This is a genomic window from Streptomyces sp. NPDC048504 (genome assembly GCF_043200035.1).
Classification (GTDB): domain Bacteria; phylum Actinomycetota; class Actinomycetes; order Streptomycetales; family Streptomycetaceae; genus Streptomyces.
On record NZ_JBICXA010000003.1, the window covers coordinates 620,842 to 677,448 of the forward strand.

General features: G+C 70.4%; 51 protein-coding genes and 2 pseudogenes (2 of these 53 cut by a window edge). 18 read left to right on the forward strand and 35 right to left on the reverse strand.

Annotated features, from left to right (window positions below; genetic code table 11):
• A protein-coding gene (locus ACGFY9_RS10585; RefSeq protein ID WP_393753320.1) for an IucA/IucC family protein crosses the window boundary here: on the reverse strand, positions 1-369 show its 5' portion. 1,845 nt of this gene lie to the left of the window's left edge; only the first 369 of its 2,214 coding nucleotides appear in the window; the start codon lies at positions 367-369; its stop codon lies beyond the left edge, outside the window.
• 518 nt (positions 370-887) lie between these two features.
• Between ACGFY9_RS10585 and ACGFY9_RS10590 the strand changes: the two genes are divergently transcribed.
• A complete protein-coding gene (locus ACGFY9_RS10590; RefSeq protein ID WP_393753321.1) occupies positions 888-2,117 on the forward strand; it encodes a trypsin-like serine peptidase in 1,230 nt (409 codons plus the stop codon).
• Between the two features lie 94 nt (positions 2,118-2,211).
• Positions 2,212-3,405, forward strand: a pseudogene (locus tag ACGFY9_RS10595) (trypsin-like serine peptidase).
• A gap of 84 nt (positions 3,406-3,489) precedes the next feature.
• Here the strand turns inward: ACGFY9_RS10595 and hflX are convergent.
• The 6 genes from hflX to miaA all read right to left on the reverse strand — a co-directional run bounded on the left by hflX (position 3,490) and on the right by miaA (position 12,241).
• On the reverse strand, positions 3,490-4,983 hold the full coding sequence (gene hflX, locus ACGFY9_RS10600; RefSeq protein ID WP_393753322.1) for a GTPase HflX: 1,494 nt from the start codon (positions 4,981-4,983) through the stop codon (positions 3,490-3,492).
• Positions 4,984-5,151: 168 nt separating this feature from the next.
• Complete coding sequence (locus ACGFY9_RS10605) at positions 5,152-6,687, reverse strand: M1 family metallopeptidase (protein WP_393753323.1); 1,536 nt, start codon at positions 6,685-6,687, stop codon at positions 5,152-5,154.
• A gap of 627 nt (positions 6,688-7,314) precedes the next feature.
• Positions 7,315-9,468 (reverse strand): RelA/SpoT family protein, encoded by a 2,154-nt coding sequence (locus ACGFY9_RS10610; protein ID WP_393753324.1) that lies wholly within the window; start codon positions 9,466-9,468, stop codon positions 7,315-7,317.
• 283 nt (positions 9,469-9,751) lie between these two features.
• Positions 9,752-10,621, reverse strand: a complete 870-nt coding sequence (gene dapF, locus ACGFY9_RS10615; protein WP_393753325.1) for a diaminopimelate epimerase — start codon at positions 10,619-10,621, stop codon at positions 9,752-9,754.
• A gap of 72 nt (positions 10,622-10,693) precedes the next feature.
• On the reverse strand, positions 10,694-11,194 hold the full coding sequence (locus tag ACGFY9_RS10620; RefSeq protein WP_393753388.1) for a hypothetical protein: 501 nt from the start codon (positions 11,192-11,194) through the stop codon (positions 10,694-10,696).
• A 108-nt stretch (positions 11,195-11,302) separates the two neighbouring features.
• Positions 11,303-12,241, reverse strand: a complete 939-nt coding sequence (gene miaA / locus ACGFY9_RS10625; RefSeq protein WP_393753326.1) for a tRNA (adenosine(37)-N6)-dimethylallyltransferase MiaA — start codon at positions 12,239-12,241, stop codon at positions 11,303-11,305.
• A gap of 248 nt (positions 12,242-12,489) precedes the next feature.
• On the opposite strand from miaA, the gene ACGFY9_RS10630 reads away from it, so the two are divergent.
• Together ACGFY9_RS10630 and ACGFY9_RS10635 are read left to right on the forward strand one after the other, a co-directional pair.
• A complete protein-coding gene (locus tag ACGFY9_RS10630) occupies positions 12,490-12,711 on the forward strand; it encodes a hypothetical protein (protein WP_393753327.1) in 222 nt (73 codons plus the stop codon).
• A gap of 24 nt (positions 12,712-12,735) precedes the next feature.
• A complete protein-coding gene (locus ACGFY9_RS10635) occupies positions 12,736-13,035 on the forward strand; it encodes an antitoxin (RefSeq protein ID WP_393753328.1) in 300 nt (99 codons plus the stop codon).
• 443 nt (positions 13,036-13,478) lie between these two features.
• Here ACGFY9_RS10635 and ACGFY9_RS10640 read toward each other — a convergent pair whose 3' ends face one another.
• From ACGFY9_RS10640 to ACGFY9_RS10655, 4 genes are all read right to left on the reverse strand, one after another.
• Positions 13,479-14,210, reverse strand: coding sequence for a class III extradiol dioxygenase subunit B-like domain-containing protein (locus ACGFY9_RS10640; protein ID WP_393753329.1), 732 nt, complete (start codon positions 14,208-14,210; stop codon positions 13,479-13,481).
• A 75-nt stretch (positions 14,211-14,285) separates the two neighbouring features.
• Positions 14,286-14,597: a hypothetical protein gene (locus ACGFY9_RS10645; protein WP_393753330.1), complete on the reverse strand. Its 312-nt coding sequence runs from the start codon at positions 14,595-14,597 to the stop codon at positions 14,286-14,288.
• Between the two features lie 145 nt (positions 14,598-14,742).
• Positions 14,743-16,260, reverse strand: a complete 1,518-nt coding sequence (gene miaB / locus ACGFY9_RS10650) for a tRNA (N6-isopentenyl adenosine(37)-C2)-methylthiotransferase MiaB (RefSeq protein WP_393753331.1) — start codon at positions 16,258-16,260, stop codon at positions 14,743-14,745.
• A gap of 63 nt (positions 16,261-16,323) precedes the next feature.
• A complete protein-coding gene (locus ACGFY9_RS10655) occupies positions 16,324-16,728 on the reverse strand; it encodes a MazG nucleotide pyrophosphohydrolase domain-containing protein (RefSeq protein WP_393753332.1) in 405 nt (134 codons plus the stop codon).
• A 134-nt stretch (positions 16,729-16,862) separates the two neighbouring features.
• On the opposite strand from ACGFY9_RS10655, the gene ACGFY9_RS10660 reads away from it, so the two are divergent.
• Positions 16,863-17,861: a TAXI family TRAP transporter solute-binding subunit gene (locus ACGFY9_RS10660; RefSeq protein WP_393753333.1), complete on the forward strand. Its 999-nt coding sequence runs from the start codon at positions 16,863-16,865 to the stop codon at positions 17,859-17,861.
• A 68-nt stretch (positions 17,862-17,929) separates the two neighbouring features.
• Here ACGFY9_RS10660 and ACGFY9_RS10665 read toward each other — a convergent pair whose 3' ends face one another.
• Together ACGFY9_RS10665 and ACGFY9_RS10670 are read right to left on the reverse strand one after the other, a co-directional pair.
• Complete coding sequence (locus tag ACGFY9_RS10665; protein WP_393753334.1) at positions 17,930-19,342, reverse strand: ATP-binding protein; 1,413 nt, start codon at positions 19,340-19,342, stop codon at positions 17,930-17,932.
• A gap of 9 nt (positions 19,343-19,351) precedes the next feature.
• Complete coding sequence (locus ACGFY9_RS10670) at positions 19,352-20,038, reverse strand: response regulator transcription factor (protein WP_393753335.1); 687 nt, start codon at positions 20,036-20,038, stop codon at positions 19,352-19,354.
• Between the two features lie 290 nt (positions 20,039-20,328).
• On the opposite strand from ACGFY9_RS10670, the gene ACGFY9_RS10675 reads away from it, so the two are divergent.
• The 7 genes from ACGFY9_RS10675 to ACGFY9_RS10705 all read left to right on the forward strand — a co-directional run bounded on the left by ACGFY9_RS10675 (position 20,329) and on the right by ACGFY9_RS10705 (position 26,714).
• Complete coding sequence (locus ACGFY9_RS10675; protein WP_019060965.1) at positions 20,329-21,105, forward strand: amino acid ABC transporter ATP-binding protein; 777 nt, start codon at positions 20,329-20,331, stop codon at positions 21,103-21,105.
• Between the two features lie 193 nt (positions 21,106-21,298).
• Positions 21,299-22,138 (forward strand): glutamate ABC transporter substrate-binding protein, encoded by an 840-nt coding sequence (locus tag ACGFY9_RS10680; protein ID WP_393753336.1) that lies wholly within the window; start codon positions 21,299-21,301, stop codon positions 22,136-22,138.
• 52 nt (positions 22,139-22,190) lie between these two features.
• Complete coding sequence (locus tag ACGFY9_RS10685) at positions 22,191-22,859, forward strand: amino acid ABC transporter permease (RefSeq protein ID WP_393753337.1); 669 nt, start codon at positions 22,191-22,193, stop codon at positions 22,857-22,859.
• A complete protein-coding gene (locus tag ACGFY9_RS10690; protein ID WP_393753338.1) occupies positions 22,856-23,764 on the forward strand; it encodes an amino acid ABC transporter permease in 909 nt (302 codons plus the stop codon). Before ACGFY9_RS10685 ends, ACGFY9_RS10690 begins: the two co-directional genes overlap by 4 nt.
• Before the next feature lie 175 nt (positions 23,765-23,939).
• Positions 23,940-25,535, forward strand: coding sequence for an FAD-dependent monooxygenase (locus ACGFY9_RS10695; protein WP_393753339.1), 1,596 nt, complete (start codon positions 23,940-23,942; stop codon positions 25,533-25,535).
• Positions 25,536-25,776: 241 nt separating this feature from the next.
• Positions 25,777-26,316 carry a cysteine dioxygenase gene (locus ACGFY9_RS10700; RefSeq protein ID WP_393753340.1) on the forward strand — a complete coding sequence of 180 codons (540 nt, stop codon included), beginning with the start codon at positions 25,777-25,779 and terminating at the stop codon, positions 26,314-26,316.
• Complete coding sequence (locus tag ACGFY9_RS10705; RefSeq protein ID WP_393753341.1) at positions 26,313-26,714, forward strand: rhodanese-like domain-containing protein; 402 nt, start codon at positions 26,313-26,315, stop codon at positions 26,712-26,714. Before ACGFY9_RS10700 ends, ACGFY9_RS10705 begins: the two co-directional genes overlap by 4 nt.
• Positions 26,715-26,768: 54 nt before the next feature.
• On the opposite strand, the gene ACGFY9_RS10710 is transcribed toward ACGFY9_RS10705, so the two are convergent.
• The 4 genes and pseudogenes from ACGFY9_RS10710 to recA form a co-directional block, all read right to left on the reverse strand.
• Entirely contained in the window at positions 26,769-27,731 is a 963-nt protein-coding gene (locus ACGFY9_RS10710; protein ID WP_393753389.1) for a sugar ABC transporter substrate-binding protein, read from the reverse strand.
• Positions 27,732-28,096: 365 nt separating this feature from the next.
• A pseudogene (locus ACGFY9_RS10715) lies at positions 28,097-28,891 on the reverse strand (ABC transporter permease); the annotation flags it as partial.
• Positions 28,892-29,008: 117 nt separating this feature from the next.
• Positions 29,009-29,977 carry a recombination regulator RecX gene (gene recX, locus ACGFY9_RS10720; protein ID WP_393753342.1) on the reverse strand — a complete coding sequence of 323 codons (969 nt, stop codon included), beginning with the start codon at positions 29,975-29,977 and terminating at the stop codon, positions 29,009-29,011.
• Between the two features lie 3 nt (positions 29,978-29,980).
• Entirely contained in the window at positions 29,981-31,114 is a 1,134-nt protein-coding gene (gene recA / locus ACGFY9_RS10725; RefSeq protein ID WP_393753343.1) for a recombinase RecA, read from the reverse strand.
• Between the two features lie 335 nt (positions 31,115-31,449).
• Between recA and ACGFY9_RS10730 the strand changes: the two genes are divergently transcribed.
• Complete coding sequence (locus ACGFY9_RS10730; RefSeq protein ID WP_393753344.1) at positions 31,450-31,650, forward strand: hypothetical protein; 201 nt, start codon at positions 31,450-31,452, stop codon at positions 31,648-31,650.
• A gap of 77 nt (positions 31,651-31,727) precedes the next feature.
• On the opposite strand, the gene ACGFY9_RS10735 is transcribed toward ACGFY9_RS10730, so the two are convergent.
• From ACGFY9_RS10735 to ACGFY9_RS10755, 5 genes are all read right to left on the reverse strand, one after another.
• Entirely contained in the window at positions 31,728-31,976 is a 249-nt protein-coding gene (locus ACGFY9_RS10735; RefSeq protein ID WP_393753345.1) for a dihydrofolate reductase family protein, read from the reverse strand.
• A gap of 291 nt (positions 31,977-32,267) precedes the next feature.
• A complete protein-coding gene (locus ACGFY9_RS10740) occupies positions 32,268-32,699 on the reverse strand; it encodes a PfkB family carbohydrate kinase (RefSeq protein ID WP_393753390.1) in 432 nt (143 codons plus the stop codon).
• Positions 32,609-32,881, reverse strand: coding sequence for an SRPBCC family protein (locus ACGFY9_RS10745; protein ID WP_393753346.1), 273 nt, complete (start codon positions 32,879-32,881; stop codon positions 32,609-32,611). Before ACGFY9_RS10745 ends, ACGFY9_RS10740 begins: the two co-directional genes overlap by 91 nt.
• On the reverse strand, positions 32,881-33,129 hold the full coding sequence (locus ACGFY9_RS10750; RefSeq protein ID WP_393753347.1) for an acyl carrier protein: 249 nt from the start codon (positions 33,127-33,129) through the stop codon (positions 32,881-32,883). Before ACGFY9_RS10750 ends, ACGFY9_RS10745 begins: the two co-directional genes overlap by 1 nt.
• Positions 33,130-33,153: 24 nt before the next feature.
• Positions 33,154-33,336, reverse strand: a complete 183-nt coding sequence (locus tag ACGFY9_RS10755) for a hypothetical protein (RefSeq protein WP_393753348.1) — start codon at positions 33,334-33,336, stop codon at positions 33,154-33,156.
• A gap of 96 nt (positions 33,337-33,432) precedes the next feature.
• Here ACGFY9_RS10755 and ACGFY9_RS10760 point away from each other — a divergent pair, with 96 nt between their 5' ends.
• Positions 33,433-34,191, forward strand: a complete 759-nt coding sequence (locus tag ACGFY9_RS10760; RefSeq protein WP_393753349.1) for a hypothetical protein — start codon at positions 33,433-33,435, stop codon at positions 34,189-34,191.
• A gap of 34 nt (positions 34,192-34,225) precedes the next feature.
• On the opposite strand, the gene ACGFY9_RS10765 is transcribed toward ACGFY9_RS10760, so the two are convergent.
• Both ACGFY9_RS10765 and ACGFY9_RS10770 read right to left on the reverse strand, forming a co-directional pair.
• On the reverse strand, positions 34,226-35,632 hold the full coding sequence (locus ACGFY9_RS10765) for an AI-2E family transporter (RefSeq protein ID WP_393753350.1): 1,407 nt from the start codon (positions 35,630-35,632) through the stop codon (positions 34,226-34,228).
• An 81-nt stretch (positions 35,633-35,713) separates the two neighbouring features.
• On the reverse strand, positions 35,714-35,908 hold the full coding sequence (locus ACGFY9_RS10770) for a DUF3046 domain-containing protein (RefSeq protein WP_033286172.1): 195 nt from the start codon (positions 35,906-35,908) through the stop codon (positions 35,714-35,716).
• An 80-nt stretch (positions 35,909-35,988) separates the two neighbouring features.
• Here ACGFY9_RS10770 and ACGFY9_RS10775 point away from each other — a divergent pair, with 80 nt between their 5' ends.
• Entirely contained in the window at positions 35,989-36,933 is a 945-nt protein-coding gene (locus ACGFY9_RS10775) for a hypothetical protein (RefSeq protein WP_393753351.1), read from the forward strand.
• 12 nt (positions 36,934-36,945) lie between these two features.
• Here ACGFY9_RS10775 and ACGFY9_RS10780 read toward each other — a convergent pair whose 3' ends face one another.
• Genes ACGFY9_RS10780 through ACGFY9_RS10790 form a run of 3 tightly spaced genes read right to left on the reverse strand, consistent with a single transcriptional unit; the run spans position 36,946 to position 38,908 of the window.
• A complete protein-coding gene (locus ACGFY9_RS10780; RefSeq protein ID WP_393753352.1) occupies positions 36,946-37,254 on the reverse strand; it encodes an AzlD domain-containing protein in 309 nt (102 codons plus the stop codon).
• Positions 37,251-38,018 (reverse strand): AzlC family ABC transporter permease, encoded by a 768-nt coding sequence (locus ACGFY9_RS10785; protein ID WP_393753391.1) that lies wholly within the window; start codon positions 38,016-38,018, stop codon positions 37,251-37,253. Before ACGFY9_RS10785 ends, ACGFY9_RS10780 begins: the two co-directional genes overlap by 4 nt.
• The gene (locus ACGFY9_RS10790; RefSeq protein ID WP_393753353.1) at positions 37,922-38,908 is read right to left on the reverse strand and encodes an AraC family ligand binding domain-containing protein; all 987 of its coding nucleotides are present in this window, start codon (positions 38,906-38,908) and stop codon (positions 37,922-37,924) included. The genes ACGFY9_RS10785 and ACGFY9_RS10790 overlap by 97 nt, the downstream gene beginning before the upstream one ends.
• 175 nt (positions 38,909-39,083) lie before the next feature.
• On the opposite strand from ACGFY9_RS10790, the gene ACGFY9_RS10795 reads away from it, so the two are divergent.
• The 3 genes from ACGFY9_RS10795 (at position 39,084) to ACGFY9_RS10805 (ending at position 46,441) form a co-directional block, all read left to right on the forward strand.
• The gene (locus tag ACGFY9_RS10795; protein ID WP_393753354.1) at positions 39,084-44,249 is read left to right on the forward strand and encodes an ATP-dependent helicase; all 5,166 of its coding nucleotides are present in this window, start codon (positions 39,084-39,086) and stop codon (positions 44,247-44,249) included.
• A 468-nt stretch (positions 44,250-44,717) separates the two neighbouring features.
• Complete coding sequence (locus tag ACGFY9_RS10800) at positions 44,718-45,644, forward strand: Fpg/Nei family DNA glycosylase (RefSeq protein WP_393753355.1); 927 nt, start codon at positions 44,718-44,720, stop codon at positions 45,642-45,644.
• Between the two features lie 32 nt (positions 45,645-45,676).
• Positions 45,677-46,441, forward strand: coding sequence for an SDR family NAD(P)-dependent oxidoreductase (locus ACGFY9_RS10805; protein WP_393753356.1), 765 nt, complete (start codon positions 45,677-45,679; stop codon positions 46,439-46,441).
• 686 nt (positions 46,442-47,127) lie between these two features.
• Here the strand turns inward: ACGFY9_RS10805 and ACGFY9_RS10810 are convergent.
• The 8 genes from ACGFY9_RS10810 to ACGFY9_RS10845 all read right to left on the reverse strand — a co-directional run.
• Positions 47,128-47,502 (reverse strand): helix-turn-helix domain-containing protein, encoded by a 375-nt coding sequence (locus tag ACGFY9_RS10810; protein ID WP_019060943.1) that lies wholly within the window; start codon positions 47,500-47,502, stop codon positions 47,128-47,130.
• 109 nt (positions 47,503-47,611) lie between these two features.
• The gene (locus tag ACGFY9_RS10815; RefSeq protein WP_393753357.1) at positions 47,612-48,157 is read right to left on the reverse strand and encodes a CinA family protein; all 546 of its coding nucleotides are present in this window, start codon (positions 48,155-48,157) and stop codon (positions 47,612-47,614) included.
• On the reverse strand, positions 48,154-48,969 hold the full coding sequence (gene pgsA, locus ACGFY9_RS10820; protein WP_393753358.1) for a CDP-diacylglycerol--glycerol-3-phosphate 3-phosphatidyltransferase: 816 nt from the start codon (positions 48,967-48,969) through the stop codon (positions 48,154-48,156). The genes ACGFY9_RS10815 and pgsA overlap by 4 nt, the downstream gene beginning before the upstream one ends.
• Entirely contained in the window at positions 48,966-50,438 is a 1,473-nt protein-coding gene (gene rimO, locus ACGFY9_RS10825; protein WP_393753359.1) for a 30S ribosomal protein S12 methylthiotransferase RimO, read from the reverse strand. Before rimO ends, pgsA begins: the two co-directional genes overlap by 4 nt.
• Positions 50,439-50,548: 110 nt before the next feature.
• Positions 50,549-51,406: a helix-turn-helix domain-containing protein gene (locus tag ACGFY9_RS10830; protein ID WP_393753360.1), complete on the reverse strand. Its 858-nt coding sequence runs from the start codon at positions 51,404-51,406 to the stop codon at positions 50,549-50,551.
• Positions 51,407-51,670: 264 nt separating this feature from the next.
• A complete protein-coding gene (locus ACGFY9_RS10835) occupies positions 51,671-54,394 on the reverse strand; it encodes a DNA translocase FtsK (protein WP_393753361.1) in 2,724 nt (907 codons plus the stop codon).
• Between the two features lie 123 nt (positions 54,395-54,517).
• Positions 54,518-55,201, reverse strand: a complete 684-nt coding sequence (locus ACGFY9_RS10840; RefSeq protein ID WP_033287121.1) for a two-component system response regulator — start codon at positions 55,199-55,201, stop codon at positions 54,518-54,520.
• Between the two features lie 286 nt (positions 55,202-55,487).
• Positions 55,488-56,607 carry the 3' end of a HAMP domain-containing protein gene (locus ACGFY9_RS10845; protein WP_393753362.1) on the reverse strand. It continues 4,343 nt past the right edge of the window, so only the last 1,120 of its 5,463 coding nucleotides appear in the window; the start codon falls outside the window, past its right edge — the gene reads right to left on this strand; its stop codon occupies positions 55,488-55,490.

Consider the following 56,607-nt stretch of genomic DNA (forward strand, 5'->3'; position numbering starts at 1 on the left):
GCCGTGGGGAGCGTCGGACAGGTACGGAAGACCGAAGCGGTGCCAGCCCGTCGGGGACCAGTAGTGGACCTGGGCGTGCAGGGCCGTGCCGCTGGCTGGGAGGGGAATGTGGAGGGTGCCGTTGGTGGGGGCGGGGAGGTTCGTCTCGCGGACCCAGCAGCGCAGGAGATTCTCGACGGCTGCGGCCTGGGCGGCGGTGTGGGGGTCGGGGTGCTCCAGGAGGTCGGCGGTTGTGCTGCGCGGCTGACCTGCTTCCGGGCTCCGGGGCTGCTGCCGGGGAACGGACTCGGCCGACGCCGACGCCAGGGTCTGCGTGTGTCGAGGGCTCGCCTCGTGGGAGTGGCCGTCAGTGGTGGGCGTGGGATTCAAGACTGTTCCTCGGGAGGTGTTTCGGAGTGGGAGTCGCGTGGGGTCAAGTCCCGGTGTTCTGGCGGGCGTTGATCTTGGATGCTCTACAACTGGTGCTGCAGATCAGCGGAGCTGGTGTCCGATGGCGCTCAGCCCTCCGGAGCAATCACCTCGACGCGCCGGCGGCGACCGGTCGGCGTACCGGTGCGGGCCAGTCGATACACCGGTGCACTTCCGCACGACGCTCTCGTACCGCCCGCCCACCGACCGACGTTCCAAGGCCGCCCTCCCGCCCCACCGCAGACACACCGCCAAGCCCGCCCGCACAAGCGCAGGGCACCGCGCGTCGACAACAGGCCCCCGCGCTACCAACCCCGCACCGCCCACGGAGTTACGGGTTGCCCCAAGATCCTTGCCGTGACGGAACCGTTGCCGTCCCGTGGGAAGTCCCCCACAGCGAGCGCATAGTGTGTGGTGCCGTTCCGGCTGAGAACACAGCTGGAAGCGCAACATCCGTTCACCCAGGGGGAGTCAAGACCATGCGATCGATACGGCCGTCCTTCACCGCCCGTCGTGGGAGGGGCGCGCGTCGCGGAACCTCCCCCGTGCTGGCCGCAGTTGCCCTCGCCTCGGCGCTCGCGCTCACCGCGACCGCGTGCGGTTCCAGTGACACGAAGGCCGATGGCAAGTCCACCGCGTCCGCCACCAGCGGTGACACCGGTGACGGCAAGATCAAGATCCCGGACGACATCAGGGACAAGCTCAAAGAGCACGGGATCGACATTGACAAGTGGAAGAACGGCGCCTGGAAGAACTGGAACAGGGACGACTGGCTGCGCGAGGCCGACGACTACATCAACCCGATCATCAAGGGGCTGTGGAGTTCCGGCCGGATGCGCGACGCCAACGACCCGGACACGGGCGTCGACACCAACGACATCTCCGGCGACCAGGGCGTGACCGACCCAACGCCCGCAGTGGTGAACGCGAAGGCCGTGTCACCCACGTACCACGCCAACGCGGCGACGGCGGGCAAGGTGTTCTTCGACTCCCCCGAGGGCACGATGGTCTGCTCGGCGACGGTCGTGGAGGACCCGGCGCACCCGGGCAAGTCCAACCTGGTGTGGACGGCGGGCCATTGCGTGCACGCCGGCAAGAAGGGCGGCTGGTACCGCAACATCGCGTTCGTGCCGTCGTACAACAACGCGGGTATGAAGACAGCCCAGTTGGAGACCGCGAGCCGGGATCAGGTCGCTCCGTACGGTGTCTGGTGGGGTGACTGGGCGCAGACCTCGCAGCAGTGGATCGACCAGGGCGGCGAGACGGGCGGGCAGGGTTCGTCGTACGACTACGCCGTGATCCATGTGACGCCCGAGAGGGGCAATGGGGGCAAGTCCCTTGAGGAGACGGTTGGTTCGGCGCTGCCGGTGAACTTCAGCGCGCCGGCCGTGCCGAAGGTGTCCAGCATCACGGCGACCGGCTACCCCGAGGCGAAGCCGTACGACGGTTCGACGCTGTACCAGTGCACGGACAAGCCGGGGCGGCTGTCGATCAACGCCTCGGACCCGACGATGTACCGCATCGGCTGCAGCATGACCGGCGGTTCGTCCGGTGGCGGCTGGGTCGAAACGGGCTCCGACGGCAAGCCGTCGCTGGTGTCCAACACCTCGATCGGGCCGGTGACTTCGGGCTGGCTGGCGGGTCCGCGGCTGGGTGACGTGGCCAAGGGTGTGTACGACTCGGTCAGCAAGAAGTTCGCCGGCCAGTAGGCGCGGCGGCAGGCTCAGTCGGGGAACAGGCGCCGGCGGGGTGTCTCACAGAAACCTCACCGCCTCACCGGCGTTCATCCCCAACTCCCCCGGCATAGTGGGGTGTCGCGGAACGACCGGCAGTACACGGTCAGTAGTGCCTGGCGCCGCTCTCATCGCGGCCCTGGCAGTCACCGTGACCGCCTGCAACGGCGACGACTCCGCGAGCGACAAGCCAGCCGCCACCGCCACTCAGGCCTCTGGCCTCCGGCCAGGACAAGGTCCGGATTCCGTCGTCCGTCGCCGACAAGCTCAAGGCGCATGGCGTCGACGTGGACACGTGGGCGGACGGCGGCTGGAAGAATTGGGACAAGGACAAGTGGCTCAGTGAGGCCAAGGACTTCGTCAACCCGGTGTTCAAGGGGCTGTAGAAGCCCGAGCGGATGAAGTCCGCCGTGGAGGCCGACAAGGCGGTCTCCACGAAGGACGCCGCCGCCGACCAGGGCGTGCGCGACCCTGAGCCGGCGCCCGTCGAGGCCGCCGCCGAGAAGGCGCCGTACCACCAGAACGCGGCCCCGGTCGGGAAGGTCTTCTTCGACTCCCCCGACGGCCCGATGGTCTGCTCCGGCGCAGTCGTCAAGGACGTCAGCCGCCCCGGCAAGTCCAACCTCGTGTGGACAGCGGGCCATTGCGTCCACGCGGGCAAGGACGGCGGCTGGTACCGCAACATCGGGTGCGCGCCCTCGTACAACGACCTCGGTGAGTCCGCCTCGCAGCTGAGCAACGCCTCGGCGTCCGAGATCGCTCCCTACGGCCAGTGGTGGGCGGACTGGGCCTCGACCTCGGACCAGTGGATCCAGGGCGGTTCGGAGACGGGCGGCGCGGGAGCCGCGTACGACTACGCCGTCTTCCATGTGAAGCCGCAGTCCGGTTCCAAGTCCCTTGAGGGGACGGTCGGCGCCGCGCTCGACGTCGACTTCTCGGCGCCCTCCGCGACCGAGGTCGGCTCGATGGGTGCCTGGGGCTACCCGGCCGCGCCGCCGTACAGCGGTCTGAAGATGTTCAAGTGCCTCGACCGGCCCGGCCGTTTGTCGCTGAGCACGGCCCTGCCGACCATGTACCGCCTCGGCTGCACGATGACCGGCGGTTCGTCCGGTGGCGGCTGGTTCCGCGTGGTGGACGGCAGGACGGAGCTGGTCTCCAACACCTCGATCGGCCCGTCCGACAACAGTGGCTCGCGGGCCCCCAACTGGGCGCCACTGCCGAGTCGCTCTACGAGAACATGAGCAGGACGTACGGCGGCCAGTGACTCGCACGCACGCGTGCATGCCGAAGGCCCGCCCCCGGGAAAGGATTTGGGGGCGGGCCTTCGGACTTGGCGTGCTACGGCCCGTCAGGCCAGCGGTGCCGGGGCGTACGGCGCGAGTTCCGCCGCCAGTTCCTCGTGCACCCGTACCTTGAGCTGGGTGCCCTCCGGGGTGTGCTCCTCGGAGATCACCTCGCCCTCGGAGTGGGCGCGGGCAACCAGCTTGCCGTGGGTGTACGGCACGAGCGCCTCGATCTCGACCGAGGGGCGCGGCAGTTCGCTGTCGATGAGCGCGAGCAGCTCGGCCATGCCCTGGCCGGTGCGGGCCGAGACCGCGATGGAGCGCTTCTCGTTCCGCATCAGCCGCTGGAGCGTCAGCGGGTCGGCCGCGTCGGCCTTGTTGATGATGACGATCTCGGGCACCTTGGTGGCGCCGACATCCCGGATCACCTCGCGTACGGCGGCCAGCTGCTCCTCCGGGACCGGGTGCGAACCGTCCACCACGTGGAGGATCAGGTCGGCGTCGCCGACCTCCTCCATCGTGGAGCGGAAGGCCTCGACCAGGTGGTGCGGCAGGTGCCGGACGAATCCGACGGTGTCGACCAGCGTGTACAGCCGTCCGCCCGGGGTCTCGGCCCGGCGGACGGTCGGGTCGAGGGTCGCGAACAGCGCGTTCTCGACCAGCACGCCCGCGCCCGTGAGGCGGTTGAGCAGGGACGACTTTCCGGCGTTGGTGTAACCGGCGATCGCGACCGAGGGCACCTTGTGGCGCCGGCGCTCCTGGCGCTTGATGTCGCGGCCCGTCTTCATGTCCGCGATCTCCCGGCGCATCTTCGCCATCTTCTCGCGGATACGACGCCGGTCCGTCTCGATCTTGGTCTCACCGGGACCACGGGTGGCGAGGCCGCCGCCCGAGCCGCCGCCCATCTGACGGGACAGCGACTGACCCCAGCCGCGGAGCCTCGGCAGCATGTACTGCATCTGCGCGAGCGCGACCTGTGCCTTGCCCTCCCGGGACTTGGCGTGCTGGGCGAAGATGTCGAGGATCAGGGCCGTACGGTCGATGACCTTGACCTTGACGACGTCTTCGAGGTGGATCAGCTGGCCCGGGCTGAGCTCACCGTCGCAGATGACGGTGTCGGCGCCGGTCTCCAGGACGATGTCCCGCAGTTCGTTGGCCTTGCCCGAACCGATGTAGGTGGCCGCGTCCGGCTTGTCGCGGCGCTGGACGACACCGTCGAGGACGAGCGCGCCCGCGGTCTCCGCGAGGGCGGCCAGCTCGGCGAGCGAGTTGTCCGCGTCCTGGACCGTGCCCGTGGTCCAGACGCCGACGAGTACGACGCGCTCCAGGCGGAGCTGTCGGTACTCGACCTCGGTGACGTCCTCGAGTTCGGTGGAGAGGCCGGCGACGCGGCGCAGGGCCGCGCGCTCGGAGCGGTCGAACTGGTCGCCGTCCCGCTCTCCGTCGATCTCGTGGCTCCAGGCGACGTCCTCTTCCATCAGGGCATCGGCCCGAAGACCTTCGGGGTAGGCGTGCGCGAAGCGCTCAGTGTCCTGGGAAGGGGAAGAAGAGGAGGTCATTGGGTCCTTACGTCGATGGGAGTCCTGCAAAGGTCATAACGTGCGAGCGTCTCCGGAGATTCCCGGTGGCTGCCGGGTGTGTCCCCGGTGACCCGCGCCGCCGACCTGACGATGGTCGCACGGCGCGGATCGCCACGTCACTGCCTTATTTATTGCCCCGTCACCGCCTTATTTCACCGGCGCCTGCGACTTCCAGTCCGGGTGACCCGGCATCGGCGGGGTCTTCTCGCCGTAGAGCCAGGCCTTGAAGAAGTCGCTCAGGTCGCGGCCGGAGATCGCGGAGGCGAGTTCCTCGAAGTCGGCGGTGGTGGCCGTGCCGTCCCGGTGGACGCTCACCCAGGTGCGCTCCAGGCGTTCGAAGGCCGGGCGGCCGATCTCCTGGCGCAGGGCGTAGAGAGCGAGTGCGGCGCCGTCGTAGACGTTGGGGCGGAAGATGCTGATCTTCTGGCCGGGCGCGGGCGCCTTGGGGAGTCCGGGCGGTCCGCCGGCGGCGCGCCAGCCGTCGGAGGCCGCGTAGGCGGCCTTCATGCGCGTCTCCATCGGCCTGTGCGCCTTCTCCTCGGCGTACAGCTCCTCGTACCAGGTGGCGTGTCCCTCGTTGAGCCACAGGTCGGACCAGGTGCGGGGGCTGACGCTGTCGCCGAACCACTGGTGGGACAGCTCGTGCACCATGATCGACTCGACGTACCACTTGGGGTAGGCGGGCTCGGTGAAGAGATCTCTCTCGAAGAGAGAGATCGTCTGCGTCTCCAGTTCGAAGCCGGTGGACGCGTCAGCCATGAGCAGCCCGTACGTCTCGAAGGGGTACCGGCCGACCTTGCTCTCCATCCAGGCGATCTGGTCGGGGGTCTTCTTGAGCCACGGTTCGAGCTTCGCTCGGTCCTGGGCGGGCACGACGTCGCGCATCGGCAGGTCGTGCGGTCCGGTGCGGTGCAGCACGGCGGAGCGGCCGATGGACACCTGGGCGAGTTCGGTGGCCATGGGGTGCTGGGTGCGGTACGTCCAAGTGGTGTTCCTGCCGACCTTGTCGACGCCGGCCGGCAGTCCGTTGGCGACGGCCGTGTAGGCGTTGGGGGCGGTGACCCTGATGGTGAACATCGCCTTGTCGGAGGGATGGTCGTTGCACGGGAACACCAGGTGCGCGGCGTCGGCCTGGTTGGCCATGGCGAGCCCGTCCTTGGTGCGCACCCAGCCGCCGTCCTGGCCCTTGGCGGACACGGGGTCGCTGGTGTGCCGCACGGTGATCCGCGTCCAGCTCCCCTCGGAAATCGGCCTCTCCGGAGTCACGACCAGGTCCTCGCCGGCACTGGCGAAGGTGGCGGGCCGCCCATCGACCTCCACCGAGTCGACGGTCCCGTGCGCGAAGTCGAGGTTGATCCGGTCCAGCGTCTCGGTCGTCCACGCGTCGATGGTGGTGACGGCCTGGAGCGGCTTGCTGTTGCTGTTGCTGCCGGGATACGTGAACGAGAGGTCGTACGACGCCACGTCATAGCCCGGGTTGCCCAGCGTCGGGAAGAGGCGGTCACCGACGCCCAGGGGGGTGGGCGGCGCACTCGCGGCGACGAGGCAGACAGACACGGCGGAGGCGAGCAGCGCCGCCTTCAGCCGTCGGGAGTTCCTGGTGCGCGACCGGGGAGCCGGATCACCGGAGCCGGTGCGGAGAATGCCGATGCCGGTCGTGCCGGTGCGAGGGGTGAGCAGCATGCACCACCGCTACCAGTGCGCGCGTGCCCCACGGCGACGACTCGCGCCCGGCCCACTCGAACGGGGTCTTCCGGGGGGCTACGGGGGGGGCGGCACCAGGGGGCGCGGGCCGACGTGGGCTTTCAGGAAGCCGGGACGCTCAACTCGGGTGCGCCTCCGCGGGTTGGGCGGCTTCAGGTCGGCGCATGTCTTGGAGGGGCGGGGCGCTCAGCACCAGCGCGTATCTCGGGATTCCGGGGGCTTCACGGCAGACGCGCTCACAAAAGCTCACCCAGGGGGCATGGCGTACGCGTACCTCAACGGGCCGCCGTGGCCTAGGCGAACGCGGGTCTCGGAAGACCAGGGAGTGACTCAGGGCAGTCGCACGCCTCCGAGGGCGACGGGCACCGCAAGGCAGGCGTACCGCACGGCTCAGGAGACCAGAGCGGCTCAAGCCGGACGCGTACCTCAGAACTCCGGAGGGCCTCACAGCAGACGCGCCTCGCGAAACCCCCTCCGGGGGCTCATGGCGGCCGTGTACCTCAACTGGCCGGGGCGGCTCAAGGTGAACGCGCGCCTCAGGAGGCCGGGGCGACTCAAGCCGAGCGCGCGCCCCTGTCGACCAGCGTGGCGAAGCCCGCGCCCCGCTCAGAAGGCAGTCGTGTTGTGGTGCTGCGCGCGGCTCACGTCGTAGACGCCCGGTACGTTGCGCATCGCCCGCATGAGGGTCAGAAGGTGGGCGGCGTCCGGGAGTTGGAGTGTGTAGGTGTGGCGGACGCGTTGCTGGGTCGGGGGTTCGACGGTCGCCGAGACGATTTCCGCACCCTCCAGGGCGATCGCTTCGGTGAGGTCGGCGAGCAGATGCGGGCGGCCGAACGATTCGGCTACCAGCGTGACCCGGCACTCGGTGGTGTCGCCCCAGCGCACTCCGACTTCCGCGCGCCCCACGCTCTTCATGTGCGCCACCGCGCTGCACTCCACGCGGTGGACGGTCACGACGCCGCCGCGTACCGAGAATCCGGTGACCTCGTCGGGCGGTACGGGCGTGCAGCAACCCGCGAGCCGTACGGTCGCGCCGGGCTGGTCGACAACCGGGGTGGCGGGGGCCTCCCCAGTGTTCGGGATGCCCGGGGTGTCCTCGGAGGCGGGGGGCGCCGAACGGACGCTCTGCGCCCCCTCGTTCGCCGCCGCGCCCTCTCCGTCGTCGCTTCCCGGATGCGCCGCGATCCACCGCTGGATGGCGATCCGCGCGGTGGGCGTGTGCGCGTGCTCCAGCCACTCCCTGGAGGGCTCGGAGGCCGGGTCCTGGCCCATGAGGAGCTGGACGGTGTCGCCGTCCTTCAGGACCGTGCTGAGGGTCGCCAGGCGGCCGTTGACGCGGGCGCCGATGCAGGCGTGGGCGTCCTCGCCGTACTGGGCGTACGCGGCGTCCACACAGGTCGCGCCGTCGGGCAGGCCCAACGTGCCGCCGTCGGGCCGGTACACGGTGATCTCGCGGTCCTGGGCGAGGTCCTCGCGGAGCGTCGACCAGAAGGTGTCGGGGTCGGGCGCGCCTTCCTGCCAGTCGAGGAGGCGGGAGAGCCAGCCGGGCCGGGTGGGGTCGGCGCGCTCACCGTCGTTCGCGGCCTGTTGCTCCTCCGAAGGAGGAGCGTAGGGATTGCCGAGCGCGATGACGCCGGCCTCGGCGACCTTGTGCATCTGGTGGGTGCGGATGAGGACTTCGACGACCTGGCCGTCCGTGTGCGCGACGGCGGTGTGCAGCGACTGGTACAGGTTGAACTTGGGTACCGCGATGAAGTCCTTGAACTCCGAGACGACCGGCTTCAGGCAGGTGTGCAGTTCACCGAGGACGCCGTAACAGTCCGCGTCCTCGTTCACGAGCACCAGGAGGCGGCCGAAGTCGGCGCCGCGCAGCCGGCCGCGCTTGCGGGCGACGCGGTGCACGGAGACGAAGTGCCGTGGCCGGATGAGGACTTCGGCCTGGATGCCGGCGTCGCGCAGGACGGTGCGCACCTCGTCGGTGACCTCGGCGAGCGGATCGTCCGTGCGGGAGGCGTTGTCGACGATCAACTCGCGTGTGTGGTCGTACTCCTCGGGGTGGAGGATCGCGAAGACGAGATCCTCCAGTTCGGTCTTGAGCGCCTGGACGCCGAGCCGTTCGGCGAGCGGGATGAGGACGTCCCGGGTGACCTTGGCGATGCGGGCCTGCTTCTCGGGGCGCATCACTCCGAGGGTGCGCATGTTGTGCAGGCGGTCGGCGAGTTTGATCGACATCACGCGGACGTCGCTGCCGGTGGCGACGAGCATCTTGCGGAAGGTCTCCGGCTCGGCCGCGGCTCCGTAGTCGACCTTCTCCAACTTCGTTACGCCGTCCACGAGATAGCGCACCTCGGCGCCGAACTCCTCGCCGACCTGATCGAGTGTCACTTCCGTGTCCTCGACGGTGTCGTGGAGCAGGGAGGCCGTCAGCGTCGTTGTCTCCGCGCCGAGTTCGGCGAGGATCAGGGTCACGGCGAGGGGGTGTGTGATGTACGGCTCGCCGCTCTTGCGCATCTGGCCGCGGTGCGAGGACTCGGCCAGGACCCAGGCGCGGCGCAGCGGTTCGAGGTCGGCGTCGGGGTAGTGGGCGCGGTGCGCCTCGGCGACATGGCCGATGGCGTCGGGCAGCCGGTCGCGCGCGGTGGGGCCGAGCAGGGCGGCCCGGCCGAGCCGGCGCAGGTCGATCCGGGGGCGGGCCTTCCTGCGGGGCACTGTGTTGGTCACAGGGCCTGGGGTCGCAGGGTTCGTGGCCTCCGCACTCATGGGCACCTCCGGCTGCTTGACCGGCGGACGGGTGCCCCATGGCGTACTCGGCTCAGGGGATCTTCGATCCCCCGTCCGGGCCGGTGCTTGATGCTACCGAGCCCACCACGTGCGACTGACCGCCTCTCGCCGAGCGTGAAACGGATCACCCATTCGAGCGAAGGTCGGGAGGTTTACGGTTTTACGCCACGCCACAGGAGGTCAGCCGTGGTTTCCAGCCGCACCGGACGCCGGAGACTTCGGATCAGGGCGTCCGAGGAGGCCAGAACTGCGATTCACCCGTTCAGCGGATGGCGTTTTCCAGCCACTCGGCATCGATCTCGCCCTCGGCGACGATCACCGCGGGACCGGTCATCTCGATCTGACCGTCGGGCCGCTCGGTGATCACCAGCGTTCCACCGGGCACATCGACGGTGTACGTCGCGTGTGTCCCGGTGACGGCCGGGTCGGCGTCATCCCTGCGGGCGGCGGCCACGGCGACCGCGCACGCGCCCGTGCCGCACGAGCGGGTCTCGCCGGCGCCGCGCTCGTGCACGCGCATGGCGACGTGCCCGGGGCCGCGGTCGACCACGAACTCCACGTTCACCCCGTCCGGGTAGGCGGCGGCCGGGCTGAAGGGCGGCGGGGAGAACAGATCGCCGGCCTGCGCGAGGTCGTCGATGAAGGCGACCGCGTGCGGGTTGCCCATGTTCACGTTCCGCGCGGGCCAACTGCGCTCGCCGACGCTCACCGTGACCTCCCCTTCGGGGAGACGGGCCCTGCCCATGCCGGTGGTGACGTCACCGTCCTTGGCGATGTGCATGGACTTCACGCCCGCGCGCGTGGCGATCGCGAAGTCACCTTCGGCCACATACCCGGCTCGCTGGAGATAGCGGGCGAACACACGGGTGCCGTTTCCGCACATCTCGGCGATCGACCCGTCGCCGTTGCGGTAGTCCATGAACCACTCCGCCTCGGCCGCCATGCCCCGCGCCTCGGGGTGCGCGGCGGACCGCACGACGTGCAGCAGTCCGTCGCCACCGATGCCCGCGCGGCGGTCGCACAGGGCGGCCACGGCGGACGGGGAGAGGTCGATGACGTTCTCGGGGTCCGGGACGATCACGAAGTCGTTCTCGGTGCCGTGCCCCTTGAGGAAGGCGATCCGCGTGCTCATTCCTCGATCGTACGGGGTGGCTACGACAACCCGACGACCCCGGTGACCGACCCCGGTGACGTACCTCGGCGGCTAACGGAGCCTGGCCACGCGCCACACCGCCAGGACCACGACTACGGCCACCATCAGGGCGTACGCGACGACGACCCGCCAGTCCGGGCGGCGCCCGGAGCCGCGCTGCGGGAAGCCGGGCCAGGTGTAACCGACGCGGCGGGCGGCCGTCGTGCCCCAGCCGGCCGCGCAGGAGCAGATGAGCAGACCGAGCATGGCGACGACGGCCCCGCTGTCGCCGAAGTCGAAGGCGAGCGGGAAGGCGAACATCAGGGAGCCGACCGCGGCCAGGGCCACGATGGGGGCGAGCTGCCAGATCCGCAGACGGCGCTGCGGGCGGAGTTCGACCTCGACCTCGGGACCGGGAAACATCTCGTCGGGCCCGGGCCCGTCGGCGGTCACGCCGCCCTGGATCTCGTCCGGGCCGTCCGGGCTCAGCCGGTCGTCGCCCTCTTCCGGTTCACCACGGTCCGCGGTGACCTGCTCGATGCCTTCTGCGGTGTCGCGAGGGCCGGCCTCCATCGCCACGCGCCCTCCCAACTCGGACTCCACTTGGTCGATCGAAGCTCGATGATGGCACGCCCCCGGAGGCCGGAACGGCGGCCGGAGCGTCCCGATGCCATGACGTGATCAGGCTGTAACCGGTCGTTCGACCAACGCCAGTGCCAGGTGCGGCAGTTCTGTGAGATCCGCCGCAGCCCCACTCAACCAGTGCACCCGGGGATCGCGCCTGAACCACGAATCCTGACGGCGCGCGAAGCGCTTGGTGGCACGCACGGTCTCCGTGCGCGCCTCCTGTTCCGTGCACTCCCCCGCGAGCGCCGCGAGCACCTGCTGATAGCCGAGCGCGCGGGACGCCGTGACCCCCTCGCGCAGACCGCACGCCTCCAGCGCGCGCACCTCGTCCACGAGCCCCGCGCTCCACATCCGGTCGACCCGGCGCGCGATGCGCTCGTCGAGTTCGGGGCGCGCCACGTCGACGCCGATCTGGACGGTGTCGTAGACCGAGTCGTGGCCGGGGAGGTTGGCGGTGAAGGGTTTGCCGGTGATCTCGATGACCTCCAGGGCCCGGACGATACGGCGGCCGTTGCTGGGCAGGATCGCGTGCGCGGCCTCGGGGTCGGCGGCGGCCAGGCGGGCGTGCAGGGCGCCGGAGCCACGCAGCGTGAGCTCCTCCTCCAGGCGGGCACGGACCTCGGGGTCGGTGCCGGGGAACTCCAGGTTGTCGACGGCCCCGCGCACGTACAGCCCGGAGCCGCCGACCAGGATCGGCCAGCGCCCCTCGGCGAGCAGTGCGTCGATCCGCTCGCGGGCGAGCCGCTGGTACTCGGCGACGGACGCCGTGACCGTGACGTCCCAGATGTCCAGGAGATGGTGCGGGACGCCTCCGCGCTCCTCGGGCGTCAGTTTGGCGGTGCCGATGTCCATCCCTCGGTAGAGCTGCATGGAGTCGGCGTTGACGACCTCGCCACCTAGGCGCTGGGCCAGGAAGACGCCCAGATCGGACTTACCGGCCGCGGTCGGTCCGACGACGGCGATGACTCGGGGGGCGGGGGGTGCGCTGCTCACGTTCCCAGTCTCGCAAACGTCGGACCCTCGCCTCGAACGAGTTACGTGACAGCACGCGCGCGGGGTCGTTGCCGTTGCGAGGTATCCCGCCGCCGGTTTCTTGAGGCGGTGACCCGGGCGACGCAAACGGACGCACCGGGCTACGCGGGATTTCGCCCGCACGAGTAACGTATGGAGCTGATATGGGAGTTTTTGACCGGATTCTTCGGAGGTCGAAGGCTACGGAGGAGGCGTCAACCGCCGGAGCGGTGACCGACACGGAGACGGCCGAGGCACTGACGTCCGGAGCGGCGGACGAGGTGTCGGAGACCAAGGCGGGGGCAGGGGCCGAGGAAGCGGCGGAGACGACGGCGACGGAGACCGTCGCGACTGGCGGGTCCGTCGACGCTGTCGACAGCGTCGAGATTCCGAAGCAGCAGTCCGCCGAAGTGGCCGCCGACAGCGAAGCCGGTGAAGGCGCCCGAACGTAACTGCCCCGCGTGGAAAGGTGAACCATGGGTCTGATGGACAGTTGGAAGGCCAAACTCGCCCCGGCGAAGGACAAGGTCTCGGTCCTCGCGCAGCAGCACGGGGGCAAGATCGAGCACGGCCTGGACAAGGCCGCGAAAATGGTCGACGAGAAAACCAAGGGCAAGTACAGCGACAAGATCCAGACGGGCACGGGCAAGGCCAAGGACGCCATGGACCGACTCGCACACCAGAGCGACACGGGGAGCACGGGAAACACCGGAAGCATGGGGGCGGAGGGCAGCGGCACGACCACGCCGCCGGACTCGACCCCGCCGGCTTCCTGAACGGCACCTGCACATCGATCGGCGGACGGCCGCGGGGCGTAGAGCTCCTCGGCCGTCCGCCGTTCTGCGCTCTGTGTGCGGGCGAGGGACCGTTCGGACGCCGAAGGATGCGTTCAATTCAAGGGGCGAGTGCGCGCGATTCGGGGGCGCTACGGCAGCCGCGCGCGCAGCTGCGGCCTACGGGCCTGAGCGATGACGGCGGTGTACGGATGGGCGCCGCGTGCAGGCTCGTGCCACGCCCGCCGACCACGGAGGGGCGCCTCCGCACCACGCTCGCCGCCCCGGCCACACACGGGCCCAACGCACACCACGCGGCGCCCGCCTCAGCGACGCGCAGCCCCACCCCGCAGCCCCACCGGTGGCACTGAGAGCGCCCACGGTCGACGTCACACGGAGCAAGTCCCCCTCGCCCCGCGAACCCACGACCGCGCCCGTACCCGCGCCTACGACCAGGTAGCGACCACGTACCCGACACCGTACGGCGCGTCGTCGTACAACAACGCCCCGCCGAGGTCGGCACCCTCCGCCGCGCCCGCGAGCACCTGCCACGGCGCGCGGCCCGACGCCTTCAGCTCGTACGCCAGCTCGGCATCCAGCGCCTTGACTGCCGCCACGTCCGCCGCCCCCAGCGCACGCGCGACCTCCGCGTCGAAGGGTGCCGCCCGCTCGTCGAGATAGCCCGGTGCCTTCAGCGTCCGGCACGCGCTGGCGTCGCCCATCACCAGCAGCGCGACCCGGTCGGCCTGCGCGACGATGTCCCTCCCGGTTTGGATACACCGCTCGGCCTCAAGAGGTTCCCCCACGCCGAGTCCCTCGATCGGGGCGTCTGACCACCCGGTGCGCTCCAGCAGCCACGCGGCGACGGCGAGCGAGGGCGGAAGCTCACGCTCCGACGCCGCGCCACTGCCCTCGGCCCTGTCCCCGCGCCCGCCCAGCCGTACGTCGAGATCCACGCCGAAGCCGCGGAACGAACCCCGGGTGCCCTCGGGATGGGGCCCGCGCCCGTTCTGCTCGGCGGGCCCGACGACCACCAGGCGGTCGGGCCGCGCGGCGGCGAGCACGCCCAGCGCGTCGGTGCACGCGGCCCGAGCGGCAGCCAGTTCGGGCGCGGCACCTGCGGCGACATCGGGAACGAGGAGCGGCGGGCATGGGCAGACGGCGGCGGCTACGAGCATGGCCGGAACACTAACAAGCGGGCCCACAGGCGGCGACGGCCCGCGTAGGGACACGGGCGGTCGTTCCGGTATGGGTCAGGTCGGTTCGGGCCCCACCCAGGTCGGGGCGCCGCTGTCGTGCAACAGTTCGGCAGCTGTGAACCGGGTGTGGAAGGTACCCAGCGTCCCGTCTGAGACGAGCAGAAACGCCTCGCCGTCTCGGAACAGCCGGGTGCGCTGAGGCTTGAGCGGATGCGCGGGTCGGTACTGCCGGGCACGCTTCTCCAGCTCCGCGAGGGCCTCTTCGCGTGTGCCTTCGACCTGCGCCAGCACATCACCCCGCCAGCGCTTGCGGTCCCCCGTGCCGATGGTCGTCTCGACGATCAGTCCCCAAGTGGGCATGTTCAAGTGGGCATGTTCCCGCTCCCCCGCCCTGTCCGTCTGTGCCGTTGCCGTCCGGCCTACCGTCTGTGTCGCTGCCAGTTCGTCTACTCGGTCGCGTCAGTTCGTCAGTTCGTGTACTCGCCGTCGCCCCTCGGCGCGCCGTCGCCCCTCAGTCGCAGCCGCAACCGCTCCCCATGGCGACCGGCAGCGGCGCGGGTGCGCCGATCTTCGGCAGGCCCAGCATCACGCCGGCCGGTTTGGCGGCCTCGGCCGCGTTGCGCTTCTCCCAGGCGTCGCCCGCGCGCGTGGGACGCACGTTCAGGGTGGGGCCCTCGGCGAGGAGGTGGTGCGGGGCGGCGTACGTGATCTCGACGGTCACCACGTCACCGGGGCGGACCTCCTGGTCCGGCTTGGTGAAGTGGACGAGGCGGTTGTCGGGGGCGCGCCCGGAGAGGCGGTGGGTGGCGCCGTCCTTGCGGCCCTCGCCCTCGGCGACCATCAGCTCCAGGGTGCGGCCGACCTGCTTCTTGTTCTCGTCCCAGGAGATCTCCTCCTGGAGGGCGACGAGACGCATGTAGCGCTCCTGGACGACCTCCTTGGGGATCTGGTTCTCCATGGTCGCGGCCGGGGTGCCGGGCCGCTTGGAGTACTGGAACGTGAACGCTTGCGCGAAGCGCGCCTCGCGGACCGCGTACATCGTCTGCTCGAAGTCCTCCTCGGTCTCCCCGGGGAAGCCCACGATGATGTCGGTGGTGATCGCTGCGTGCGGGATGGACGCGCGGACCTTCTCGATGATCCCCAGGTAGCGCTCCTGGCGGTAGGACCGGCGCATGGCCTTGAGGATCGGGTCGGAGCCGGACTGCATGGGCATGTGCAGCTGCGGCATCACGTTCGGCGTCTCGGCCATCGCGGCGATGACGTCGTCGGTGAAGTCGCGCGGGTGCGGTGAGGTGAACCGGACGCGCTCCAGGCCCTCGATCGTGCCGCAGGCGCGGAGCAGCTTGCTGAAGGCCTCGCGGTCGCCGATGTCGGAGCCGTACGCGTTGACGTTCTGGCCGAGCAGCGTGATCTCGGAGACGCCCTCGCCGACCAGGGCCTCGATCTCGGCGAGGATGTCGCCGGTCCGGCGGTCCTTCTCCTTGCCGCGCAGCGCCGGGACGATGCAGAAGGTGCACGTGTTGTTGCAGCCGACGGAGATCGAGACCCAGGCCGCGTAGGCACTCTCGCGCCGGGTCGGCAGCGTCGAGGGGAAGGCCTCCAGGGACTCCGCGATCTCGACCTGCGCCTCTTCCTGCACGCGCGCGCGTTCCAGCAGGACCGGCAGCTTGCCGATGTTGTGCGTCCCGAAGACGACGTCCACCCAGGGCGCCTTCTTCACGATGGTGTCGCGGTCCTTCTGGGCGAGGCAGCCGCCGACGGCGATCTGCATCCCGGGACGCTTCGTCTTCATCGGGGCGAGCCGGCCGAGGTTGCCGTAGAGCCGGTTGTCGGCGTTCTCGCGCACGGCGCACGTGTTGAAGACGACGACGTCCGCGTCCCCGTCCGAACCCTCGGGCGCACGCACATAACCGGCACCCTCCAGGAGACCGGAGAGCCGCTCGGAATCGTGAACGTTCATCTGGCACCCGTAAGTGCGCACTTCATACGTTTTGACGTCCACTGCCTCGCTCCGGTCACCGCTGCTCATGTGACAAGGGTAGGCGGTAGCGAGAGTGGCTCTTCCGGCGGCCGAAAACCGCCGTGCCTCACGTCACTCGCCGCTCGTGCCCCACCCCTGCCTGCGCAGCACCCCGGAGACATCCGGCGCCTCGTAGTGCTCCCCCTTGAGCACCTTGCCGTCATCCCTGCGGGCGATCTCGCCGTCCGGGCCGATCTTGGTCATGTTGGCGCGGTGGATCTCGGCGATCACCGCGTCGAGGTCGACGCCGTGGACGAGGGCCGTGCCGTACGCGACGTAGACGACGTCGGCCAGCTCGTGCGCCAGCCGGTCCAGGGGGCCGGTCACGGAGACCTCGGCGACCTCCGCTGCCTCCTCGGCGAGGAGTTCGCCCCGGTGGGCGGCGAGGTCGGGGGCGACCTCGGTGGGGGTGGTGCGGGCGTCGAGCCCGAAGGCCAGGTGGAATTCGCGGACCATGTCGGCGGGCGAAGAACTCATGCGACGACCCTAATGGCCGCCGCTCACCGGCTCCGATCAGCCTCCGTCGATTCCCTCCGCCCCGATCCGCCGCGCTGCCCTGAGCCCTGCCCTGCCCTGGTCAGCACCGCGCACGGACTGGCAGGATCGCGCGCATGCTCAAGGTGTTCTCCCGTATCAGCAGGCGCCGGGCCCTCCAGGGCGCGGCCGCCGGCTTCGTCGCGTTCGGGCTGTTGCTGTGGTGGCTGCTGCCCCTGGGCGACGAGCCGCCGACCGGGACGGTCACCTTCAGCACCGGGACCCCGCTGGGGGTCTACCAGGAGTACGGCAAGCTCCTGCGCGCCGAGCTGGACAAGGACATGCCGGGCCTCACGGTGAAGCTGGTGAACAGCGACGGGTCCCAGGAGAACGTCGCGCGCGTGGCGACCGGCCACGCCGACTTCACCATCGCCGCGGCCGACGCGGTGGGGACGTACGAGGTGGACGGCAAGCCCGGTGCGGCCGGGCTGCGCGGGGTCGCGCGGCTCTACGACGACTATGTCCAGCTCATCGTGCCGCGCGACTCGGACATCGACTCGGTCACCGATCTGCGGGGCAAGCGTGTGGCCATAGGGCCGGACCGCTCGGGTGTGCGGCTGATCGCCGACCGGGTGCTCACGGCGGCCGGCATCGACCCGAAGAAGGGCGTCGAGCCGGTGGCGGCCGGTATCGACACCGGACCGGATCTGCTCAGGCGGGGCAATATCGACGCGTTCTTCTGGTCGGGCGGCCTGCCGACGGACGGCCTGAAGGACCTCGCCAAGAACTACGCGTTCCGGTTCGTGCCGATCGAGGCGACCCTCGTGGCCAAGATGCACGAGCAGGGCGACGCCACCCGCTACTACCGCGCCACCAACATGCCGGAGTCGGCCTACCCCACCATCCAGCGCGGGTCCACCGTCCCGACCATCGCGGTGTCCAACCTGCTGATGACCCGCAAGGACATGAACGCCAGGCTCACCGAGTGGATCACCAAGACCGTGATCAAGAGCCGCGACGGCATCGGCAAGCAGGTCCACTCCGCACAGCTGGTGGATCTGCGCACGGCGATCTACACCGACCCCCTGGCCCTGCACGAGGGCGCCCGGCGCTACTACCGGTCCGTCAAACCGTAGGCCGTACGCCTTCCGCAGGACGTGGGCGTGGGCCCCGAGGGCCCAACGCAGGCCCCTGGAGGGCCCGTTCAGGCCGCGGGACCGCTCCTGGGTACCGAGACCGTCACCTTGAGGCCGTGCGGCTCGTGGTGGGCGTACGTGAGGGAGCCGCCGCCCGCGGCCAGCAGGACCTGGGAGATGGACAGGCCGAGGCCGGAGCCCTTGATGTTCTGGTGGCGGCCGCTGCGCCAGAAGCGGTCGCCGACGCGGGCGAGTTCGTCCTCGGTGAGGCCCGGGCCGCGGTCCGTGACGACGACGGTCGAGGTCTCGCCGTTCGACGCGACCGTCACCTCGACGCACTCGTCCTCGGGCGTGAACTTCACCGCGTTGTCGATCACCGCGTCCAGGGCGCTGGACAGCGTGATCGGGTCGGCCCACGCCGTGGTGGGCGGGCAACTGCCCACCAGCCGCACGCCCTTCGCCTCGGCGGTCGGTGCCCAGGCCGCGATGCGCTCGGCGGTCAGCGCGCCGATGTCGGTGATCCTGAGGTCCGCGTCCGCGTGCTCGGCCAGGGCCAGGTCGAGCAGGTCGTCCAGGACCTGGGTCAGGCGCTTGCCCTCGGTGCGGACCGAGGCGATCTCGTCGTTGTCCTCTGGCAGTTCGAGTGCGAGCAGTTCGATGCGCAGCAGCAGCGCCGAGAGCGGGTTGCGCAACTGGTGCGAGGCGTCGGCGACGAAGGCGCGCTGCTGCTCCAGCACGTCCTCGACGTTGTCCGCCATCTCGTTGAACGACCGGGCCAGGCGCTGAAGTTCCGGCGGCCCGCCGGCGGCCGCGACCCGGGACTTGAGGCGTCCGGTGGCGATGTCGTGAGTGGTGGCGTCGAGGACCCGTACGGGTCGCAGGACCCAGCCGGTCAGCCGTAGGGCCGCTCCTACGGCCAGCAGCATCGCGGCGATCTCGCCGGCGCCGATCGTCAGCCAGCCGCGCAGGGTCCGTGAACGCATCGGCCCGGTGGGCGAGTCGGTGACCACGACGGCGATGACGTCGCCGTCCCGGATGACCGGCGAGGCGACGACCAGACGGTTGCGCTGCCAGGGCCAGACCTGTTCCGGGTCGTGGCTGCGGCGGCTGAGGAGCGCCTCGGCGAACGCGTCGCGGACCTCGCCCGTCTTGGGGAGCAGGAAGTCGTCCGGCGCGTTCGCCATGGAGATGTCGGTGCGGTAGAAGACGCCCGCGCGGATGCCGTAGACCTCGTAGTAGCTGGCGAGTTCGCGGTCCAGGGTCTCCTGGCGCTCGTCCGGAACCGTGTCGGCGGGGCGTGATCCCGTGGGCGCGTCGGTGACGAACTGGGCGAGGGCCGCGAACCGCGCGGTGTCGTCGATGCGGTCGACGATCACCTTCTGCTGCTGTGCCTTGGCGACGCTGATGGCGAGCGGGACGCCGAGCGCCAGCAGCACGGCCGCCATCAGGACGATGAGCAGCGGGAGAAGACGTGTGCGCACCCGGGCCCGCTACGCGGCCGGGGCGACGAGCCGGTAGCCGACGCCGCGTACGGTCTCGATCAGCGCGGGCATCCGCAGCTTGGCGCGCAGGGACGCGACATGCACCTCCAGGGTGCGTCCCGTGCCCTCCCAACTGGTGCGCCACACCTCGCTGATGATCTGCTCCCGCCGGAACACCACTCCTGGGCGCTGTGCGAGCAGCGCGAGCAGATCGAACTCCTTGCGGGTCAGTTGGACGACCGAACCGTCCACGGTGACCTGACGGGTGGGCAGTTCGATGCGCACCGGGCCGAGCCGCAGCGCGGTGTCGCCGCCCCCGCTCGCGTCCTCGTGGACGCTGCGCCGGCTGACGGCGTGGATGCGGGCGAGCAGCTCCCCGGTGTCGTACGGCTTCACTACGTAGTCGTCGGCCCCGAGGTTGAGGCCGTGGATGCGGGAGCGCACGTCGGAGCGGGCGGTGACCATGATCACTGGGGTGCTGGTGCGCTTGCGGATCTTGCCGCAGACCTCGTAGCCGTCCTGGTCGGGCAGGCCGAGGTCGAGGAGGACGACACCGAAGCCGTCGCTCTCGGGGACGAGTGCCTGGAGGGCCTCCTCGCCGCTGCGGGCGTGCGTGACGTCGAATCCGTGCCGCGCCAGGACCGCGGACAGAGCGGCGGCGACATGGTTGTCGTCCTCGACGAGGAGCAGTCTCATCCCGGCCCCCTCCGGTTCATCGTTCGTATGGTGTCGGCCTGTACAAAAGCACGTCTCACGCACGCGTGCACCCAGGCAGTCACGCTGATGGACGAAGACGCCGTCAAGTGGGTTCCGGTTGCGTGCGGCCTTCCGTTATCCAGCCGGTACGGATCCCGGCGACAAAGTGCTACGACACGTGTCCTATTGCTATCCGATCGTGATGCTCAGATCTCGCTCAGATGTGATGACGCTGGTCGTAAGGCCTCACTACTGTCCTCCGCAACCGACGAGGACGGAGCCAGCAAGCGATGACCGAAGTATCGGTGGCCAAGGAAGATGTGGCCGCGACCGGCGAACTCGTCGTCCTGAAGAGCGTCAACAAGCACTTCGGCGCGTTGCACGTACTCCAGGACATCGATCTGACGATCGCCCGCGGCGAAGTCGTCGTGGTGATCGGGCCCTCCGGGTCCGGGAAGTCCACTCTGTGCCGCACCATCAACCGCCTGGAGACGACCGATTCGGGTTCGATCACGATCGACGGCAAGCCGCTGCCCCAGGAGGGCAGGGAGCTGGCCCGACTGCGTGCCGATGTCGGGATGGTCTTCCAGTCCTTCAACCTCTTCGCGCACAAGACGGTGCTCGAGAACGTGATGCTGGGGCAGATCAAGGTCCGCAAGGCCGACCGCAAGCAGGCCGAGGAGAAGGCCCGGGCGTTGCTCGACCGGGTCGGCGTGGCCACGCAGGCGGACAAGTACCCGGCCCAGCTGTCCGGCGGTCAGCAGCAGCGCGTCGCCATCGCGCGGGCGCTGGCCATGGACCCCAAGGTGATGCTCTTCGACGAGCCGACCTCGGCCCTCGACCCGGAGATGATCAACGAGGTGCTGGAGGTCATGCAGCAGCTCGCCCGGGACGGAATGACGATGATCGTCGTCACCCATGAGATGGGTTTCGCCCGCTCGGCCGCCAACCGAGTGGTGTTCATGGCCGACGGCCGCATCGTCGAAGAGGCCGTGCCGGACCAGTTCTTCAGCAACCCGCGCAGCGACCGGGCCAAGGACTTCCTGTCGAAGATCCTTCACCACTGACGACCGCCGGGGATCAGCGCCAACATTCACTGCCGATCAGCCACGAACGCTGACGAACCGCTACAGCCAGCCACTGGCGGCCCGCCGACGACGGGCGGCCGCCGACTGCCGCTGAGGGTCCCGCACGCCCTCAGGGCCACCGCCACGCGCCCTGACGGGCCCTCATCTCCTCTCCAGCCAAAGGAAGTTCACCATGAAGCTCCGCAAGGTCACCGTGTTCGCGACCACCGCTCTCGTCCTCTCGCTCGCCGCGACGGCGTGCGGGAGCAGCGACAAGGACGACTCCGGTTCGGGCTCCGGCGGCAGCAAGATCAAGATCGGCATCAAATTCGACCAGCCGGGCCTCGGCCTGAAGCAGCCGGACGGGACCTACGCCGGCTTCGACGTGGACGTGGCGACCTATGTGGCCGGCCAGCTCGGCTACAAGCCCGCCCAGATCGAGTGGGTCGAGACCAAGAGCGCCGACCGTGAGAACGCGCTGGCGCGCGGCGACGTCAAGTTCATCGCGGCCACGTACTCGATCAACGACGAGCGCAAGCAGAAGGTCGACTTCGCCGGCCCCTACCTGCTGGCCCACCAGGACCTGCTTGTCAAGAAGGACTCGACGATCGCGAAGGCCACGGACCTCAACGGCAAGAACCTCTGTTCCGTGACCGGCTCGACCTCGGCGCAGAACATCAAGGACAAGATCGCTCCGAAGGCCAACCTCCGTGAGAACGCGGGCTACTCGGAGTGCATCGCGGCCCTCCAGAGCGGTGCCGTCGACGCGGTGACCACCGACGACTCGATCCTCGCGGGCTTCGCCGCGCAGGACAAGTTCAAGGGCCAGTTCAAGCTCGCCGGCCTGAAGCTCAGCAACGAGAACTACGGCATCGGCGTCAAGAAGGGCGACTCCGCGACCGTCACCAAGATCAACACCGCGCTGGAGAAGATGGTCAGCAGCGGCGCCTGGGAGACCGCGGTCACCAAGAACTTCGGCCCGGCCGACTACAAGAACGAGCCCGCCCCGAAGATCGGCGACATCGTCAAGTAAGCCCGAGAAAACCCCGGTAAGGCAGGCCCCATACCCGGAAGCGCGGGAGATCGTGTTCGACTTTCTTCAAGGTTATGACGTCCTCGGGGCGTTTTGGATGACGGTGAGACTCACCGTCCTCTCCGCCCTCGGCTCCCTGGTCTGGGGCACACTGCTGGCCGGCATGCGGGTCAGCCCGGTCCCACTGATGCGTGGTTTCGCGACCTTCTACGTCAACACCGTCCGGAACATCCCCCTGACGGTCATCATCGTCTTCACCTCGCTCGGCCTCGCCGACATCTTCGGCGTCACCATGGGCGCGTCCGACGACTTCAAGGTGCAGGGTTTCCGGCTGGCACTGCTGGGTCTCGTGGCGTACCACGCGGCCTTCGTCTGCGAGGCGGTGCGCTCCGGCATCAACACCGTGCCCGTCGGACAGGCGGAGGCGGCCCGTGCCATCGGGCTGAGCTTCAGTCAGGTGCTGCGGATCGTCATCCTTCCGCAGGCGTTCCGCGCGGTGATCACTCCGCTGGCGAACGTGCTGATCGCGCTGACCAAGAACACCACCGTGGCGGCCGCGATCGGGGTCGCCGAGGCGGCCGCCCTGATGAAGACGATGATCGAGAACGAGGCCCAGACGGTCGCCATCGGCGCGGTCTTCGCATTCGGCTTCGTGGTACTGACCCTGCCCACCGGCCTCCTCCTCGGCTGGCTGGGCAAGCGACTGGCGGTGAAGCGATGACCTCCGTCCTCTACGACGCGCCCGGCCCCCGCGCCAAGCGGCGCAACGTGCTCTTCTCTGTGGTGTTCTTCGTCCTGCTCGCCCTCTTCCTGTGGTGGGTCTGGCAGACGATGGACGACAAGGGCCAGCTGAAGTGGGCCCTGTGGCAGCCGTTCACCACGTCGGACGCCTGGACGACGTATCTGCTGCCGGGCCTCGGTGACACCCTGAAGGCCGCCGGTCTCGCCATGGTGATCGCCCTCCCCCTGGGCGCGTTCTTCGGTATCGCCCGGATGTCCGACCACCGGTGGGTGCGCGTCCCGGCCGGCGTGGTGGTCGAGTTCTTCCGGTCGATCCCGGTCCTGCTGCTGATGCTGTTCGCGAACGAGTTCTACGTCCGCTCCACGGGCGTCGGCAGCGAGGAACGGCCCCTGTACGCCGTCGTCACGGGCCTGGTGCTCTACAACGCCTCGGTGCTCGCCGAGATCGTCAGGGCGGGCATCCTGTCGCTCCCCAAGGGGCAGACGGAGGCCGCGCACGCGATCGGTCTGCGCAAGGGCCAGACGATGACGAGCATCCTGCTCCCGCAGTCCGTCACCGTCATGCTGCCGGCCATCGTCAGCCAGCTCGTGGTCATCGTGAAGGACACCGCGCTGGGCGGCGTGATGCTGGGCTTCACCGAGCTGCTCAACGCGCGCAGCACCCTGGCGGCCAACTACGCCAACGTGGTGGCGAGTTTCATCGTCGTAGGGATCATCTACATCGTGCTGAACCTCGCCCTCACCACCTTCGCGAGCTGGCTGGAGGGCAGGCTGCGGCGCAGCAAGAAGAGCACGGGTGCGACCGTCGCCCTCGAAGACGCCACCGGGCTCAACCCCGCGCAGGTGGGGGGCAGTTTCGGAACCGGCGGCGGCGGCACGATCTGATGATCGGTCACATGGCATGAACGACACGGAGGCAGTGGCATGATCGCCACTGCCTCCGTCACTTGACGCAAGCACCGGCAATGGGTTGCATACGTTCTGTGATCGTGCACCCTGCTCCAACTTCCTGTTCACATGCGTCCCTGAGGACACCGTCACGGGCAGGGGGCGCCGCACCGTGGACCCGGTGATCATCGTCGGGGCGGGGCCCGTGGGGCTCACGCTCGCCCTGGCACTGGCGCGGCAGGAGGTGCCCTCCGTCCTCCTCGACGAGGGTCCGGGCAAGGACGAACCACGCCCCGCGCGCACCGTCGTCCTGCGGGAGGACACCGCGGCACTCCTGGAGCGACTGACCGGCGTGCCGCTCGCCCAGCTCGGCTCGCGCTGGGCCGGATGGCGGTCGATGCGGCGCAAGCAGGTGATGCGCGAGATCACGTTCGACGAGACCGAGCCCGCCCCGCTGCACATCGCGCAGCACGTGCTCACCGGCGCCCTGCGCCAGGCCCTCGCGGGCGAGCGGCTGGTGAAGATCGCCGTGGACAACCGCCTCGACTCGCTCGAACAGGAGCCCTCGGGCGTCACCGTCCACACCCGCGGCCCCAAGGGCACCTGGTGGCGCGGCAGTTACCTGGTCGGCTGCGACGGCCCGCGCTCGACCGTGCGCAAGCTCCTGGACATCCGCTTCCCCGGCCGTACGGCGGTGGAGCGACACGCCGTGGCCGCGCTGCGCACGGAACTTCCGTGGCCCGACCAGGCGTTGTTGCATCGGGTGCCGCCGTGGCGGACGTCCGGACCCTCGGCCGGGGAGGTCACCGGACGCCCCCTCCCGGACGGCGTGTGGCGCCTGGACTGGCTGCTGCCGCCGGGCAAGGACCTGGTCACTCCCGAGCTGCTGCTGGCCCGCATCCGGGAGACGCTCGCGGGCTGGACCGAGGGCCCGACACCGCCGTACGAACTGCTCGACACCGGTGTGCACACCGTGCACCACCGGCTCGCGCGGCGGTGGCGGGCGGGGCGGGTGTTCCTCGCCGGGGACGCCGCGCATCTGCTGGGGGCGCTGGGGACGCAGGGGCTGGACGAGGGGCTGCGGGACGCCGACAACCTCGCCTGGAAGCTGGCGCTGGCCTGGCACCACGGGCCGCACGAGCCGCTGCTCGACAGTTATCAGGCGGAGCGGCGGGCGGTCGTGGCGGCCCGGTTGCGCGCCGCCGACCAGGCGCTGCCGCTGGTGCGCGGCGGCGCCGGGCTGCGCGCGGTCGTGCCCGGCTCGGCCCGCGGCCATGACGTGCTGCTCACGGACGGTCACCTGGGGCACGGCGCGCTCGGTGCGCCGGGGGCGTACGCCGACTCGCCGCTCACGCCCCGGCACATCGAGGCGGAGGTCCCCGTGGACACCCTTCCGGGTGCGCCGGTCGCCGATGTCCTGGTCACCGCCGAGGACGGCGCCTTCGTACGGCTGCGGGACCGTCTCGGGCGCGGCTCCCTGCTGGTCGTCCTGGTCGCGCCGGGCACGGGCGTGTGGGAGCGCAAGCACTGGGTGACGGCCGGAATCATGCCCCGCCTCGCGGCCGCCGTGACGGCACTCCCGCACCCGGCCGAGCTGCTGGTCACCGAGAGCTACCCGGGCGCGGCCGCCCACACCGTCCTTCTCGTCCGGCCCGACGGTCACCTGGTCACGGCGCTGAGCGGGGTGCGTCCGGCCGACCTGTACGCGGCGGCCGAGGCGACCCTGGGCGGCCCGACGAGGACGGAGGCCACGGCCGGCTCACGCTGAGGCCGCCGTATCCGAACTGTCCACATAGTGACGCTGAGTTGACCGGCCCGCACCGCCGTGCTGTACTCCGGACCATGACCGACACCTCTGTCCACCTCTGGCGGAAGGTCCACCTGGACCTCGTCCGCTACGTGGGCTGTGTGTGTCACGTCGCCTGCTGAATTCGCATCTCTCTCACCCGCGCGCGCCACTGTCGTGATGCCTGCGCGCACCTTCGCGAACACTCATCAGGACGGTGCACGTGTCTGTCTCCCCTTCTGCCTCCGTGTCCCCCGCCGCGCCCTCCCAGGCCCCGACACAGGCGGACCTGCTCGACTTCGTCCGGCGTACGGCCGCCGACGCCGAGCTGATCGCCTCGCTCCCCCTCGACCCCGAGGGCCGCACCTGGGTGCGGCTCGAAGGTCCCGGCGGCAGCGAGGCCTGGCTGATCGGCTGGCCGCCCGGCAGCGGGACGGGCTGGCACGACCACGCCGAGTCGGTCGGCGCCTTCCTCACCGCCGCCGGCGAACTCAAGGAGAACTCGCTCGCCGCCCGGCTCCCGAGCGACGGCTGGAAGACCCTCGAACTGGAGGAGGGCGTGGACCGCGAGCGGCGGCTGCCGACCGGGAAGGGCCGCGCCTTCGGCCGCCACCACGTCCACGAGGTGCTCAACGAGTCCTCCGAAGAGCACGCGATCTCCGTCCACGCCTACTACCCGCCGCTGCCGCAGATCCGCCGCTACAGCCGTACGGGCCCGGTGCTGCGCCTGGAGCAGGTCGAGCGCCCGGCGGACTGGCAGTGAGTGCCGCGCACGAACAGCCGCTCGGCATAGACGGGTTGCTGGAGCGGGCGCGCGGGACCTACGAGCGGATCGAGGCGCGGGCGGCGTACGAAGCGGCCCGCGACGACAAGGCCCTCCTGGTCGACATCCGCTACGCGGCCCTGCGCGACCGCGACGGCCTCATCCCCGGCGCCCTGGTCGTCGAGCGCAACGAACTGGAGTGGCGCCTCGACCCCCGGGGCAGCCACCGCGCCCCCGAAGCCACCGACCACGACCTGCGCGTCGTGGTGATCTGCGACGAGGGCTACGCGTCCACCCTGGCAGCCACGTCCCTGCACCAACTGGGCCTGCGCCGCGCGACGGACCTCGTCGGCGGCTTCCAGGCCTGGAAGGCGGCGGGACTGCCTGTCACGTCGTAGACACTCTGTCCACGACGTGACACACCGGGTCCACGGCGTGACGCACCGGCCCGCTCACGACCCGTCGGAGGGGCAGTAGAGCGGGGCGGTGTCCGCGTTGGTCCTGGTGATCAGGCGGGCCGGTGTGGTGGCGATCTTCTCCACCTTCTCCTTACGGAGAAGGCTGATGGTGTTGGTGACGGCCAGTTCGCCGGTGTCCTTGGCCGAGTTGGAGACGGTGGCGGCGAAACGGCCGTCCTTGAGGGCGGCGAGTGCCTCGTCGGTTCCGTTGACCGTCACGATCTTGACCTTCTTGCCGCCGGCCGCGTCCAAGGCCTTGCGGGCGGCGAACGCCATCTCCTCGTTGGCGACGAAGGCGTAGTCCAGATCGGGATGCGCTTTGATCATGCTCGCGGCGACGGTCTTCGCTTTGGCGGCGACGAACATGGCCGGCTGGTTCGCGACCACTTTCGCGTTCGCCGGCAGCCCCCTGGTGAAACCGCCGACGAGCAGGTCGGAGGCGGCACCGGGGGCGCCCGCGATGACACCCACCTGCACCTCGCGCCCCGCGGCGGCGTCCTCGATCCAGTCGGCGTCCAGCTTGCCCACCGCCTTCAGGTCGACGACGACGGCCCCGAGGATGTCGGACGGATCGGCGCTGACCGAGGTCAGGAAGATCGGGATGTGCGCGCTCCCGGCCTTGGCGATGTCGCTCTTGAGGGCGGTGGTGTTGACCGTCTGCAGGATGATCGCGTCGACATGGCGCGCGATCATGTCCTGGATGTTGGCCAGCTCCCGCGCGGCGTCCTGACGCGAGTTGACGGTGACGAGCTTCGCGAAATTGCTCTTGGCCGTGTTCTCGATCGACTCCTGCAGACAGGTGTGGAACTCGGTGCTGCCGCCGTTGACGAACCCGAGGGTGGTGGGCTCGTCGTCGGCGGGCGTGGCACTGGACTCCAGTCCGCAGCCACTCAGTAAGAGACACGTACCGACCAGGAGGACCACCAGGGTTCTGCGGTGGTGAGCGGGCAGGGGCAAGAACAAGGGAGGCCGCCTTTCAGGGCGTACGAGGACCGGTCGGCGAAACGGCCGGAGGCACTCGGGCAGGCCTGGCTGCGGCTCAGCGGGCGGGATGGCCGAGGGTCGGCAAGCGTGGAGGGCCGAGGTTCGGCAGCAGAAGCTACTCCCGCGGCAAACATGCGCACCCTCCGCGTCACGCACGCTAAGTCTGCGAAATGTGTGCCCTCGGTGGTAGGGGTGACCGCTGGGACAGGTGGCTGGCAGTTCCCCTCGCTCGCGCTCGGGACGGACGACTGACGCTTGCCCTCACTCACTCTCGGGTCGGACGGTCGGCGGTTTCCCGCGCTCACTCTCAGGACGGACGATCCGGCGGCTTCCCGCGCTCACTCCCTGGCGGTCGCCACCGTGACCGCGCGGACCCGGAGCGCCACGCGTCCCGGCAGTGCCGTGGCGACAAGGGCGAGGGTCCCGGCCACCACGACCACCGTGAGGTACACGAGGGGCGTGACCGACGGTGCCGCCCGACCCGTCATACCGATGCTGAACGCGATCAGGACGGCGAGGGCGATACCGCTGCGGAGCGCCGTTGGCGAGCAGCAACATCGACAGCGCCTCGGTGCGCAGCATCCGCAGCACCTGACGGCGGGTCACCCCGGCGAGGCGCAACAGCGCGAACTCCCGGACACGCTCCGCGACCGACATGGCGAGCGTGTTGACCACGGCGATGGCCGTGCACGCCAGAACGAGCCCCATGGGCAGGTAGTTGACCTCGGCGTTCGCCTGTTGCCGCTGCGCCTGGAGCGAGTCGGCGGCGGCCGGCGCGAGAACGTGTACACCCGGGAACTCACGGAGAGTAGGGGCGAGTTGTGTCTGTGTACGGGTCGTGCCGACGAGGACGGAGGAGGCGAGCGAGCTGTCGACATGCCGGGCGACAAGATCGTGCGCGAAGGTGAGATCGTCGAAGCCGAGGCCCCTGGAGTAGACGGCGACGACGGTGAGCGTGACGGGCGTGCCGTCGCCGAGCGTCAGCTTCAGGGTGCTGCCCGGCCTCAAGTGGAGCTGGTCCGCCGCCAGTTCGCTTACGGCCGCGGTGTGCTCGGTGAGTCCGCCGAGCGATCCGGCGGTGACGCCGGGGTCCCAGGTATGGGTGAGTCGGCGGGGGTGACGCCTTGGGCGAGCACCCGCCCGGTGCTTGCCTGAACGCGGTCGGCGCCCCCGCGCGTCCACCGTGTTCAGGACGTTCGCACCACCAAGAGGTCAGAACCCGATCGATGCGGAACCGGATCGATCCCGGATCAGTACCCCTCGTCCCCGAGGAACTCCGTGTCCTCGCCCTCTTCCTCCAGCGCCTGCCGGACCACTCTGAGGGCCATGCCCTGGGAGTAGCCCTTGCGGGCCAGCATGCCCGCGAGGCGGCGCAGCCTCTTGTCGCGGTCGGGGCCCCGGGTGGACCGCAGTTTGCGGTCGACCAGTTCGCGCGCCGTCGTCTCCTCCTGCTCGGAGTCGAGCTGGGAGACGGCCTCGTCGATCAGCGTCGAGTCGACGCCCTTGGTACGCAGTTCTTGGGCGAGCGCCCGTCGGGCCAAGCCCCGTCCGTGGTGCCGGGACTCCACCCAGGCGTCCGCGAACGCGCCGTCGTTGATCAGCCCGACCTCCTCGAACCGCGACAGCACCTCGTCCGCCACCTCGTCCGGGATCTCCCGCTTGCGCAGGGCGTCCGCGAGTTGCTTGCGGGTGCGCGGGTTCCCGGTGAGCAGGCGCAGGCAGATTCCCCGTGCCCGCTCAGCCGGATCCGCCGGCGGTTCCTCCTTCTTCTCGGCCCTCGGCGAGGAGAAGTCGGCCCCGTCCGCTTCGGAGGAATCCCCGAAGCCGCGGCCACGGCGCCCACGTCTACCGCGTGCGCCGTCACCGCGCGCCGTAGACCCTCGTGAGCCGCCCTCGCCACGCGCTCCACGGCTGCGGCGCGAGCCGCGGCCGGGTGCGTCGTCATCGGCGGACCCGTCGCCGGGCGAACTGCCGCCAGGCGCCGAGCTCCTGAAAAGCCGACCGGTGCCCGCCGAACCATCGCCGGGCTCCGGGCCACCGAAAGGCGGACCGGCCTCCCCCGCGAAACCGCCGCCCGGCTCGTCGCCGTACGGCCCGTCCATGCCGTACGGCTCCTCAGGCGTGCCGTCCGCACCGTAGGCCAGGCCATCGCAGCCTCTCCCGCGCCCCTGTGGGGCGTCGGGATACGCGTACTCGGCCCAGTCCGTTCGTCGTGTCACGGGTCAGCTCTTGGCAGCCGTGGCCTTGGCCTTGGTGGTCTTGGCCGCGGCCGGAGCGGGCACCGCCTTGGCGGCGTCGTCCGTGGCGGCGGGGACCGCCGCGTCCGCGACCGGCTCGACGGCCGGCTTGTCTTTCTCGGGACGGACGCCCACGCCCAGCTTCTCCAGGATCTTCTTCTCGATCTCGTTGGCCAGGTCGGGGTTGTCCTTGAGGAAGTTGCGCGCGTTCTCCTTGCCCTGGCCGAGCTGGTCGCCCTCGTACGTGTACCAGGCGCCGGCCTTGCGGACGAAGCCGTTCTCCACGCCCATGTCGATCAGGCCGCCCTCGCGGCTGATGCCGTGGCCGTAGAGGATGTCGAACTCGGCCTGCTTGAAGGGCGGCGCGACCTTGTTCTTGACGACCTTGACGCGGGTGCGGTTGCCGACCGCGTCGGTGCCGTCCTTGAGGGTCTCGATACGACGGATGTCGAGTCGCACGGAGGCGTAGAACTTCAGCGCGCGGCCACCGGTCGTGGTCTCCGGGGAGCCGAACATCACGCCGATCTTCTCGCGGAGCTGGTTGATGAAGATCGCGGTGGTCTTGGACTGGTTGAGCGCACTCGTGATCTTCCGCAGGGCCTGGCTCATCAGACGGGCCTGCAGACCGACGTGGCTGTCACCCATCTCGCCCTCGATCTCCGCGCGCGGGACGAGCGCCGCGACGGAGTCGATGACGATGAGGTCGAGGGCTCCGGAGCGGACCAGCATGTCCACGATCTCCAGGGCCTGCTCACCGTTGTCCGGCTGGGACAGGATCAGGTTGTCGATGTCGACGCCGAGCTTCTTCGCGTACTCGGGGTCGAGTGCGTGCTCGGCGTCGATGAAGGCCACCTGTCCGCCGGCCCGCTGGGCGTTCGCCACCGCGTGCAGGGTCAGGGTCGTCTTTCCGGAGGACTCCGGGCCGTAGACCTCCACCACTCGGCCGCGCGGCAGGCCGCCGACACCGAGGGCGACGTCCAGTGCGGTCGACCCGGTGGGGATGACCTCGATGGGCTCGTTCGGCCGCTCGCCCAGGCGCATCACCGCGCCCTTGCCGAATTGCCGTTCAATCTGTGCGAGTGCGGCGTCCAACGCCTTCTCGCGGTCGGTTCCTGCCATGGGTTCCACCCGGTTTGCTTGAGTCGATCGCTTCACGTCAAAGACGCTAACGCCTGCCACTGACAATGCGCCCCGACGCCCGTCCAGCCTGTGGATAACTCGGACACTTCACCATCAAAAGCCTGCCGAAATGCCCGTCATGGCCTCGCCGGAGCTTCCATAAGAATGGATGTTCGATTTTCGTGTCAAGCGCACCACGCGGCACTCGCGTCATCGATGTCCCGTGACGCCTCATGCCGTGGCAACGCTTCGAATGACATGGAAATCCTTCCCGTGCCGGAGGTCGTGCCCGTTGACTGGCAGCAGCCAACGGCAACCGACGACGGGAGAGTTCGATGAAGATGTGGAAACGCGCGGGGATCGCGTCCGTGCTGGTCGTGGCGACCGTCGGCATCATGAGTCCGGCGGCGTCGGCCGCTCCCATGCCGTGGAAGACCAGCCGCGTGCACCAGCCCGCACCCCAGATCGCACCGATCTCCTCGGCCGTCGAGACCGGCAGCGTCAGCGTCCTGTGCGGTCCGCCTTGCTACCAGTAGGCCCCTTCGCGAGCGCCGCACGCTGCTGAACCATCGCACTTCCCCGGCGCGTCCTCCGCCCTCATGCCACAGGACGATCACGTCCCGACCGGCCAACAGCGCACGTTCACCGCGGCCGCGTGGTCATGACCGTTCAGCAGCCCGAGCCGGACCGGGGCGCCGCCGGGGTTGTCGAAGAGCCGGACGCCGTCGCCGAGCAGCACCGGAACGATGTGCAGGTCGATCTCGTCGATCAGCCCGCGCTCCAGGAGTTGTGTAGGGTCCGCGGTCTGGCCGTCGGGCCAGGCGTACAGCGGGCCGGTGACGTTCATGAAGTCGCTGGACATGACGCTGCGGCCGAGGAGCTGGCGGCCAGAGGCGAGGCACCCTTCGGTGGAGCCGGAGCGGTACTACCCCTGGTGTGGATTCCTAGGCGTTGAGCGAGGCGTTCTGCGAGGACGTCGCGCAACGCTTCGGCATCGGACGCGGATCATTCCCGTGTTGGCATGTTCCACCCGATGAACCAGGACGAGAGCAGTGCCCCCGGTTGTGCATTCACAGCGGTACTCCAATGTTCAATGAACCGGACTCGCGCGTCGCCAGGGGCAGCTCAGCGGCGCCAGGGACCACGCGGGCGATCAGCGCAATCGGGAGAGGCGGTGGCCTAGGTCGTTGGCCACCTCTGGTCCGTAGGTCGAACGGCATAACGCCATCAACCCTTCACCGTTCAGCTGGTACTCCTGGGGACCCGGCGCGCGCAGGACGCTCGCTGCCACCGCACAGCCGAGCTGGGCGCCCCGCGTCGAGGTGAGGCCCCACGCGAGTGCCGCGATGAAGCCGGCGCGGAATCCGTCCCCCACGCCGGTGGGGTCTTCTGGTTCAGTGACGGGCACGGCCGAGACCTCGACAGCACACTCACCCTGTCGTTGGACCCGGCAGCCCTTCTCGCCCAAGGTCGTTACCCAGGTGCCGACTCTTGCTAGCACGTCGGCAGCCGTCCAGCCTGTCTTGCGCCGTAGCAGAGTGCTCTCGTACGAGTTCGTGAAGAGGTGGTCGGCACCCGTGACCAGACCCGGCCGTCGGAGTCGGGGCGTGTGGTGAGACGGAACTCGATGGCGTCGCCCTCGCGCCGGAGGATCTCCACCTCGGCGTATTCGGCGAACAGCGCCGGCCAGGACTCGACGTCGTTGGTCATGGTCCACACCACCTCGAACGGGGCCCGGACGACGATCGTGTTGTCGGTGGCGGCCATCAGGCGGCCTCCGTCCTGCTGTTGACGAGGTCGAGGGTCGCGCGCGGGGTCCTGGTCTCGAAGACCTCCTCGTCGCTGATCTCGATTCCGTGCTCGCTTCCCAACTCGGCGAAGATCTCCAGGACCGCGACCGAGTCGTACCCGAGGTCCTGGTAGGAGACGTCGAGGATGCCTCCGTCCAGACCTGCGACATCGGAGTCTCCGGCGCATCGGCGGATGGTGGAGACGAGTCCTTCGAGTGACAGCAAGGTGGTGCACCTCCAGGGGATGGGTCAGACGCGGGTGAGGACGACTGCGGAGTTGAAGCCGCCCGTGCCGCGCGCGAGGACAACGGCGTTCTTGAGGGGGAGTTCACGCGGCTCGTTGAGCACCAGGTCGAGTTCCGGGGGTGCTTCGCGGGTGCCGACGGTCGGAGGGACGACGCCGTCGTGGAGCGCCATCAGGGCGGTGGCCATGTCGAGGGCTCCGCCACCCGAGTACTTCCGCCGTCGTACGGCTGATGTCTTCGGCCGTACGACGACTGCGCGGCACGTTCCCGCGAGTCTCGGGCCATGACTCGGACCCTGAAGTCCCGCGTACGGCCCGCCGAGCGTCTCTGCCATGCGACCGGTGCCCTGTTGATCCTCTCCGGGCTGGTGCACCTGGTGGTGTTCGCGGTCGACGGCGGCCCCTGGTACGGGCCCGTCTCCTGGCGCAAGCCCGTCACGTTCGGGCTCTCCTTCGGGGCGACGCTGATGGCGGTCACCTGGGTCACGTCGTATCTGCGCGTCGGGGCCCGCCTGCGCACCGTGCTGCTCGTCGTGTTCGCCGCCGACTGTGTCGTGGAGGTCGGCGGCATCACCCTCCAGGCGTGGCGCCGGGTGCCGTCGCACCTCGACATGGAGACGCCCTTCGACACCGCGGTGTCCATGACGCTCGCGGTGGGCGGTGGTGTCCTGGTGGTGCTGCTCACCGTGTTCGCGGTGGCGTCCTTCCGGCACCGGCCGACGGGGCCTACAGGGATGGCGCTCGCGGTGCGTTCCGGGTTCGCGATCCTGCTCGTGGCGCTGGCCTCGGGCGCCGCGATGATCGCGCGCGGGGTCGTTCTCGCCCGGACCGGCCACCCGGAGGCGGCGTACCACTCGACGGCTCCGCTCAAGCCGCTGCACGGGGTGAGCCTGCACGCCGTCCTGGTGTTGCCGGGCCTGGCCTGGCTGCTGTCCCGCACGTCCTGGAGCGAGGTGGCACGGCGGCGGACCGTGACGGTGGCGGTCGGCTGCTACGTGGTCGCCGTGACCGGCGCCGGGGTGTGGGCGGTGCTCACGTACTGACCGCGACGCCCCGGTGTTCTCGCCGGATCATCCTTCAGGAGGAGCCGGAGGAGCCCTCTCCGGAGTCCTTCGGTTCGGAGTCGGCCGGTGCGGAGCCGGTCGCTTCCGGATCGGTCGGCCGCGAGTCGGCGCTTCCGGAATCGGCCGTAGCGGCGGAGCTGGTCGTAGGGGCGGGATCGCTGGTACCGGCGGAGTCGATCGCCGTCGGCTCCGCCGCGCCCGGTCGCCGTTCCCACAGGCCTCGCCCGCGTGCCAGCAGGCCGGGACCGTCGGAGCCACGAGTGGTCCGGTGTCCGTGGACCCGGGGATCGTCCGTGACGGCGTACCGCTTCACATACGCCCCGAGGAACGCCTGGAGCGTGGCGACCGCCGGGATGGAGATCAGCGCGCCGACGGCGCCCAGGAGCGCGGTGCCCGCGATGACCGAGCCGAAGGCGACCGCGGGGTGGATGTCGACGGTCTTCGCGGTCAGCTTGGGCTGGAGCATGTAGTTCTCGAACTGCTGGTAGACCACGACGAAGATCAGCACCCACAGCGCGTACCAGGGGTCCACGGTGAAGGCGATCAGCATGGGCAGGGCGCCCGCGAGATACGTGCCGATGGTCGGGATGAACTGGGAGACCAGGCCCACCCAGACCGCGAGCACGGGCGCGTACGGGATGCCCAGCGCCTGCAGCAGGATGTAGTGCGCCACTCCGGAGACCAGCGCCATCAGCCCGCGGGAGTATATGTAGCCGCCCGTCTTGTCGACGGCGATCTCCCACGCGCGCAGCACCTCGGCCTGCCGGGCGGGCGGCAGTACGGAGCACAGCGCGCGCCGCAGCCGCGGCCCGTCGGCGGCGAAGTAGAACGAGAACAGACCGATCGTCAGCAGCTGGAAGAGGCCCCCGAGCACCTGGGTCGACACGTCCAGCACGCCGGTCGCGCTGTTCTGCACGTACTTGCGCAGCCAGTCGGAGTGGAGCAGCCCCTCCTGGATGTCGACCCGTCTGAGGTCGGTGTGGAAGTGCCCGTTGACCCAGTTGATGACGGAGTCGAGGTAGTCCGGGAAGTCCTCGATCATCTTGATGATCTGGCCGGCGAGCATCGACCCGAGGAGGGTGACGAACCCGGCGCTCACGATCAGCAGGCCGAGGAACACCAGGAAGGTGGCCAGCCCCCGGCGCATGCCGTACGCGGCCAGCCGGCTCACCGCGGGCTCGATGGCGAGGGCCAGGAAGAACGCGATGAGGATGTTGATCAGCAGCCCGATGAGCTGGTGGAAGGCCCAACTGCCCAGCTGGAACACGGCGACGAGACCGAGCGCCAGCACCATGGCCCGGGGCAGCCAGCGCGGCATGCCCGGGCCCGGCGCGGCGCCGTCGGCCGGGGGCCGGGTCGGCGGCGTACCGATCGGGGATGCCTGCTGGGCGTCGTGCCCGGTCTCGTCAGTGACTGCCACGGTGCAAGTCTCGCCTACGCCACTGACAACCGGTCACCGGCGTCGATCTTCGTGACCGATCAGCGACGTTCCCGCGGGAGATCAGCGGCTCTGCCGCGGAACGTTCATGACGTCGCAGACCACACGCCACACGTCCTTGGCCTCCCAGCCCGCGTCCAGCGCCTCGTGCACCGTCCGCCCGCCGAGCTCCGTCATCACATGATCGCGCGCGAAGCTCTCGGCGTATCCCGCACCGAAGTGCTCCGTCATCCGCTCCCAGAAGACCGTCAACCGCATGACACCAGTATCCCGCCCCTGAGAGTGGGACCATCTCGGGACCCCTTGCGGAGACCGCTTTCCGTCCTACGGTCTGACGCATGGCCGAAACAGGAGCTTCCCCACTCCCCCCGACGCCCCCGGCGCACTCCCCGCTCTTCCGCGCCGAGCACTTCGTCTGGCTCACCGCGCGCGTGCTGGAACAGCGCCTCTTCGCGTACCACTTCCTCAACGGCGAACCCGATCCGGTGGAGACCGCGCTGGACGCCTACCGCAACGAGGACGGCGGGTACGGGCACGCGCTGGAGCCCGATCTGCGCGGCCCGGTGAGCCAGCCGCTGCACACCGGTCACGCGCTGCGCGTCCTGGACGCCGTCGGACGCTGCGGCGGGCAGCGGGTGGAACGCGTGTGCCGCTATCTGACCTCGGTGTCCACGGCCGACGGCGCCCTGCCGGCGATCCTTCCCGGCCAGCGCGGCTATCCGACGGCTCCCTTCGTGCCGATCATGGACGACCCGCCCAGCGAACTCCTCGCCACCGGGCCGGTGGTGGGCCTGCTGCACCGCAACGAGGTATGGCACGCGTGGCTGTTCCGGGCCACCGACTTCTGCTGGCAGGCGGTCGACTCCCTGGAGAAGTCGCACCCCTACGAGATCGAGGCCGCCGTGGCCTTCCTGGACTCGGCGCCCGACCGCCCGCGCGCGGAGGCCGCCGCCGACCGCCTCGGCCGCCTGGTCCGCGAGCACCGGTTGGCCGCCCTGGACCCGGAGCATCTGGAGGCCTACCCGGTCGCCCCCGGGTACGCACCCGGCGAACACCACTTCCCGTACGACTACGCGAAGACGCCGAGTTCCCTCGCGCGCGCGTGGTTCACGGACGACGAGATGGCCCGCTCCCTGGACCACCTGGCAGGCGATCAGCGGGAGGACGGCGGCTGGCCGATCCGCTGGCGTCAGTGGGCGCCTGGCATCTCCCTGGAGGCACGCCCCATGGTGACGATCCAGGCGCTGCGCACCCTGAAGGCGTACGGCCGCGCCGTGGGCTGACCCAGAGCCGCTTCAGCCGCCGATGGCCCGCACGCCCGCCGTCACCAGCACGGCCGCCGCGACGACGAGCAGGAACGGTGCCCGCAGCACCAGCGCCACGGCGGCCGCCGCGAGCCCCGCGGCCCGGGCATCGAGCACGAGCGCGTGCCCGTCGGCGAAGGTCTGCTGGGCCGTGAGCGCGGCGAGCAGGGCGACCGGCAGCAGAGCGGCGAGCCGCCTCACCAGCGGCCGTTCAAGGGCGCCCGCGGGCACCAGCAGTCCGGCGAACTTGACGACGTAACAGCCGAGGGCGGTCGCCGCGATCGCGATCCAGACGGTCAACGGTCTTCCTCCTGTGCGTCGTAACTGCCTTCTTCTGGTGCGTCGTTACGCGACCCGCCCTGCCGACGACCCTCTATGTAGAGGGCGATCGGCGCCGCGAGAGCCGCCGCCAGGACCGGCACACCGGCCGGCAGCACGGGCAGCAGCCCCAGTCCCAACAGGACCGCGAGCGCGGCGACGGCACGCTCGGTGGTGGTCGTGAGCATGGGCGCGAGCAGCGCCAGGAAGACCGCGGGACCGGCCGCGTCGAGACCCCAGGCGTCCGTGTCCCCGATGGCCTTCGCGCCCAGCGCGCCCAGCAGCGTGGTGAGGTTCCACAGCAGGTACAGGGTGAGCCCGGTGACGGTGAAGCCGATCCGCGCGGCACGCCGTGTGGGCTGCGCGAGGGTGACGGCCGCCGTCTCGTCGATGATCCACTGGGCGGCGAACGGCCGCACCGCGCGCGGGAGTGCCAGCAACTGCGAGAGCCGCAGCCCGTAGAAGGTGTTGCGCACACCCAGGAAGAAGGCTCCCGCCGCCGCGGTGAGCGGATTGCCGCCGGCCGCGAGCGCTCCTACGAGCGCGAACTGGGAGGCGCCGGTGAACACCAGGAGGCTGAGGGCGCAGGTCTGCAGCAGGGTGAGCCCGCCACCGGCCGAGGTCACCCCGAAGGCGAACCCGGACAGCCCTACGGCGACCCCGACCCCCAGGGCGTCCCGTACGACGGCGGAGTCGGGCTTGCCCCCTGCGTTGGGGTCCAGTTCTCCTCCCGCTCCGGCGCGTATGTCTTCTGAAGCGATCTGTTCTGCCACGTGTCGGACGGTAGGAGCAGTCGCGGACCCGCGTCTTGTACGTTCTTGCGCTCCCGCTGGTACGCGCCCGGAGGCACGCCGACGATCCGGGCGAAGTGCCGGTTGAGGTGCGGCTGGTCCGTGAACCCGACGGCGACGGCGGCCTCCGCGGGCGCCGTACCCGAGTCCAGGAGCTGTCGTGCCCGGCGTACCCGGGCGTTGGTCAGCCAGGTGTGGGGCGGCATCCCGTAGGCGCCCCGGAACGCGCGCAGCAGCGCGAACGGGCTGGTTTCCAGATCCCCGGCGAGCTGCTCCAGGGTGGGCGGTTCCGCCATCCGGTCCTCCAGCACGGCACGCGCGCGTGCGGCGACCCGGCCGCCGGCCGTGGGCACGACGCGCTGCGGCAGCGGTCCGCCGTTCAGCCGGAGCAGTCTGGTGACCGCGACCCGCAGCAGGGTGTCGGCGGCGAGCGCGTTGCCCTCGTCGGCCGCGCGCAGGATCTGATGGACGAGCCCCACGGTGTAGGGGTCGTCGAGCACGGGGCTGATGAAACCGGGAGTGCCGCGGATCGAGGTGGTCTCGGCGGCTATCGCGGCCACCACCTCGGGCGGCGGGTAGACCGCCCCGTACCGCCAGCCCTCGGGCACACCCGCCCGGCCGGTGTGCGGAGTGTCCGGATTGACCAGCGCGAGCGCCCCCGCCCCGGCGGAGACGTCGCCCCCACGGTGGTGGAACACCTCGACGCCGTCCGCGATGGCGGCGATGACGAAGTTCTCGTGCGTGTGCCGCACGAACGTCTTGTGGATGTACCGGGCGCGCAGCAGGTCGACGCCGGGCAGCTCCGTGTACTGCCAATGTCTCGCCAGCTCGCCCGAACCTGCCATACGGCCATTCTCCGCCACGGCGACGGAACGAAGCGGTCCTGCCCACGGCGACGGGAAGCAGCCGAAACGATCCTGGCCCCGGCGGCCGGTCAAGACCGACACGATTCCGCGAGCCACCGTCACGGAATCCCCGCAGGTCAGACGCATTGTCAGTGGTCGGGTGCAGGATGGACGCATGGTCAGCTCCGCACATCGAGCCCTCGACGGCTTCTCCCCCGCGACCCGCGGCTGGTTCACGGGGGCCTTCTCCGCGCCCACCGCAGCCCAGGCGGGCGCGTGGCAGGCCATCGGTGAGGGCTCGGACGTGCTGGTGGTCGCCCCGACCGGCTCCGGCAAGACCCTGGCCGCCTTCCTCGCCGCCGTGGACCAGCTCGCCGCGACGCCCCCGCCCGCCGACCCGAAGAAGCGCTGCCGCGTCCTGTACGTGTCTCCGCTCAAGGCCCTCGCGGTCGACGTGGAGCGCAACCTCCGCTCCCCGCTGACCGGCATCCGCCAGGAGTCCGTCCGCCTGGGCCTGCCCGAGCCCGAGGTCAAGGTCGGCATCCGCTCCGGCGACACCCCGCCCGCCGAGCGCCGCGCGCTGTCCACGCGCCCGCCGGACATCCTGATCACCACCCCGGAGTCCCTGTTCCTGATGCTCACGTCGGCCACGCGCGACGCGCTGACCGGCATCGAGACGGTGATCCTGGACGAGGTGCACGCGGTCGCGGGCACCAAGCGGGGCGCGCATCTCGCGCTGTCCCTGGAGCGGCTGGACGAGCTGCTGCCGAGGCCCGCCCGCCGCATCGGCCTCTCGGCGACCGTGCGCCCGGTCGACGAGGTCGCCCGCTATCTCTCCCCGCGCCGCAAGGTGGAGATCGTCCAGCCGACGTCCGGCAAGGAGTTCGACCTCTCCGTGGTCGTCCCGGTCGAGGACCTGGGCGAGTTGGGCGGCTCTCCGGTGGCCGACGGCAAGGAGGGCGCGGAGAAGCCCTCGATCTGGCCGCATGTCGAGGAGCGCATCACCGACCTTGTCCAGTCCCATCGTTCAACGATCGTGTTCGCCAACTCCCGCCGCCTGGCCGAGCGGCTGTGCAACCGGCTCAACGAGATCGCCTACGAGCGCGCGACCGGCGAGGCCCTGGACGAACACCACGCGCCGGCCGAGCTGATGGGCGGCTCCGGCGCCGCCCAGGGCGCACCCCCGGTCATCGCCCGCGCCCACCACGGCTCGGTCTCCAAGGAGCAGCGCGCCCAGGTCGAGGAGGACCTCAAGGCGGGCCGCCTGCCGGCCGTGGTGGCCACGTCCAGTCTGGAGCTGGGCATCGACATGGGTGCCGTCGATCTCGTCATCCAGGTGGAGTCCCCGCCGTCCGTGGCCTCAGGCCTCCAGCGCGTGGGCCGCGCGGGACACCAGGTCGGCGCGGTCTCCACGGGCGTGGTCTTCCCGAAGTACCGGGGCGACCTCGTCCAGGCCGCCGTGGTCACCGAGCGCATGCGCACGGGGTCCATCGAGTCCCTGAAGGTCCCCGCCAACCCCCTGGACGTCCTCGCCCAGCAGCTCGTCGCGATGACGGCGCTGGACACCTGGCAGGTCGACGACCTGCTCGCCACGGTCCGCCGCGCCGCGCCGTTCGCCTCGCTCCCGGAGTCGGCGTTCACGGCCGTGCTCGACATGCTCGCGGGCCGCTATCCGTCCGACGCGTTCGCTGAGCTGCGCCCGCGCGTGGTGTGGGACCGCATCGCCGGCACGATCACCGGCCGCCCCGGGGCACAGCGCCTCGCTGTCACCTCCGGGGGCACGATCCCCGACCGCGGTCTCTTCGGGGTCTTCCTGGCCGGCGCCGACCCCAAGAAGGGCGGCGGCCGGGTCGGCGAGCTGGACGAGGAGATGGTCTACGAGTCCCGCGTGGGCGACGTCTTCACGCTCGGCACGAGTTCCTGGCGGATCGAGGACATCACCCGCGACCGCGTCCTGGTCTCCCCCGCCCCGGGCGTCCCCGGCCGCCTCCCCTTCTGGAAGGGCGACCAGCTGGGCCGCCCGCTCGAACTGGGCCGCGCGGTGGGCGCGTTCCTGCGCGAGGTCGGCTCGCAGCCCAAGGAGGACGCCCGCCTGCGCCTCCTCGCCGCGGGCCTCGACGCCTGGGCCGCGGAGAACGTCCTGTCGTACCTGGCCGAACAGCGCGAGGCCTGCGGCCACATCCCGGACGACCGCACGATCGTCGTGGAGCGCTTCCGCGACGAACTCGGCGACTGGCGCGTCGTCATCCACTCCCCCTTCGGCGCCCAGGTCCACGCCCCCTGGGCCCTCGCCCTCGGCGCCCGCCTCTCCGAGCGCTACGGCATGGACGCCCAGGTGATGCACGCCGACGACGGCATCGTCCTGCGGCTGCCCGACGCCGACCTCATGGGCCTGGACCTGCTCGACCAGGAACCCATGAAGGCGGGCACGGAGTACGACGCCGACCAGGCCCCCGTAGGGGCGGCGGACGTCGCCTTCGACAAGGGTGAGGTCAACCAGGTCGTCACCGACCAGGTCGGCGGCTCGGCCCTGTTCGCGGCCCGCTTCCGCGAGTGCGCCGCCCGCGCGCTGCTGCTGCCGCGCCGCAACCCCGGCAAGCGCACCCCGCTGTGGCAGCAGCGCCAGCGCGCCGCCCAACTGCTCCAGGTGGCCAGCGAGTTCGGCTCGTTCCCGATCGTCCTGGAGGCGGTCCGCGAGTGCCTCCAGGACGTCTTCGACGTCCCGGGCCTCACCGAGCTGATGGGCGACCTGGAGTCCCGCAAGGTGCGCCTCGTCGAGGTCACCACCCCCGAGCCGTCCCCCTTCGCCCGCTCCCTCCTTTTCGGGTACGTCGCCCAGTTCCTCTACGAGGGAGACTCACCGCTGGCCGAGCGCCGCGCGGCCGCCCTGTCCCTGGACTCCCACCTGCTGGCCGAGCTGCTCGGCCAGGCGGAGCTCCGCGAACTCCTCGACGCCGAGGTGCTGACCGAGCTGGAGCGCGAACTCCAGTGGCTCACCGAGGACCGCCGCATCAAGGACGTCGAGGGCGTCGCCGACCTGCTGCGCATGCTCGGCCCGCTCACCGACGCCGAGTTGGCCGAGCGGGGCGCCGCGCCGCAGTGGGCGCAGGAGCTGGCTTCGGCCCGCCGCGCGATCCGGGTCCGTATCGCCGGCGCCGACCACTGGGCGGCGATCGAGGACGCGGGCCGCCTGCGCGACGCGCTCGGCACGGCGCTGCCGGTCGGCGTCCCGGAGGCGTTCACCGAACCGGTCAAGGACCCGCTCGGCGACCTCCTGGCACGGCACGCCCGCACCCACGGCCCGTTCACGTCGGCCACCGCCGCCGCCCGCTTCGGCCTGGGCGTGGCGGTCACCGAGGGCGCCTTGCAGCGGCTCGCGGCCAACGGCCGTGTCGTACAAGGGGAGTTCCACCCGGCCGGGATCGGTCAGGAGTGGTGCGACGCGACGGTGCTGCGCCGCCTGCGCCGCCGGTCGCTGGCCGCGCTGCGGCACGAGTTGGAGCCGGTGCCGCCGGCCGCGCTCGCACAGTTCCTCCCCCAGTGGCAGCACATCGGCAAGGGGCACGGGCTGCGCGGAATCGACGGACTGGTGCGCGCCGTCGAGCAGTTGCAGGGCGCATCCGTGCCCGCGTCCGCCCTGGAGAAGCTCGTCCTGCCGTCCCGCGTGGCGAACTACGCGCCCGCCATGCTCGACGAACTCACCTCCGCCGGCGAGCTGGTGTGGGCCGGCGCGGGCTCCCTCCCGGGCAAGGACGGCTGGGTCTCCCTGTACCTGGCGGACGCGGCCCCCCTGCTCCTCCCGCCACCGCACCCTCTGGAGCTCACGGCACTGCACCAGTCGGTCCTGGACACCCTCTCCGGCGGCTACGGCCTCTTCTTCCGCCAGATCACCGACCAGATCCGCGCGACCACCCACCCGGACGTCACCGATCCCCAAGTGGCCGACGCCGTATGGGACCTGGCCTGGTCCGGACGGCTCACGAACGACACGCTCGCCCCCATGCGCTCCCTGCTGGGCTCCGGCCGTACGGCAGGTTCCACGGCCCACCGCGCCAAACGCACGGTCCCGCGCGGGCGCTACGGCTCCCTCACCGCCGCCGCGCGCCCCGCCTCCCGCACCGGGCCGCCGACCGTCGCGGGCCGCTGGTCCCTGCTCCCCGCCCACGAACCGGACCCCACCGTGCGCGCCCACGCCCTGGCCCGCACCCTCCTCGACCGGCACGGCGTGGTGACCCGGGGAGCGGTTGCCGCGGAGGGCGTCGAGGGCGGCTTCTCCGCGACGTACCGCGTCCTGTCAGCCTTCGAAGACAGCGGTCAGGCGCGGCGCGGTTATGTCGTGGAGGGGCTCGGCGCCGCCCAGTTCGCGATGGACGGCGCGGTGGACCGCCTCCGCGCGGTCGCCAACGCCCGCGACCGGGGCGACGACCTGCCCACTCCGGACGCCACGGCCAACGATCCCTACGGCTTCGGCGCCTTCGCCGACTCCAACTCGCCGACGGCCGCCCCCGGCAGCGATTCCGCCGCCCCGTTCGGAACCCCAAGCGCCACCTACGACTCGTCTGGCAACCGTGGCCAACAGGGTCCCTACGCCTCGCCGGACACCAGCAACCGGCAAGCCCCGTACGCCTCCCCTGCCGACCACGGCCGACACGACACATCCCACTCCCCCGGAACATCCAGCTCCCCGGGCTCACCCGACGGCTCCGGAGTCCACGACTTCGCCGACGCCTTCGGCCCGTTCACGGACTTCGACGACCTCGACAGCCTGGGCTCACCGGACGACCACCTCCCGAACCCGGGCGCCCCCAACTCCCGACAGCACCACACCCCCGCCTCACACCCCCCGGCCCCGGGCGACTACATCTCCCCCCGCGACTTCCCCGCCCCAACACCCCAGGGCAACATCAGCTCCCCCTACGCCAACCACCACCCCCGCCGCCCCTCCCTCGCCACCCAAGCCGTGGTCCTGGCCGCCGCCGACCCCGCGAACGCGTACGGCGCCGCCCTTCCCTGGCCCGAGCCGCCGACCGGTGCCGGGCACAAGCCGGGGCGCAAGGCGGGCTCACTCGTGGTGCTGGTCGAGGGCGAGCTGACGCTCTACATGGAGCGCGGCGGCAAGACGCTGCTCGCCTGGCCCTCCGCACCGGACACCACGGCCACCGAAGACCCACGCCTCCAGGCTGCCGCCGAGGCCCTCGCGGCAGCGGCCCGAGCCGGTTCCCTCGGCACGGTCACGGTGGAGCGGGTCAACGGCGCCTCGGCCCTGACCTCCCCCATCGGCACCGTCCTGGAAGGAGCAGGCTTCATCGCGACACCACGCGGCCTGCGCCTCCGCGCATGAACCGGATCAACGCCCTCGCGGGGTCCGGCCACCCCTCACCCAAACCGCCTCTCAACCCGAGCCGCCCCTGCCCCCAAGCCACTGCTCACCCCAAGCCACCCTTCACCCAAACCGCCTCTCAACCTGAGCTGCCCCTGCCCCCGAGTCACTGCTCACCCCCAAACCGACCCTCACCTCGTGCCGCGTATCACTTCGCGCAGCCCCTCGCCCCATGTCACTCCTACCCCAAGCCCGCCCTCACCCCACACCCCCTCTCGCCCAGCGCCGCCCCCTACCCGGGGCTCCTCTCAGCCCGTGCCCCTCTCAGCACGCACCGCCTCACACTCCACGCCCCTCACCCCGACCCGCCCCAGACCCCGGGCTCCCCTCGCCCCACGCCGCCCTACTCCCCGCGCCTCTTCCCATCCCGCGCGGCCCCTCACCCCAACCCACCCCACACCCCCTCCCACCCCATGCCACCCTTGACCCATGCCTGAAGGCGACACCGTCTGGCAGACCGCGAAGCGCCTCCACACGGCCCTCGCGGGCAAGGTGCTGACCCGTAGCGACCTCAGGGTGCCCAAGTACGCCACGGCAGACCTCACCGGCCGCACCGTCCTGGACGTCACCCCCCGGGGCAAACACCTGCTGACCCGGATCGAAGGCGGCCTCACCCTCCACTCGCACCTGCGGATGGACGGCACCTGGAGGGTCTACGCCCACGGCCAGCGCTGGAGCGGCGGCGGCCCGGCCCACCAGATCCGCGTGATCCTCGGCACCGCCGACCGTACGGCCGTCGGTTACCGCCTCCCCGTACTGGAACTCCTCCGCACAACCGAAGAACCCCGAGCCGTGGGCCACCTCGGCCCCGACCTCCTGGGTCCCGACTGGAACCCGGAGCTGGCCCTCGCCAACCTCCTCGCGGACCCCGCCCGCCCCCTCGGCGAGGCCCTGCTCGACCAGCGCAACCTGGCCGGCATCGGCAACATCTACAAGAGCGAACTCTGCTTCCTCCTGGGCGCCACCCCCTGGCTCCCCATCGGCGCACTCCCCGCCGACCGCGCCGCGAAGCTGCCCGCCGTCGCCAAGCGCCTCCTGGAAGCCAACCGCGACCGCCCCATCCGCAACACCACAAGCACCCTCACGAACAACTCCCCAATCCCAACCCGCCCCACAGGCCCCGGCACCCGAGCCCACCCCACTCCAGGCACCCGCCCCGCCGGCCCCCACACCCCAGACCTCTTCGTCTACGGCCGCGCCCCCCGCCCCTGTCTCCGCTGCAACACCCCCATCCGCACGGCCAACCAGGGCGACAGCTCCCGCGACCGCCCCACCTACTGGTGCCCGACCTGCCAGATCGGACCGGCGCCGGGTACCACCCCACCCCGCGGAACTCAGCACCGTACGAATAATTGACGACCCGTCAGAAACCCTCGTACCGTCGGTTCATGCCCGTCAAGGCGTACGACCTCACAGGACGCACCGCTTTCGTCACCGGCGCAGCCAGCGGTATCGGCCGCGCCTCCGCCGTGCTGCTCGCCGAGGCGGGCGCCACCGTGCACTGCGCCGACCGCGACGCGCAGGGCCTGCACGAGACGACGACCCTGATCAAGGACAAGGGCGGCACCGCCCGCACCCACCACCTCGACGTCACCGACCGCGCGCAACTGAAGCAGGCCGTGGACTCCTGCGAGGACCTGCACGTGATGGCCGCGGTCGCCGGGATCATGCACAGCAGCCCGGTGCTGGAGACCCGGGACGAGGATCTCGACCGCGTGCTGAACGTCAACTTCAAGGGCGTCCTGTACGCCTGCCAGGAGGCGGCCCGGCTGATGCTCGACCGCGGCACCAGGGGCAGCATCGTCACCATGGCGTCCGGCGCGATCGACACCGGAGGAGCCGGACTGCTCTGCTACAGCGTGACCAAGGCGGCCGTCGTCCAGCTGACGAAGACGCTGGCGACGGAGCTGGGCCGGCACGGCATCCGCGTCAACGCGGTCGCGCCGGGCTGGGTGCGCACGCCCATGACGGACCACCACGAGGCCGAGGCACAGGCTCGTACCGAGGCGCTGATGGTCCGACTGTCGCCGCTGGGCCGGGTAGGTGAGCCGCTGGACATCGCCCACGCCGTGCTGCATCTGGCGTCGGACGCGTCGTCGTTCACGACGGGCCAGATCCTCCGCCCGAACGGCGGCGTGGCGATGCCTTGGTAACCGGCACCGACTCGACGCCCGGCGATGCTTCGGTGGCCGACGACGGACAGCCGCCCGGCGACGGTCCAGTGCCCGGCAACGACCCATCCGCCGGCCACACCCCAGCCTCCGTCGCACCGGGGTCAGCCGGCACCCCAGCGACCGTCACGCCAAGATCCGGCGATACCCCAGCAACGGGCGCAACGGACACCCGCCAGGCCGCCCTCCACCGCCCCGCCGCCACAGCCCCCGCTGCCCGCGCCTTCGGCATGCAGTGCACCGGAAGCAGACTCAGCCCCCACCCCCCGGCGGCTACGGCCCCCTCCAGCGCCCCCGCGTGCGGCGTCAGCGCGAGCCGCAGCACGGCCCACCACCACACGGCGCAGAGCCCGAGCGCGAGCCCCCAGCGTGCTATTCGCCCCGCCATGGCCCCACCTCCAGCCCGACGCTAGAACGTCAAGGTCACCGGCAAGAAGGGCGCATCGACGGCACACGGACGCACCACTCGCCTCAACCATGACCGCCCCGGCCCGCACCGGCAAACGGACCGCCCCAGCCGCGCAGGGCCCCCGGCGACAACGCGAAAGCCCCGACCGCGCCCCTCCAGATCTCCCTGGAGAAGCCCCGGCCGGGGCTCGCACACATCGTTGAGGTCGGTCAGCGCCTCATCGGTCTACATCAGCGTCACGTCAGCGTGCGCCTGAGCGTCACGCGGCGACCACGTCCACCGCCTCGGCGGGGGCCTTGATGGTCACCCGTTCCGGTGGCACACCGGTCACCGACACGGAACCCAGCATCGGACGTACCGACGTGGGCACAGAACCGGTGGCCGCAGCAGACTGGGCCAGCTCGGCGAGAGCGAGCTCGTCGCTCACTTCCCGCATGAGTTCGGACATCCGTACGTCCAACGCGTCGCAGATGGCGGACAGCAGTTCAGAGGAAGCCTCTTTCTGCCCCCGCTCCACCTCGGAGAGATAGCCGAGTGAGACTCGGGCGGACGAGGAGACTTCGCGCAGAGTACGGCCCTGGCGCTGGCGCTGCCGACGCAGCACATCGCCCAACAGGCGACGGAGCAGAATCATCGGTGGCTCCCTCCTCGGACCGCGTAGCCGCATCCTTCTCGCCCCACCGTACCGCCTTGCGCCGCGGCCGTGCGGGGAGCGATGTCGTGTTCACTCAGGGCTGCAAACATCAAAACCCCCCGTTCTGTTCCGTATCCTGTGTCCGCTCATTCCCGGTCTGTTCGCTCACGAGCCGCTCCAGAAGCAGCGCGAGTACGCTCCGTACACTCTCTCTACGAATTTCCGCCCGGCCGCCGTTCAACCGCAGCGCGGCCACTTTCCCGCCACCGGCGGCATCCGAATCCGGTCCGAAGGGGCCGTCCACGGCCACGAAGACGGTGCCCACGGGCTGTGCGTCCTGCGACTCCGGGCCCGCCACGCCGGTGGTCGCGATGCCCCAGTCGGCGCCCAGGGCCTTCCGCACGCCGGCCGCCATCTGGGCCGCGACCTGCGCGTCCACGGCTCCCCGCTCGGCCAGCAGGGCGGCGTCGACACCGAGCAGCTGGTGCTTCAGCTCGGTGGCGTAGGCGGTGACCGAACCACGGAAAGCCTTCGAGGCTCCGGGCACCGATGTGATCTCCGCCGCAACCAGGCCACCGGTGAGCGACTCGGCGACAGCGAGCGTCGTACCGCTCACCGTCAGTAGTCGCACCACTTCAGTGGCCGTGGAACTCACGCTTCCGTCTCCTCCGACGCGGCCATGCGCTCGGCGATTCCCTGCCTGCGCAGCACAATGGCCTGTCTCACATAGTCCAGCCCGGTCAGCACGGTCAGAACGACCGCCGCCGCCATCACCCAGAACCGCAGAGTGGCCAGCCAGCCCGTCAGCGCCAGCACATACATTCCTACGGCCACACCCTGGATAAGCGTCTTCAGCTTGCCGCCGCGCGACGCGGGAATGACGCCGTACCGGATGACAAGAAAACGCAGCAGCGTGATCCCGAGTTCCCGGCCGAGGATGACGACGGTCACCCACCACGGCAGATCGCCGAGCGAGGACAGACAGATCAGCGCCGCGCCCATGATCGCCTTGTCGGCGATGGGGTCGGCGATCTTCCCGAAGTCGGTGACGAGGTCGTACGTCCGCGCCAGGTGGCCGTCGAACAGGTCGGTGATCATGGCGATGGCGAACGCCGCCCAGGCGAACGAGCGCATCGCCGGGTCGTACCCGCCGTCGGCCAGCATCAGGGCGACGAAGCCGGGGACGAGCAGCAGCCGGAGCATGGTCAGGAAGTTGGCGATGTTCCAGACGCTCGCCTGGTTGACGGCCGCGGCGACGACCTTCGCACCGCGCGCCGGCCTCGGACCACCGGGCAAACCGGACGAGGCACCGCCGGCCGAGGCTCCACCGGACGAGACACCGCCGGAGACGTTGCCCGACATCGCGCCGGAAGGGGCGCCACCGGAGGCCGCACCGGAACCCGCGCTCGCGGGCGCGCCGTTCGCGCTGGAGGTGTCGCCCGCCGCCGATGCCGGGACTCCGGTCATCTGCCCGCCTCCTCACTACACGCGAGCGAGCCCAGGAGCGGCTCGGCCACCAGGTCGACACCCTCCGTACCGACCACCTTCGCCTCGACCATACGGCCGACGCTCAGGCCTTCGCCGCTCGTGAGGAGCACCTGGCCGTCCGTCTCCGGCGCCTGGTGCTCGCCGCGGCCGTAGGCGCCGTCCTCGGAGTCCACCGACTCCACCAGCACGTGCACGGTCTCGCCGACGCGCTCCTCGGCGCGCTGCGAGACGAGTTCCTCGGCGAGCCGGGAGATGTGCGCGAGCCGCGCGTCCACGACGTCCTGGTCGAGCTTCTTGTCGTACGTCGCCGCCTCCGTGCCCTCCTCGTCGGAGTAGCCGAAGACACCGATGGCGTCCAGGCGCGCGCCGTTCAGGAAGCGCTCCAACTCGGCCAGGTCGGCCTCGGTCTCGCCGGGGAAGCCGACGATGAAGTTCGAGCGCACGCCGGCCTGCGGGGCCTTGGAGCGGATGGTGTCGAGCAGTTCGAGGAAGCGGTCCGTGTCGCCGAAGCGGCGCATGGAGCGCAGCACGTCGGGCGCGGAGTGCTGGAAGGAAAGGTCGAAGTAGGGCGCGATCTTCGGAGTCGAGGTGAGCACGTCGATGAGCCCGGGGCGCATCTCGGCGGGCTGGAGGTAGCTGACCCGCACCCGCTCCAGACCGTCGATGTCCGCCAGCTCGGGCAGCAGCGTCTCCAGGAGACGGATGTCGCCCAGGTCCTTGCCGTAGGACGTGTTGTTCTCGGAGACCAGCATGATCTCCTTGACGCCCTGCTCGGCCAGCCAGCGCGTCTCGTTCAGCACGTCGCTCGGGCGGCGGGAGATGAAGGAGCCGCGGAAGGACGGGATGGCGCAGAAGGAGCAGCGGCGGTCGCAGCCGGAGGCGAGCTTCACCGAGGCGACCGGGGAGCCGTCCAGGCGGCGGCGCAGGGGCGCGCGGGGGCCCGAGGCGGGCGCGAGGCCGTCCGGGAGGTCGACCGGGCCGTGGCCGGGGAGCGCGACGTCGGCGGCGGACTCCTGCCGCTCGGCGGGGCTGATCGGCAGCAGCTTGCGCCGGTCGCGCGGGGTGTGCGAGGCGTGGATGCCGCCGTTCAGGATGGTCTGCAGGCGGTCGGAGATGTCGGAGTAGTCGTCGAAGCCGAGCACCCCGTCGGCCTCGGGCAGCGCTTCGGCGAGCTCCTTGCCGTACCGCTCGGCCATGCAGCCCACCGCGACGACGGCCTGCGTTCTGCCGTGACCCTTCAGGTCATTGGCTTCGAGGAGGGCGTCGACTGAGTCCTTCTTGGCGGCCTCGACGAAGCCACAGGTGTTGACGACAGCGACGTCCGCGTCCTCGGCGTCCTCCACGAGTTGCCAGCCGTCCGCCTCCAAGCGGCCTGCGAGCTCCTCCGAGTCCACCTCGTTACGGGCGCAGCCAAGAGTGACGAGTGCGACGGTACGGCGTTCAGGCATGGGCTCAAGACTACTTCGTCCCACTGACACCCCACGTCGAAGGGGTTGGCCGATCTTGGCCAACCCCTTGAAACAACCACCCCGCGGGACCGATCAGCGGCCTCGGAGCCTCAACCGACCTCGGGGTCGCCCTTCGTGTACGTGAGGCGCTCCACCGCCCCGGGCTGGAAGTCGTCCTCGATCTTCTTGCCGTTGACGTAGAGCTGGATCGCACCGGCGTCGCCGAGGATCAGGTTGACCTTCGAGCTGTCCTGGAAGGTCTTGGACTCGCCCTTCTTGAGGAGTCCGTCGAAGAGCATCCGGCCGTTGTGGTCCTTGGCGGAGATCCAGCTGCGGCCGTCGACCGCGCTCACCTGGACCGTCACCTTGTCCTGCGGCGCGGCGGCGATCGCACTGTCGGAGGGGTCGGACTTGGGCGTGGCGGTGGTGTTCGAGGGCTTGGGCGCGGCGGGCTTGCTGGCGCTGGGCGTGGCCCCCTGGGTGACCTGTGACGCGGCGTCAGTGTCGCTGTCGCCGCCCTTGAACGCCGTGAACCCGACGAAGCCGACCACGGCGACGATGGCGGCGACCATGGCCGCGGTCCAGTTGGGGCCCCGCCGCTCGGGACGGATACGTTCCGCCTCGAAGAGGGGCGCCGCCGGCGTCGGGGCCGGACGTCCGCCGTGATCGTCGTCGTAGCGCGCGAGGAGGGGGGCGGGATCGATGTGGACGGCCCTGGCGAGGGTCCTGATGTGCCCGCGGGCGTAGACGTCACCGCCGCAGGGCGTGAAGTCGTCGGCCTCGATGGCGTGCACGATGGCGATACGGACCCGGGTGGCACTGCTGACGTCGTCGACGGTCAGCCCGGCGGCGATGCGCGCCTGCTGCAGGGCTCGGCCGACGGAAGGGCGGGCTTCTTCCTCATGACCGTCTGAGGAACGACCGTCTTCGAACGGACGCTCGTCTTCAGGGGAGTTGCCGATGGACACGGGGGCGCCTTTCGAGCGTGTAGCCGCCTGTGCTGGAAATTCAGTCTAGGGGGGGTACTGAAGGGTGGGGCAACCGGGCGGTAGGACTTTGTACGCCATCGGTATGGCCGGACAGCCCGATGGCGAGCCAGACACGGACCCCATGGTGGGAGCCCGATCTGTCTTCTCGCTCAACTTGACGTACGGCAAAGGGAAACGGTTGCCCGACGATCTCTAACGGGTGAGTCACGGTCGCATCCTTTCGGCGGACCTTTCGGTTGACGCCTACCCTTCAGACTCCCCGCGGATCACCGCGAGCACGCCATCCAGTTCGTCAGCCTTCACAAGAACGTCACGCGCCTTGGATCCCTCGCTGGGTCCGACGATGCCCCGGGACTCCATGAGGTCCATGAGCCGCCCGGCCTTGGCGAAGCCGACGCGCAGTTTGCGCTGGAGCATCGAGGTGGACCCGAACTGCGTGGACACGACCAGCTCGGCCGCCTGGCACAGCAGGTCGAGGTCGTCGCCGATCTCCTCGTCGACCTCCTTCTTCTGCTTGGTGCCCACGGTGACGTCCTCCCGGAAGACCGGGGTCATCTGGTCCTTGCAGTGCTGCACGACGGCGTGGATCTCGTCCTCGGTGACGAACGCGCCCTGCATACGGGTGGGCTTGTTCTGACCCATCGGCAGGTACAGCCCGTCACCCTTGCCGATGAGCTTCTCGGCGCCGGGCTGGTCGAGGATGACCCGTGAGTCGGCGAGGGACGAGGTGGCGAACGCCAGCCTGGAGGGCACGTTCGCCTTGATCAGACCGGTGACGACATCGACGGACGGCCGCTGCGTCGCGAGCACCAGGTGGATGCCGGCCGCACGCGCGAGCTGTGTGATGCGCACGATCGAGTCCTCGACGTCCCGCGGCGCGACCATCATCAGGTCGGCGAGCTCGTCGACGATCACCAGGAGGTACGGATAGGTCTTGAGCTCCCGCTCGCTGCCCTCCGGAGTCTTCAGTTTGCCGTCGCGGATGGCCTGGTTGAAGTCGTCGATGTGCCGGTACCCGAAGGCCGCGAGGTCGTCATACCTGAGGTCCATCTCGCGTACGACCCACTGGAGCGCCTCGGCGGCCCTCTTCGGGTTGGTGATGATGGGCGTGATCAGGTGCGGGATGCCTTCGTAGGCGGTCAGTTCGACGCGCTTGGGGTCGACGAGGACCATACGGACGTCCTCGGGGGTCGCACGGCACATGATCGACGTGATCAGGCAGTTGATGCAGGACGACTTGCCCGAGCCGGTGGCACCGGCGACCAGGATGTGCGGCATCTTCGCCATGTTGGCCATGACGTAACCGCCCTCGACGTCCTTGCCGAGCGCCACGAGCATCGGGTGATCGTCCTCGGCCGCGTCCGCGAGGCGCAGGACGTCGCCGACGTTGACCATCTCGCGGTCCGTGTTCGGGATCTCGATGCCGACCGCCGACTTGCCGGGGATCGGGCTGATGATCCGCACGTCGGGGCTGGCGACGGCGTAGGCGATGTTCTTGGTGAGGGCGGTGATCCGCTCGACCTTGACGGCGGGGCCGAGCTCCACCTCGTAGCGCGTGACCGTGGGCCCGCGCGTGAAGCCGGTGACGGCGGCGTCGACCTTGAACTCGGAGAAGACGTTCGTCAGTGAGGCGACCACGGCGTCGTTCGCGGCGCTGCGCGCCTTGCCGGGGCCCCCGCGCGTGAGGAGGTCGAGCGAGGGCAGCGCGTACGTGATGTCGCCGGACAGCTGGAGCTGCTCGGCCCGCGGCGGCAGGTCGCGCATCTCCTCCGGGGGCGCCTTGGTCAGGTCCGCCACGACACGCTCGACCGGATCGGCCTTGAGCTTCTCCTGCTTGGGGCGCGCGGCGGGGGCCGGGACGGGCGTCGGGGTGGTGTCCTCGCGGTCTCCCCCGACCCGTACACCCTGGGTGAGGTCGGCGACGATCGGCGAGGGCGGCATGCCGTGCAGGACGGCCCCGTCGAGCGCGGCTGCGGCGGCCGCTGCGACGTCCACGGCGTCCATGGGGCGGTTCATGTCGGGCTGGGGCACGGCGGAGCGCCTGGGGCGGCTCCGGCGCTTGGAGAGGGCGTCCTGCTCGGCGCTGTTGGGGTCGTACGCCTCGGGGGCGCTCCCGCGCTTACGGGGGCGGGCGGGCAGCGCCTCGCGCCACTGCTCGTCGTAGCGCTCGTCGTCCTCGCCGACGAACTCGTCCTCGTCGTCGTAGTCGTGGACGATGCCCAGCTTCACGCCGAGCAGCCGCAGGCGCTGCGGGATGGCGTTGACGGGTGTGGCCGTGACGACCAGCAGCCCGAAGACCGTGAGCAGCACGAGCAGGGGTACGGCGAGGACCTCGCCCATCGTGTACGTCAGCGGGGTGGCCGCGGCCCAGCCGATGAGGCCGCCTGCGTCTCTTATGGCCTGCATGCCGTCGCTGCGCGCGGGCGCGCCGCAGGCGATGTGGACCTGGCCGAGCACGCCGATGACGAGCGCGGACAGGCCGATCACGATGCGGCCGTTGGCCTCGGGCTTCTCGGGGTGCCGGATGAAGCGCACGGCGATCACCGCGAGCAGTATCGGCACGAGCAGGTCGAGCCGGCCGAAGGCGCCGGTCACCAGGATCTCGACGAGGTCGCCGACCGGGCCGCGCAGATCGGCCCAGGTGCCTGCGGCGACGATCAGCGCGAGGCCGAACAGCAGCAGCGCGACGCCGTCCTTGCGGTGGGCCGGGTCCAAGTTCTTCGCGCCCTGCCCTATCCCGCGGAACACCGCGCCGACGGCGTGCGCGGTACCGAGCCAGACGGCGCGCACGAGCTTGACGATGCCCCCGGTGGGGCTGGGCGCCGGCTTGGGCGCCGGGCGGGCGGTCTTCTTGACGGCCGCCTTCTTCGCGGGGGCCCTTTTCGCAGCGGCCTTCTTCGCCGGAGCCTTCGCCGGAGCAGCCCTCTTGGCGGGCTGCTTCTTGGCTGCGGAGGGACGTGAGGCCATAGGTGTGAGGTTACCTGTGGAGACGGCAGCGGACACGTGTGCCCACTGCTTCACCCGTTCGTGTCGCCCGTACGAGACCGGGAACTGACGCCCGCTCACGCACAACTGCGCCCGCGGCGGACGTCAGTTCTGCGACGGGACCGAAGGCGCTCCGCTGCCCGTGCCCGGCTCCAGGGCGTCGAGTGCCCTGCGCAGCCCGGTGAGTTTGCGTTCGAGATGAGCCGCGGTCGCTACGGCCGCCGCGTCCGCCGACTCGTCGTCGAGCTGCTTCGACAGCGCCTCGGCCTGTTCCTCCACGGCCGCGAGCCGCGCCGACAGCTCGGCGAGCAGTCCGGCCGGTTCCTTCGCCGCACCGGCCGCGGGCTTGCCGCCGCCCTCCAACTGGAGCCGCAGCAGCGCCGCCTGCTCCCGCAACTGGCAGTTCTTCATGTAGAGCTCGACGAAGACCGAGACCTTCGCGCGCAGCACCCACGGGTCGAACGGCTTGGAGATGTAGTCGACCGCGCCCGCCGCGTAACCCCGGAAGGTGTGGTGCGGGCCGTGGTTGATCGCGGTGAGGAAGATGATCGGGATGTCCCGGGTCCGCTCCCGTCGCTTGATGTGCGCGGCGGTCTCGAAACCGTCCATGCCCGGCATCTGGACGTCCAGCAGAATGACCGCGAAGTCGTCCGTCAGCAGTGCCTTGAGCGCTTCCTCCCCGGACGATGCCCGAACCAGTGTCTGATCGAGCGCAGAGAGGATGGCCTCCAGCGCCAGCAGATTCTCCGGCCGGTCATCGACCAGGAGGATCTTGGCCTTCTGCACCATGGCCCGCCCTCCTCGCCCCGGATGTGCACCGGGCGCCGCCCCAGGGGACGACTCTCTTGCGCCGTCCGTCCTTGTGCCGGTCATGGTAGCCGCACCCCGCCTGTCGCCACACCCTGTCACCGTGATGTCACTGTGCACGTAGCAGAAACGCAGCGGGAGACCAGAAGGTTCCCCGAATCCCGTGCTTCTACACGGCTCCGGGCACACTGAGTCAGCAACTCCGCGTGGCCACCGGACGTTCCCCGCACCGTTCCCACTGCTTTCCCGTCAAGTCCGGTCGTTTCCTTCACTCCGCGCGCATCCACTGCTCCATCACCGCCAGCAGGTGATCGGGATCGACCGGCTTGGTGACGTAGTCCGAGGCTCCGGACTCGATCGCCTTCTCCCGGTCGCCCTTCATCGCCTTCGCGGTCAGCGCGATGATCGGCAGCCCGGCGAACTGGGGCATCCTGCGGATCGCGGTCGTCGTCGCGTATCCGTCCATCTCGGGCATCATGATGTCCATCAGAACGACCGTCACATCGTCGTGCTGCTCCAGGACTTCGATGCCCTCACGGCCGTTCTCCGCGTACAGCACGGACAGACCGTGCTGCTCCAGGACGCTGGTCAGCGCGAACACGTTGCGGATGTCGTCGTCGACGATCAGCACCTTCTCCCCGCCGAACCGGATGCCCCGGCGCGACGGCGGCGGCGACTCCGGAGCCGCCCACTGGTCCCGTACGGTCTGCCCCAGCTGGGTGGACTGCTCGACGGCCCTGCGACGGCGCCTGAAGAGCGCGGCGGCACCGTTCTGCGTCTCGTGGTACGACTTCACCTCGGCCGGCGTCTCGAAGTCCACCTCGCTCCGCTCCGAGAGCTCGGCGAGTTCCGCCGCCGACGCCACCAGGTCGCCCGCCTCCAGCGCGGGCAGCTGCTGGTAGCCCTGCGGGGGCAGTTCGCTCGGGTGCAGCGGCAAATACAGCGTGAACGTCGAGCCGCGTCCCGGTTCGCTCTGCGCGTGGATCTCACCGCCGAGCAGCTGCGCGATCTCCCGGGAGATCGACAACCCGAGGCCCGTGCCGCCGTACTTGCGACTGGTCGTACCGTCGGCCTGCTTGAACGCCTCGAAGATGACCCGCATCTTGCTCCCGGCGATTCCGATCCCGGTGTCGGTCACCGAGAACGCGATCAGGCCCGCGTCCGCGTCCCGCAGTGAACCGGCTTCCAGGAGCTGCTCCCGGATCGCCACCGGCACATCCGCGCCGGCCGGCCGGATGACCAGCTCGACCGCCCCGGAGTCGGTGAACTTCACCGCGTTGGACAGCAGGTTGCGCAGCACCTGGAGGAGGCGCTGTTCGTCGGTGTGCAGCGTGGCGGGCAGTTCCGGCGACACCCGCACGGAGAGGTCGAGGCCCTTCTCCGCGGTC

Excerpts from the sequence above, each read along its gene's own strand:
- ACGFY9_RS10840 (WP_033287121.1), bottom strand. The coding sequence starts at position 55,201 with ATGGTGCAGAAGGCCAAGATCCTCCTGGTCGATGACCGGCCGGAGAAT.
- ACGFY9_RS10730 (WP_393753344.1), top strand. The coding sequence starts at position 31,450 with ATGAAGATGTGGAAACGCGCGGGGATCGCGTCCGTGCTGGTCGTGGCG.
- ACGFY9_RS10800 (WP_393753355.1), top strand. The coding sequence starts at position 44,718 with ATGCCTGAAGGCGACACCGTCTGGCAGACCGCGAAGCGCCTCCACACG.
- miaB (WP_393753331.1), bottom strand. The coding sequence starts at position 16,260 with ATGAGCAGCGGTGACCGGAGCGAGGCAGTGGACGTCAAAACGTATGAA.
- ACGFY9_RS10745 (WP_393753346.1), bottom strand. The coding sequence starts at position 32,881 with ATGGCCGCCACCGACAACACGATCGTCGTCCGGGCCCCGTTCGAGGTG.
- ACGFY9_RS10770 (WP_033286172.1), bottom strand. The coding sequence starts at position 35,908 with ATGCGGTTGACGGTCTTCTGGGAGCGGATGACGGAGCACTTCGGTGCG.
- ACGFY9_RS10660 (WP_393753333.1), top strand. The coding sequence starts at position 16,863 with ATGCTCAAGGTGTTCTCCCGTATCAGCAGGCGCCGGGCCCTCCAGGGC.
- ACGFY9_RS10610 (WP_393753324.1), bottom strand. The coding sequence starts at position 9,468 with ATGAGTGCGGAGGCCACGAACCCTGCGACCCCAGGCCCTGTGACCAAC.
- ACGFY9_RS10835 (WP_393753361.1), bottom strand. The coding sequence starts at position 54,394 with ATGGCCTCACGTCCCTCCGCAGCCAAGAAGCAGCCCGCCAAGAGGGCT.
- ACGFY9_RS10805 (WP_393753356.1), top strand. The coding sequence starts at position 45,677 with ATGCCCGTCAAGGCGTACGACCTCACAGGACGCACCGCTTTCGTCACC.
- ACGFY9_RS10635 (WP_393753328.1), top strand. The coding sequence starts at position 12,736 with ATGGGTCTGATGGACAGTTGGAAGGCCAAACTCGCCCCGGCGAAGGAC.
- dapF (WP_393753325.1), bottom strand. The coding sequence starts at position 10,621 with ATGAGCACGCGGATCGCCTTCCTCAAGGGGCACGGCACCGAGAACGAC.
- pgsA (WP_393753358.1), bottom strand. The coding sequence starts at position 48,969 with ATGACCGGAGTCCCGGCATCGGCGGCGGGCGACACCTCCAGCGCGAAC.
- ACGFY9_RS10735 (WP_393753345.1), bottom strand. The coding sequence starts at position 31,976 with ATGTCCAGCGACTTCATGAACGTCACCGGCCCGCTGTACGCCTGGCCC.
- ACGFY9_RS10640 (WP_393753329.1), bottom strand. The coding sequence starts at position 14,210 with ATGCTCGTAGCCGCCGCCGTCTGCCCATGCCCGCCGCTCCTCGTTCCC.
- ACGFY9_RS10760 (WP_393753349.1), top strand. The coding sequence starts at position 33,433 with ATGACTCGGACCCTGAAGTCCCGCGTACGGCCCGCCGAGCGTCTCTGC.
- ACGFY9_RS10605 (WP_393753323.1), bottom strand. The coding sequence starts at position 6,687 with ATGCTGCTCACCCCTCGCACCGGCACGACCGGCATCGGCATTCTCCGC.
- ACGFY9_RS10755 (WP_393753348.1), bottom strand. The coding sequence starts at position 33,336 with ATGGCCACCGCCCTGATGGCGCTCCACGACGGCGTCGTCCCTCCGACC.
- ACGFY9_RS10670 (WP_393753335.1), bottom strand. The coding sequence starts at position 20,038 with ATGAGACTGCTCCTCGTCGAGGACGACAACCATGTCGCCGCCGCTCTG.
- ACGFY9_RS10810 (WP_019060943.1), bottom strand. The coding sequence starts at position 47,502 with ATGATTCTGCTCCGTCGCCTGTTGGGCGATGTGCTGCGTCGGCAGCGC.
- rimO (WP_393753359.1), bottom strand. The coding sequence starts at position 50,438 with ATGCCTGAACGCCGTACCGTCGCACTCGTCACTCTTGGCTGCGCCCGT.
- ACGFY9_RS10620 (WP_393753388.1), bottom strand. The coding sequence starts at position 11,194 with ATGGAGGCCGGCCCTCGCGACACCGCAGAAGGCATCGAGCAGGTCACC.
- ACGFY9_RS10775 (WP_393753351.1), top strand. The coding sequence starts at position 35,989 with ATGGCCGAAACAGGAGCTTCCCCACTCCCCCCGACGCCCCCGGCGCAC.
- hflX (WP_393753322.1), bottom strand. The coding sequence starts at position 4,983 with ATGACCTCCTCTTCTTCCCCTTCCCAGGACACTGAGCGCTTCGCGCAC.
- ACGFY9_RS10655 (WP_393753332.1), bottom strand. The coding sequence starts at position 16,728 with ATGAGTTCTTCGCCCGCCGACATGGTCCGCGAATTCCACCTGGCCTTC.
- ACGFY9_RS10690 (WP_393753338.1), top strand. The coding sequence starts at position 22,856 with ATGACCTCCGTCCTCTACGACGCGCCCGGCCCCCGCGCCAAGCGGCGC.
- recA (WP_393753343.1), bottom strand. The coding sequence starts at position 31,114 with ATGGCAGGAACCGACCGCGAGAAGGCGTTGGACGCCGCACTCGCACAG.
- ACGFY9_RS10680 (WP_393753336.1), top strand. The coding sequence starts at position 21,299 with ATGAAGCTCCGCAAGGTCACCGTGTTCGCGACCACCGCTCTCGTCCTC.
- ACGFY9_RS10795 (WP_393753354.1), top strand. The coding sequence starts at position 39,084 with ATGGTCAGCTCCGCACATCGAGCCCTCGACGGCTTCTCCCCCGCGACC.
- ACGFY9_RS10790 (WP_393753353.1), bottom strand. The coding sequence starts at position 38,908 with ATGGCAGGTTCGGGCGAGCTGGCGAGACATTGGCAGTACACGGAGCTG.
- ACGFY9_RS10675 (WP_019060965.1), top strand. The coding sequence starts at position 20,329 with ATGACCGAAGTATCGGTGGCCAAGGAAGATGTGGCCGCGACCGGCGAA.
- ACGFY9_RS10590 (WP_393753321.1), top strand. The coding sequence starts at position 888 with ATGCGATCGATACGGCCGTCCTTCACCGCCCGTCGTGGGAGGGGCGCG.